Genomic DNA, 57,671 nt, shown 5'->3' on the forward strand with positions numbered 1-57,671 from the left:
AATCGAAAATCGAAAATCTAAAATCTAAAATCGATTGACCCGATCGCGCTTGAGTCCGATATAGTGATATAATCCAGACTATAATATCAACTTGATATAAATGCTTGAATTATCAGCACTTGGACTGCTACAGTTGCAACCCATGCACGGCTATCGGCTAAAGCAAAAACTGGAGCTGTTTATGAGCAGTTGCATCAGCGTCAACTATGGAGCGATTTACCCACTCCTGAAGCGCTTGGAAGAGCGAGGCCAGATTGCGACAATTGCCGAAGAAGCCGGAGATGCGGGCTGTCAGCGCAAAATCTACGGAATTACCGCCCAAGGGCGCGAACTCTGGCGGCAAAAAATGCTCGAACACCCTCAAGAAAGCTGGGTTAACAGTGGTTCCCGGTTCCAAATTAAGTTTTTCTTTTTTGGCGACTTAGAACCAGCAGAACGGCTGAAGCTATTGGAACACCGCTTGCGAGCCTGTTACACCCGTCAAGACTACATCGAAAGCCTCAAGAGCGAATATCCACTAACGGACGACTATCAATTTGCTTCTCGCGATCGCTGCGAGTCAGTGCTGGCGTCAGAGATTGAGTGGTTAACCGAGCAACTAGCCAAGGAAAAAAGTGCGATCGCCCGAGTGCGTGACTCCCCAACCTCCGCTGAATCCGCTGAATCCAAGGGAAAATCCTTCCAACTCACCCACTCAGGTGACTCGTAAGAAGGATGTGCAATCATTCCTGCCATCGTAACTTTTGAGAAATAACAAGAAGCTTTCCTAAAAATAATCACCCCTAGGCTTGGCTAACTGTGATGAGACTAAAGCCCTGCACATACCCCAACCCCATTAAAAAGAGACTTTCCCGATTCCATCCTGTTTAAAATCCCTTGTCATTATTCCCCCTTGTTGGAGGGGAACGCCGGAGAATCAAAGATTTCGCCCAAGTCTCAGTCAGAAGTTAAAAAAAATCTAAGTGGTGCTGCCCATGAGTTATTCTAAATCCCCAGAATCCGTCGTTGAAACAGAAGAGCAAAAACCTGCCACACCCGAACTGCACCCAACCGATGCAGACAGCGATCTACCAGAGGATTTTCCCGCCGTTGTCGATCGCCCGGAACCTGTTGCTAAACCACGATCGCGCTGGCCTCTAATTGCCGCGATCGCGATCGCCACAGGCGCAGCAGGTTTCGGCTGGTACTCGTGGCAATCAGGCCAGACTCGCGCACCGCAACAGGCAGCCGCCGCCCAACCCCCAGGCATACCAGTCAAGATCGCAGCCGTACAAACCAGCTCAGTCGAAGATGCTTCCGAATTTGTTAGCAGCTTAGAAGCCAAGCGTTCGGTACAAATCAAACCCGAAGCAGAAGGGCTAGTCACGGAGATTTTTGTCAAAGCCGGCGACTTCATAAATCAAGGGCAAGCCATCGCCCGCATGAAAAGCGACAGCGCCCAAGCTGACTTGAGGCAATCCCAAGCCAACCTGATCCGCGCTCAATCCCACTTAGCCGAATTGCAAGCAGGAGCCAGGCCCGAAGAAATCGCCCAAGCTCAAGCCCAAGTCGCCCAAGCCCAAGCCAACCTCGCTCAACTGCGATCGGGCTCTCGGCCAGAAGAAATTGGTCAAGCCCAAGCCCGCGTTAGCCAAGCTGAAGCCGACCTCGCCGATGCCGAAACAGGTAGCCTCTTAGAAGAAATCGCCCAAGCAAGAGCGCAAATAGAAGCAAGCACAGCCGAAGCAAAGTTAGCCAGCCAGCAACTTGCCAGATATGAGGCCTTGGCAAAAGAAGGCGCCGAATCCGCGAACACCCTTGAGCAATACACCCAAAAAGAAGGCAGCGCCAAAGCCAATCTCCGAGAAGCTCAAAGGCGGTTTGAGCAGCGACAAAAGAACAGACAAGCCGAGATCGAGCGTCGCACAGCAGCCTTGCAACAGCAGCGGCAAGCTTTGCGACAATTGCAAAACGGTTCGCGCCCAGAGGAAATAGCCAAAGCCGAAGCAGAAGTCGCACAAGCCAAGAGTAGATTAGCCCAGTTAGCCAACGGCACTCGCCAAGAACAGCTCGATCAAGCTGAAGCGCAAGTTGCCCAGGCCGCCGCTCAAGTGCGCGGCTTTGAAGTACAACTACAAGAAACTGCGGTCACCGCGCCCTTCGCAGGAGTCATCGGCGACATACCAGTGAAAGTAGGTGATTACTTGCAAAAAGGCAACGCTATCGCCACCCTGACAGAGAACCAATTGCTAGACTTGCGGTTATCAATTCCTTTGGAACGGATGCCTCAATTACGCTTAGGGTTGCCAGTACAAATGCTCGATGCTCAAGGTAAGGCGATCGCCCAAGGTCAAATCAGCTTTATCTCCCCGAACGTCAGCGCCAATTCCCAAACAATTTTAGCTAAAGCCACCTTTCCCAACCCCACCGGCGAACTGCTTAATCTCCAGTTTGTAAAAGCTAAAGTCATCTGGAAACAGAACCCCGGAATTTTAGTTCCAGTAACAGCAGTTACTCGCTTAGGTGGGGAAACTTTTGTCTTCACAGCTCAAAAGCCGGAACAGCCAAAACCTGGAATGCCACCTTTAGTAGCGCGGCAAAAGCCCGTGAAATTGGGAGCCATTCAGGGGAATAATTATCAAGTTATCGAAGGTTTGAAAGCCGGCGAAAAAATTGTTACCGCAGGCATCCTTAACTTGACAGACGGCGCTCCCATTATGGCTCAAGAGGAAGGGAAAGGAGCAGGGGAAAAATTACCATTAGCAAGCCAAAAATAAGGTATGTTGTTGCGCTTTAGCGCTCTTAATAGGTAAATTAAGAGCGCTAAAGGGCAACTACGTACCTTACGTGAAACTACTTGATTGCTCCGCTCTAAAAAAGGGGGCTATTTTAATTTTTGACGCAAGTGCAATTAGGAATTAGCAATTATCAACTAACAACTACCCATTACCCAAATAATGTTTGCAGATTTCTTTATTAAACGACCAGTCTTTGCTAGCGTCTGCGCCTTAATTATTGTTTTGGTAGGCGCAATAAGCATTCCCACATTGCCGATCGAACGCTTCCCCGACATCAGCCCCACCCAAATCAACGTCACAGCCAACTATAGCGGTGCCAATGCTGAAGTTGTCGAAAATGCGGTAACAAACATCCTAGAAAGGCAAATCAACGGCATTGAAGGACTGAAATATCTAACTTCCAGTAGCACTAACAGTGGAACTAGCACCATTACAGCCACCTTTGATACTTCCCGCGACAAAGATATCGCCGCCGTCGATGTGCAAAATCGAGTTGCAGTCGCTCAGCCACAACTCCCCGATGCCGTACAACGCACAGGAGTTACAGTTACAAAACAATCTAACAGCCTACTGCTGGCTATAGGATTATTTACCGAAAATAAAGAATACGATACCATATTTTTAAGCAACTACGCCGATCTCTATTTAGCAGACACTTTAAAGAGAGTAAAAGGCGTGGGCGACGTGCGAATTTTTGGGGAAAGACGCTATGCTATGCGCCTGTGGATCGACCCCAATAAATTAGCGGCTCGTAATCTAACAATGCAAGATGTAACAAGAGCAATTAACGAACAAAACTTGCAAGTTGGAGTAGGAAGAATTGGTCAAGAACCCGCCCCAGAAGGGCAAATGTATCAGATTGATTTGAGTGCAGAAAGTCGTCTCAAAAGCCCCACAGAATTTGAAGACATAGTTATTAAAAGCGAAGCAAATGGAACTTTAGTTAAGTTAAAAGATGTCGGTAGAGCAGAATTAGGAGCAGAAAATTATAACTCTTTCCTGCGATTCCGAGGTAATGACGCGGTGGGTTTAGGGATTTACCAATTACCCGGAAGTAATGCTCTAAATGTTGCCCAAGCCGTCAAATCAGAAATGGAGAAATTAGCGAAAAACTTCCCTCCGGGGGTGATACATAGAACCGCACTAGATACGACTCAATTTGTCCAAGAGTCAATGGCAGAAGTAGTCAAAACTCTGTTTGAAGCAGTCTTGCTAGTGGTGATAGTTATTTTTGTTTTCCTGCAAGATTGGCGCACTACGATTATTCCCACCATCACAATTCCCATTTCCTTGATTGGGACATTTGCCTTTATCAAAGCTTTCGGATTTACGATTAACAGTTTGTCTCTATTTGGTCTTACCTTAGCAACAGGTTTAGTGGTTGATGACGCTATCATCGTAGTCGAAAATATTGACCGTCTAGTCCGCCAAGGTATGAATGCCCGCCAAGCAGCTTCCGAGTCAATGCGGGAACTTTTTAGTGCTGTAATAGCCACTTCCTTAGTATTGATGGCCGTGTTCATACCAGTGGCATTTTTCCCAGGGACAACGGGAGCACTCTATAAACAATTTGCTCTGACAATTGCTTTTTCAGTGCTCATTTCTACCTTTATGGCGGTTACTCTTACTCCCTCACTTGCCGCTATATTACTGCGCCCAGGTAAGAAGTTTGGTGGCCCGTTGGGTTGGGTGTTTAACCGCATTAACATTTTTCTTGATTGGATACAAAAGAAATATAGAGAGTCCTTAATATTCTTAACACGATTTAAAACCCTTGTTACCCTGTTGTTTATTGCTTCTCTGGGATTCACCGCTTGGCTTTATTTAGCAGTACCCACCGCATTTATCCCAGAGGAAGACCAGGGCTATTTTCTGACAATTATTCAAGGGCCTCAAGGCGTTTCGCTGCAATACACTCAGAAAGTAATGGATCAAGTAGAACAAGAAATCCTCAAACTTCCTGAAGTTGTCGGGACTTTTTCAGTGGGTGGCTTTGGTTTTAGTGGTAATAGTTCCAATCAGGGGATTATATTTACTACCCTTAAACCCTGGAAAGAAAGGGAAGGTGAAGATCAAACTGTACAAGCGATTATTGGTAAATTGCAGGGTAAGTTTTTCTCGATTCCAGAAGCTAGAATTTTCCCTGTGAATCCGCCGGCTATTCAAGGTTTAGGTCAATTTGGAGGCTTCCAATTTCAATTGCAAGACCGCAAAGGTAACAGCGGTTTAGATTCTCTAGTTCAGGCGATGGGCGGGATTTTAAAGCAGGCGAATCAGACGCCCGGATTGCAGGCGGTATTTAGTACGTTTGCTGCGAATACGCCTCAGTTACTTGTGGAAGTTGACCGCAATCGAGCTAAGGCTCTAGATATTCCGATTAATGATGTTTTTAGTACGTTACAAACGGCTCTGGGTTCTCAGTATGTGAATGATTTTAATCTGCAGCAGCGCAATTATCGGGTGTATGTTCAGGCGGATAAACAGTTTCGTGATAACCCTGAAGATATTGGGAAATTGTATGTTCGCTCTGGAAAGAATGAAATGATTTCTTTGAGCAATTTGGTGAAGATAACTCCGGTGGTGGGAGCGCAAACTGTTAACCACTACAATTTATATAGGTCAATTGAAATTAGTGGCTCTCCGGCTCCGGGATCGAGTTCTGGACAGGCGATAAAATCGATGGAAAAGGTCTCGGCTGAAGTTTTGCCGTCGGGTTTTGGATATGAATGGTCGGGGAGTTCTTTAGAAGAAATTGAGTCGGGGGGTCAAGCACCAATTATTTTCGGTTTGGGGCTGATTTTTGTGTTCTTGGTTTTGGCTGCTCAGTACGAAAATTATGTCGATCCTTTCATTATTTTGCTATCGGTTCCTCTAGCAATTTTAGGTGCTCTTTTAGCTCAGTCGTTGCGGGGTTTGGCGAATGATGTTTATTGCCAGATTGGTTTGGTGATGTTGATCGGATTGGCTAGTAAAAATGCGATTTTAATTGTGGAGTTTGCGAACCAGTTACGGGAGCAGGGATATTCAATTACTAAGGCAGCAGTTGAGGCTTCTCAAGAGCGTTTACGACCGATTTTGATGACTTCTTTATCATTTATTTTGGGGATTGCTCCCCTAATTAACCCGGAAGGTGCGGGGGCGGCAAGTCGTAGATCGCTAGGGAATGCGATCGCGGGGGGGATGGTTGTTTCTACTGTCTTGAGTTTGTTTATAGTCCCGGTTCTCTATGTGGTGGTTGTCTCGGCTCGCGATCGCTTTCGGAAGCGCGATCGACTAGACAATCTGCCCGATGATGGTACAACTTTGAACGGCAAAACGAGTCCAGGCGAGGAGGTTGAACGCGATAAAGTATCGCCGCTGTAGTTGGTAATTAGTTCCTTTAACTATCCGGTTAGTGGTTCTTGCTGCAAAATATCCGACTATCTGTGCCACAGACTTTTTGATTGTTGCGACGCTGTGCGCCCACTATCGGGGAAGATTTTTTGTGCAGGTAGCGATCGCCCCCCATCGTGCAATAATGATATGACTTGCACAAAAGCTCTATTAGTAGGTAAATCTTGCCTACCTTACCGCTACATATAGCGTCTCAACTGTCAACCCGTGCAAGTTATCAATTAAACCGGCTGTTGCACTACACAAATTTTTCCTAATGGCTGAAGTCCCCCTAAATCCCGCAGAACTTGCAGAAGCCCTCAACGGCTTTACCGATATCAATTTCCAATTGCCAGACCCCGAAGACGAACAAATACCAGAGTTTGATTTTGAAAATCAGGTTGACAATGCCTGGAAAGTGTGCGATCGCTTCGACTTGCAAACCGACATTTGGCGGGGACGCATTCTCCGAACAGTTAGAGACAGAGAAAAAAAAGGTGGCGAAGGACGCGGCACAGGGTTTTTGAACTGGCTCAAAGAAAGAGAAATTGGCAAAAGTCAAGCCTATTCTTTGATAGAATTAGCTAATAGTGCCGACACTCTGATCCAGCAAGGAGATTTAGACCCAGATTCCATTAGAAACTTCAGCAAAAGAGCCTTTGTAGAAACCGCCAAAGCATCTCCCGAAGTGCAGCAAATGGTAACAGATGCCGCAGCAAATGGCGATCGCATCACCCGCCGCGAAGTCAAACAACTATCCGACGAATGGATGGCAATGAACTCAGATTTATTGCCAGAAGAAGTCAAAGAAAAAGCATCTACCGGTTCTCTACCTTCCCGCTACCTCGCTCCTTTAGTCAAAGAAATGGAGAAACTCTCTCCATCTCACCAAAGCGAAATTCAAAAAGAAGTAGCAGAAAATCCCGACGTAGATACTGTCAAACAGCTAACATCCGACGCCAAGAACTTATCAAAATATCTCGACGCCGCCGCCCAAGTGCAAGCTCTCAATCAGTCTCATTTAGACATGGAAATGGCCTTAGAAGAATCTTTGCGAGTAGGCTGTTTGGGAACCACCGCCGACGTTGTAAAACAAGCCGCACAGCTAGAACAAACAGTAGTCAAACTCTACACAATTTGGAAGCGTTTAGGCAGTTTGGCAGATAGATTGTACGTTGACACAGGAGCAAGCACACCCAATTTGCGCTTGCTTTTGGGATGCTTGGACAGTCTTTCGGGAGAAAAGATTGAAGTAGATTTCGGAGACGGAGAACGCTCTATTCGCTTGCAAATTTTCAGCGAATAGCTTTACTTTGACCGCAGATAAAAGCCAACATCCAGGCTCATTATCTGCGTCGATTCCTGTTCATCTGCGTTTAAAATTTCTGAGTTGTTTCCACAGATATCAGGGATACAAATAACGCCGATATTTGGTAAATAGTTCTTTCCCCAACAGCTATAACTACAGATCAAGTAGTTTTTTGGGTAATGTCCAGCGGCAGGAATGGCACAACAAATAAGACTGCCAACCACGGTAGAAAAGATAGGATAAATAAAAATAAACCGAGCTTTTGCATAGATTCACATAATACAGCTTTGATATCCCCTTTATCTGTTAGTCCACTTAAAGTGAACTTCGTTTGTATAGTAGCGATTTCAATCGCCTCCTTCACTACAAACTCCAATCTTGCACCAATGTCAGCAACAGGCTTTCCGGCCTGTTCCACAAATACTAAATGTTCTTGTGGAACAGGCATCTTGCCTGTTCTAGAGAATGGTTCAACAAATGACTACCAACTTAATTGCGTGGATTTTGTTTGTATAGTAGCGATTTCAATCGCCTCCTTCACTACAAACTCCAATCTTGCACCAATGTCAGCAACAGGCTTTCCGGCCTGTTCCACAAATACTAAATGTTCTTGTGGAACAGGCATCTTGCCTGTTCTGGAGAATGGTTCAACAAATGACTACAAACTTAATTGCCAAGCATCTCCACCTCAATTTTTAATCCCCGTTGCCGCAATCCCCCGAATAAACTGCCGCTGACCGGCCAAAAACAGCAACACCACCGGTACAGTTCCAATTACCACCGCCGCCATCAACAACTGCCAACTGCTAGTAAACTGTTCCTGAAACTCAGCCAAAACCAACTGCACAGTCCGCAACTGGGGCCTCGTCGTAAACACCAGCGGCTTAAACAAATCATTCCACTCCCCGATAAACGTAAACAAAAACAGCGTCACCAAAGCAGGGCGGGCCAAAGGTAACATCACCTGCCACAAAACCTGCCAGCGGTTAGCCCCATCCAGCATTGCCGCCTCCTCTAACTCCGCGGGAATTGTCATAAAATACTGGCGCAGCAGAAAAATCCCAAAACCGTTAGCCGCCGTCGGCAAAATCAGCGCCCCGTAAGTATTCAGCAGATGGCCCCACTTCAAAACCAAGAAAATCGGAATCACCAAAAGCTGAAACGGAATTACCAGCGTCGCCAAAACCCCCAACACAATCGCCTGTCGCCCGCGAAACTTCAGCCTGGCCAAGGCGTAACCGGCCAAAGCAGAAGTTACAACCTGAAAACCCGTCACTGCGATCGCCACTAGAGTAGAATTAAAGAATGCCAATAAAAAATTGCCCCGTCGCCAAGCCTCCTGATAGTTCGCAAAAGTCAGGCCTGTGGCCTTGACACCGACACCCGATGGTGATATTGAAACCAAGAATACAGCAGCCAGTGGCAGCAGCACCAGCGCAGCACCCGCCAGCAACAAAATAAAACTCAGCAGTTCCAGCGCATGAGACCTGTCAAAGGATTTACCCATAAATTTGTGAATTAACCTAAAATAATAAGCCTGTGACGTTCTCCAACCCGATCGCATCCCAGATTCCCATACAAGAACATAATAGTAGTAGAGGGAAAGAAGGAGTACCTAGGGAGGAAGTTGTGATTAGGATATAATGTTATAGATAGAGTTGGTACTGTAAAACCCTGAAAGGTGGAGACATAGACCGTATTTCTATCATCTATTTCCGGGCAAAAGATCGACTAACGACTAATTCAAGTAATTAGTAAATAGATAGCATTCTAGCGATAGTCTTTCTGGAGTGTTCGACGGCAAAAGTCCGGCAAACACGCACGCTTGACGCCAGTTTTTCCCGGAACGTCAAAGAAAAGTTCTTTGTCGAAAGCATCCTCAGCTATAATCTGTGATTTAGATGGGGTGCTTTCAAAATAGGTAAAGTGTACTGTCACTGACCCCCCATTTTAAAGGGGTTTCCCAACATCCCGCAAGCTTATATAAGGAGACTACATATCTATGCCCCAGCTTGAGGCCAGCCCAACAATTGACTTTCAAACCGAAACTTACAAAGATGCTTACAGCCGCATCAACGCCATTGTGATTGAAGGCGAACAAGAAGCTCACGATAATTACCTGACACTGGCCGAACTGTTGGCGGACAAAAAAGCAGAGTTAGTTGGCTTGTCCAAGATGGAGAACCGCCACATGAAAGGCTTCCAAGCTTGTGGCCGGAATCTTAAAGTCACGCCCGACATGGCATTTGCCAAGCAGTTCTTTTCGGAATTGCACAGAAACTTCCAAACGGCAGCGGCCGAAGGTCAGATTGTAACTTGCTTGTTGATTCAATCGCTAATTATCGAGTGTTTTGCGATCGCAGCTTACAACATCTACATCCCCGTCGCCGATGACTTTGCTCGCAAAATCACCGAAGGCGTCGTCAAAGAAGAATACAGCCACCTCAACTTTGGGGAAGTCTGGCTGCAAGCTCACTTTGAGGAATCCAAAGCCGAACTCGAAGCTGCCAACCGCCAAAACCTGCCCATCATCTGGAGACTGCTAAACTCTGTCGCAGACGATGCCCGCGTCTTGGGAATGGAAAAAGACGCTTTAATCGAAGACTTTATGATTGCCTACGGCGAAGCCCTAGGCAACATAGGCTTTAACAACCGCGATATCATGCGGATGTCAGCACAAGGCCTCGCAGCCTAGTTAACTTGGAAATAAGGAATGGGAAAAAAATTAAAAATTAAAAATTAAAAATGGGATAACTCATTTTAAAATATAAATTTTTAATCTTCCCATCTTCCATCTTCCATCTTCCATCTTCCACCTTCCATCTTCCTTCATTTGACAACTTAATGTTTGGTCTAATCGGTCACTTAACCAGCTTAGAACACGCCCAATCAGTAGCTAACGAGCTGGGCTATCCAGAATATGCCGATCAAGGTCTCGATTTTTGGTGCAGCGCACCGCCCCAAATAGTTGATCAGATCACGGTAACAAGCATCACTGGACAAAAAATAGAAGGTCGCTATGTCGAGTCCTGTTTTTTGCCAGAAATGCTAGCAACTCGCCGGATTAAAGCAGCTACTCGCAAAATCCTTAATGCGATGGCACACGCTCAAAAAAACGGGATTAACATCACTGCTTTGGGCGGCTTTTCTTCGATCATTTTTGAGACTTTCAACTTGCAGCAAATTAAGCAAATTCGCAATCTCAAGTTGGAGTTTGAACGCTTCACCACTGGTAACACTCACACAGCTTACATCCTCTGCCGCCAAGTAGAAGAAGCAGCCCCTAAATTGGGGATTGAACTTTCAAAAGCCACGGTAGCGGTTTGTGGTGCTACTGGCGATATTGGCAGTGCTGTGTGTCGCTGGCTCAATGTTAAAACAAATGTAGCAGAATTGTTGCTCATCGCCCGCGACAAAGAACGATTGCAAGATTTGCAATCAGAATTGGGTCGAGGGAAAATTATGGACTTGGAAGAAGCCCTGCCCCAAGCGGATATTGTAGTCTGGGTAGCCAGTATGCCCAAGGGAGTAGAAATTGACCCTAAGACATTGAAGCAACCATGTTTATTGATTGACGGTGGCTATCCGAAAAATTTGGCAACTCAGGTTCAGCATCCCGGAATTTACGTACTCAATGGCGGCATTGTGGAGCATTCCCTCGATATTGAGTGGAAAATCATGAAGATTGTCAATATGGATGTGCCGGGCCGACAGTTGTTTGCCTGTTTTGCTGAATCAATGCTACTGGAATTTGAAAAAATGTATACCAATTTTTCTTGGGGACGGAATCAAATTACTGTGGAAAAGATGGAGCAAATCGGTCATATTTCTGTCAAGCACGGTTTCAGACCTTTATTAATGTCAGTTTGATGTTAAAAGTCAACTGTTAAATTTGAAAATTTAATAGTTGACTTTTTCTTTGGCATCGGAATAATATTTTTCGGAGTGCAGCGCTAGCTTCCGGCTCGCGCTATATGATAATAATGATGATGTGACCAAATTTGATCTCATACAAAATTTAAAATTCAAAACTTCCAAATTTCCTCTCTTTTTCAGCATCCCCTGACAGGGTAGGATCTGGAAATAGTCGATCGACAAAACCTGACAAAACCTGACAAAACCTTATAGAAATTATCAGCGTGCCAAACCCAGACCGTAAACCCTTACTCTTAGATTTTGAAAAGCCCCTGGCCGAACTCGAAACCCGAATTCACCAGATTCGCGAACTCGCCGCCGAAAACAGCGTCGATGTCACCGACGAAATTCGCAAACTCGAAGCGCGTTCCGCCCAACTGCGACAAGAAATTTTCAGCAGCTTGTCCCCCATGCAGCGGCTGCAACTAGCCCGTCACCCGCGCCGCCCCAGCACCCTCGATTACATTCAGGCAATTAGCGACGAGTGGATCGAGCTTCACGGCGATCGGCGCGGCGGAGACGACCCGGCCCTCGTCGGCGGAATTGCCCGCATAGACGGGCGTCCCACAGTCATCATCGGCCATCAAAAAGGGCGCGACACTAAAGACAATATCGCCCGCAACTTCGGCATGGCGGCTCCCGGTGGCTATCGCAAAGCCCTGCGGTTGATGGAACACGCCGATCGCTTCGGAATGCCAATTTTCACCTTTATCGACACTCCGGGGGCTTGGGCGGGCTTAGAAGCAGAACAGCTCGGACAGGGAGAGGCGATCGCCTGTAACCTCCGCGAGATGTTTCGCCTCGACGTTCCCATTATTTGCACCGTCATCGGCGAAGGCGGTTCCGGCGGCGCATTGGGTATCGGCGTCGGCGAGCGGCTGTTAATGTTAGAACATTCCGTCTACACCGTCGCCACCCCCGAAGCTTGCGCGGCGATTCTCTGGAAAGACTCCGGTAAAGCTAACTTGGCCGCAGAAGCTCTCAAAATCACTTCCTGGGATTTGAAAAACCTCGGCATTCTCGATCAAATAGTACCAGAGCCGATCGGCGGCGCTCACTCGAATCCCCTCAAAGCTGCCTCCATACTCAAACAAGCTTTGTTAGAAAACTTAGCAGAACTAACCCAGCTTACGGGTCAGCAGCGACGCGAACTCCGGTATCAAAAATTTCGCCACATCGGTGTATTCACTGAAATTGCGGCTTGAGCTGATCGATTCAGAGTTATCAGTTATGAGTTAAAAATTCTTAACTTTAAACTCATAACTCACAGCTCATTATTCTGCGGATCTGTCAGCAGTGTTATAATTTCTCAGGTGACACGGCTTAACAGTTCTTAATGTTTATCTCATAATTAACTGTGATCACCCGCAGCAGACAGTTGTCTAATTTGCCGATGAAGGCTGCAACGCTGTAGGGAGTTGCCGAGCGAAAGTATTAGGACACTGAATGAACCATCCAACAACAAAGCAGGCTCTGATTACCGGAGCCAGCAGCGGTATTGGCAAAGCGACGGCTCTAGCGTTCGCCGCCGAAGGCATAAATCTGGCCTTAGTTAGCCGAGAGTCGGAAAACTTAGAAGCCGTTGCCGCAGCAGCCCGAGAAGTCGGAGTGAAAGCAGAAGCTTATCCCTTAGACTTGGCAAAAATTGAGCAAGTGCAAAGCAGCATCAGCGCGATCGCAGCTCAATTGGGTTCCGTAGATATCCTGGTAAACAGCGCTGGCATGGGCTACACCGGCTCCTTGACGGAAACGTCCCTAGCCGACTGGCAGAGCGTTCTAGACCTCAATCTGACTAGCGTTTGGCAGTGCATTTTAGGAGTTTTGCCCTCCATGCGCGATCGCCGATCGGGAATCATCATCAACGTTTCCTCGATCGCCGGCACCCAAGCCTTCCCCAACTGGGGAGCCTACTGCGTTAGCAAATTTGGTCTCATGGCTTTGTCTAAAACCTTAGCCGCCGAAGAACGGGCTCACGGAATTCGCGTAACAGCAATCTGTCCCGGTTCTGTCAACACTCCCCTGTGGGACACAGACACCGTGGACGCCGACTTCGATCGCAGCGCCATGTTAACCCCAGAAATCGTCGCCCAATCAATTCTGCACGCAGTTCAGTTACCAGCGAGTGCAGTAATTGAAGAAATCACGCTCATGTCCAACGCAGGAGTTTTGTGAACTTGAGATTTTAGACTGCTGGATTTTTCTCGAATTCAACAATCTTTGAATCTCTAGCTATAGCGGTTCTCAGATAAATGAGGTATACAGAAACCCTGTAATGTCAAGCTTTCCAGGTCAAAATTCGTACCTCACATTTTTGAGAAAGGCTATATATCCCCCAATCGAAAATCTAAAATCGAAAATCGAAAATCGATTCACCCTCACACCAACTTGTTATGACAATTGCATCTTCCGCCGATTCCAATGGGTCGAACTCTCTCTCGACTGACAGCATGAAACTGTTACAAACCGCAGACAACAACACCCCGCGCATCCCAACTCGACCCGATCGCAATTCCTCCCACGGTCAAGAATCCAGCGTGCCCAAACCATCAGAAGTAGGCATGGAAGAAATGATGGAGGCCGTTCGCACAATGCTGCTGGGAGTAGGAGAAGATCCTGAACGGGAAGGATTGCTCAAAACCCCAAAACGGGTAGCAGAAGCAATGCGGTTTCTCACCAGCGGTTACAGTCAATCCCTAGAAGAACTCCTCAACGGCGCTATCTTTGACGAAGGCCACAACGAAATGGTACTGGTACGAGACATCAGCGTATTCAGTATGTGCGAACACCATATGCTGCCGTTTATGGGTAGAGTTCATGTCGCTTACATTCCCAACCAAAAAGTAGTGGGATTGAGTAAATTAGCCCGAATTGCTGAAATGTACAGCCGCCGATTGCAGGTGCAAGAACGTTTGACACGCCAGATTGCTGAAGCAGTTCAGACAATATTGGAACCGCAGGGAGTAGCTGTAGTAATGGAAGCCAGCCATATGTGCATGACGATGCGGGGTGTGCAAAAACCTGGTGCTTGGACGGTTACAAGTGCCATGTTGGGCGTGTTTCAAGAGGAACAGAAAACTCGCGAAGAATTCCTGAATTTGATCCGCCACCAACCGGCATTCTTTTAGTCATTAGTTATTAGTCATTAGTCATTAGTCATTAGTCATTAGCCAATCACTTTTTTCCTGGTGGCTAGCGATCGAGCAATTTGGTCACTAGCCCCCAGATTCATCCGCAGTCGCAATTCTTCAATCTAAAATCTAAAATCTAAAATCGGATGACGATCGACTGATAAACCCATAAAATAGACGGGTGACTCATGACTTGTGACTAAATGAATCCTATCAAATTCGGTACAGATGGCTGGCGCGGCATCATTGCTGACGATTTTACATTCGATCGCGTAGCGTTAGTCGCTCCCTTAGCGGCACAAGTTCTCGCACAAACCGGCGGCAGCGATGGCAGCAGCGGTACCGTAATTGTCGGTTACGACCGCCGATTTCTGGCTGAAGAATTTGCCTTCACAGCGGCTGTTGCCGTCCAAAACGCAGGATTTGACGTGCTGCTGAGCGAATCCTACGCCCCCACTCCAGCTTTCAGTTTAGCTGCCAAACAATTAAATGCTTTGGGTGCGATCGTCCTGACAGCCAGCCACAATCCCGGTGCATATTTAGGGTTAAAAGTCAAGGGCGGATTTGGCGGTTCAGTTTCGCCCGAAGTTACTCAACAGATAGAAGCAAAACTCGAAAATCCGGCGGCAATTTCAGCAACTCCCGGCAAATTAGAGAATTTCAATCCTTGGCCGGCTTACTGCAAAACCTTGCGGGAAATGGTAGATATTGAGGCGATTAAAGAAGCGATCGCCAGCGGTAAAATTACAGTATTTGTAGATGTAATGCACGGTGCCGCCGCCGGAGGATTAGCTCAAATTTTAGAAGAAACGGTGCACGAAGTCAACAGCGATCGAGATCCGCTGTTCGGCGGCGGTGCACCCGAACCTTTGCCGCGCTACCTGTCGCAGTTATTTCGGGTGATGCGTACTCACCAGCGAAAAAGTTCTGGTTTGTCCATTGGATTTGTATTTGACGGAGATAGCGATCGAATTGCAGCCGTTGACTCTAGCGGCAACTTCCTCAGTTCACAAATCCTAGTTCCCATCTTAATCGAACATTTAGCTTCACGGCGCGGCTTGACCGGGGAAGTCATCAAAACAGTCAGCGGTTCAGACATAATTCCCAAAATTGCCAAGCTGTACGACTTGCCATTATTTGAAACGCCGATCGGTTACAAGTATATAGCCGATCGAATGTTAACCACCCAAGTCTTAGTCGGAGGCGAAGAATCAGGAGGAATTGGCTACGGTACACACATACCCGAACGAGATGCTTTGCTGTCAGCGCTGTACTTATTAGAAGCCGTGGTCAAATCCGGGGAAGACTTAAGCGAAATTTACAGCCGACTGCAACAAGAAACAAGCTTTACTTCAGCGTATGACAGAATAGACTTGCACCTAGCAAACATGGAAGAAAGGTCGCGTTTGCTGTCCCTGCTGCAAAATCAACCCTTAACAGAAATCGCCGGCAAAGCAGTTGTAGATTGCAACAAAGTGGACGGATATAAATTTCGTTTAGCAGACGGAAGTTGGCTGTTAATTCGGTTTAGCGGAACCGAACCAGTGTTGCGGCTGTATTCAGAAGCAGCGACATTGAAAGAAGTCATGCAAAACTTAAACTGGGCGAAAAATTGGGCGCATAATTAATCGGACTTTTCCACCGCAGATCAACGCAGATGAACGCAGATGACTCGATATCAAATCTCTCTTTCTCTGCGTCCTCTGCGCCCTCTGCGGTAAAAAAAATCTTACTCACCAATGAAATACTATTGCTATATAGCAATCCTAAATGATTATACTCGTTACCAGGCTCTGCCTGGTAACGCATATCCGGAGGCTCTGCCTCCATAGTCTCCGCCGAGGCAGAGCCTCTGGACATCGGTTCCCAGGCAGAGCTTGGGAACCAGTTAACCAGTTATTGAAACTGATTTAGGATTGCTATATCAGATAAATTTTAGGATAAAAGCAAATGGCTTACAGCGATTTCAGTCTGGCGAGAGTCAAAAAAGATTTTGGATTAACCTTAGATGAAACTCGCAATTTATTTGCCGACACAAAACCAGTTTCACCATCAGAAATTTTAACAACAATCCTGATTGATTATGTACCGCTAGCAACTTTTATTTCCACACAAAAAGCTCGATCGGAATTTTTGATTGCCCCGATTTTAGCCGAAGTTAGGCGATTGTTAAACAAACGAGTTTCTCTTTTTTCCGGTAAGGATTTTACTGTCGATCCAGAAAGAGGTTTGCAAGGATTTTGCGATTATATTATTAGCGGTTCTTCAGAACAATTGTTCATCAGTGCTCCGGTTATAACAATTTTTGAGGCAAAAAAGGAAGATATCATTGGGGGTTTGGGTCAATGCGTAGCGGCAATGGTAGCGGCCCAATGTTTCAATCAAAACCAAGATAGTGAGGTCGATCGCATTTACGGGGCGGTGACGACGGGAACTAACTGGAAATTCTTGATTTTGGAGGAAACTACTGTTTATATCGATCCGATTGAATACTATATTCAAGATGTTGATAAGATTTTGGGAATTTTGTTGCAACCATTTTCTCCATCTTTTGTTAATATGGAGCCATAAGTTTTAAGAGAAATAATGACCGATCGCAAATTGCTAGTTGTAGCTACGGGCAATCCAGGTAAACTCAAGGAAATGCAAGTTTATCTTCAGGATTTGGGATGGGAATTGGAACTAAAACCGGAAGAGTTGGAAATCGAGGAAACAGGCGAAACTTTTATTGCTAATGCTTGCTTGAAGGCGTCTGAAGTCGCAAAAGCAACGGGCAAATGGTCGATCGCCGATGATTCTGGTTTAATGGTAGATGCACTCAACGGCAAACCTGGGATTTACTCCGCGCGCTACGGGAAAACCGATGCTGACAGGATATCTCGACTTCTCAAAGAAATGGGAAGCGAACAAAACCGGGAAGCACAATTTGTTTGCGCGATCGCGATCGCTCGTCCCGACGGTACAATTGCCTTGCAAGTAGAAGGAATTTGTCGGGGCGAAATCCTGCACACTCCTCGCGGTACGGGAGGTTTCGGATATGACCCCATTTTCTACGTACCCACACAGCAACAGACTTTTGCCGAAATGACACCGGATATCAAGCGATCGCACTCTCACCGCGGCCGAGCCTTCCACGCTCTAATACCACAAATGGCGAACCTTGTCAACCCCTAATGAGTAAAAAAGCCAAAACAGTCGGTCACTGTGGCATTGGATATTGAGACTTAGGTATCAGAACTAAACAGGAAATAGGTTTTTCCTGGGCAAAGACCAGTTACCAAATACCAATGCCCAATGCCCAATGCCCCCAGTATCTTAGATTGCCTCCAAGTTCTTTTCCCCAGTCCGAATCCGAATAATTTGTTCTACAGGAGAGATGAAAATCTTGCCGTCGCCAATCTCGCCCGTGCGGGAAGCCGCGATAATTTTATCAACCACCATGTCAACCTGATCGTTTTCCACAACAATCTCGACCTTGAGCTTTTGCAAGAACTCAACGGTGTACTCAGAACCGCGATAGCGTTCTGTCATGCCCTTCTGACGGCCAAAACCTCTAACTTCAGAAACAGTCATCCCCACAATACCAGCATTGACGAGTGCGATTTTCACTTCGTCTAGTTTAAAGGGGCGAATAATAGCTTCAACCTTTTTCAAGTTTTTCACTCCTAACAGTTAGTACCTTCGTTATATTACTTAAATCGCGTGACATCTTTTAATATCACTGCTAGTATTAAGTATTTTGTAAAATATACTACCTTATTTTGTACTCGCGATGAGAGGCACGCCAATCTTTAACAATATTCTCCCATTGGCCCGAGGCGCGGGCTCTCCGCTCCGATAGATCGCGGTAGAGTGAAAAAGACCCAAGCCCTCCGCCACGGATCTGCTAAAACAGAAAAAGAACCCAGGAGACAGGAGTTTTCCGAGTTTCCGCTTTGCTATGTCAGATTTGCACATATTGCTGAAAACTATAATTGCCAGAGGCGGTCAGTTAAACTATTCTTATGCACCCAGCCAGCCCTCCCCCTGACCGCAGCGGGCTTGATGCCCTACTGAGAAATCGCCCCTTCCTCGCCTTGTGGACGGGCCAGTTATTGGCCCAAGTGGCGGATAAAATCTTTTACGTATTGCTGATTATTCTGCTGAAAACCGGCGACTACCGACCCTGGCCGGTTTCTTGGCAACATTCGGAAAATTCTATGCTGTCAGCGGTGATGATCGCCTACACCGTGCCAGCGATCGTCTTTGGTTCCGTAGCCGGTATCGTGGTAGACCGCTTTTCCAAAAAGCAAATGCTGGTCGCCTGCAACGTGATTCGAGCCGGGTTGATTGTAGCTTTGCCGTTTTTGCCCAAAGCTTTTGTGGTTTTGTTGACGATGACGTTTTTAATCTCTACCGTAACGCAATTTTTTGCTCCTGCAGAAGCGGCCGCCGTCCCCCTGGCCGTGGGGCGAGAGGGACTGATGTCAGCAAATGCTCTGTTCGCCTCGTCCACAATGGGCGGGATCATTATTGGGATGACGATCGGCGAACCGCTGTTTAGTTGGGTCAAACACAGCTTCGGCTCAGCTTCTCAAGAGTTTTTGCTGGGCGGGTTGTACCTGATATCAGCAGGTTTGATCTATGCCATGCAGATCAAAGAAGGTCATGTCGGCAGCAGTGGCAAAAACGTCCATCCTTGGCAAGACCTCAAGGAAGGTTTGCGGTATGTGAAACACAATCACCTTGTCAGCAACGCGATGGTGCAGTTGACCATTTTGTATTCCGTGTTTGCGGCGCTTCAGGTGCTGGCGATCGCGCTTTCAGGCAAAATAGGTCTCAAAGAAACTCAATTTGGCTTTTTGCTCGCTGCTGCGGGAATTGGAATGGTCTTCGGCGCAGCCTTTTTGGGACACTGGGGTCATCGAATGCACCACAAACCTCTGCCTTTAATCGGTTTCTTGATGATGGGTTTTGTATTAGCAATGTTTGCCTTTGCCAGACACCTTTGGGTGGGATTCGGATTGAGCGCTCTGTTCGGTTTTGGTGCTTCCTTAATTAACGGCCCGATGCAGGCTCTGATTCAAGAAAAAACTCCAGAATCTATGCGGGGTAAAGTCTTTGGATTTGAAAACAATGCGATTAATATTGCTCTGAGCCTGCCTTTAGCACTGACTGGCCCGCTAACGGATGCTGTCAGTAATGCCGTCGGCGACGATGACTTGGGCTTGCGGATCGTGTTGCTGGGTTTGGGCTTTTTGGTCTCGGTGATGGGCATGGCAGCTTGGAAACATACTCGCAAAGTCTTGCAGGATGTTCTCTGAACTTTGCCAAGAAGGAAGAAGCAAGAGGGCTTGGTTTTCGCGATCGATCCATAACATAGCAACCGCCCTGATGATTAGGACGTTCTTAATTGCTCAAACGATTAGTTTTTCTTGTCGAATGCCGAATCAAGAATGCTATACAAGCGTCATATCACGGTAAACCGGCATAGAAACCGCGATTTCCTCTGTTTCTTTTGAGCCTCTGCTGTTCCACAATTTCGCGATCGGACACCGCCCGATCGCCAAACTTTTTGTAAAATATCAGCAGTCAAATTTTCAGAGTTTGACTATTGAGATTAAAGTATAGCCTTTCGATCTCTCATATGAGGTACTCATGGGCATAGGGCATAGGGCATAGGGCATAGGGCATAGGGCATACCTCACCACGCTTGAGAACCGCTATAGTATTATAAAACATCATTAAGATTGTAAACATCAATAGACAATGGTAGTATCATATAGCCAGATGATTAATGCCGATGCTAACGGGTCTTATAATAGTATTTTGAGAAAAGCAATCCCAAATGCGTTTAGCGATGGGATAGGGAGCTGCGTAGTTCAGCCGAGGCGGGTTAATCCGCTCAAAGTAAAAGCGAAAGGGGAGGGACTTCATGCCTCCCACGTCATGTAATAGATGACTATAGTTTTACAAGCTATAAAAGCTTTCATTAAAAAACATAATTAGTTTAAGGAAGGAAATACTGTGCAACTAAAAACTAAAGTGACAATCAGGCGTGCAACTGGTGGATTTGCTCTGATTGACAGCTTGATCCGCCACGGTGTCAAGCATATTTTTGGTTATCCCGGCGGCGCAATTCTGCCGCTTTACGACGAACTCTACCGCGCTGAAGAAACTGGCGCTATCAAACATATTCTGGTGCGCCACGAACAAGGCGCTGCTCACGCGGCTGACGGATACGCCCGCGCTACGGGCAAAGTTGGGGTTTGTTTTGCTACTTCGGGCCCGGGCGCAACTAATTTAGTGACGGGGATTGCGACGGCCCACATGGATTCGATCCCCATGGTAATTATTACTGGTCAGGTGCCCCGTGCGGCGATCGGCACTGATGCGTTTCAGGAAACAGATATTTACGGGATTACCCTGCCAATTGTCAAGCATTCCTATGTAGTACGCGACCCGAGAGATATGGCGCGAATTGTGGCAGAAGCTTTCCACATCGCCAGTACAGGGCGGCCGGGGCCAGTCTTGGTTGATGTGCCCAAGGATGTGGGCTTAGAAGAATTTGACTATCTGCCCGTGGAACCCGGCTCGGTGAGAATTCCTGGCTACCGGCCCACGGTGAAGGGAAATCCTCGGCAAATTAATCAAGCAATCTATTTGCTGCAGGAAGCAAAGCGTCCTTTGCTTTATGTGGGCGGCGGGGCGATCGCAGCGGGGGCCCACGAGGAAATTAAGGAACTGGCCGAACTTTTCCAATTGCCGGTGACGACAACGCTGATGGGCAAAGGTGCCTTTGACGAACACCATCCTTTGTCGGTGAAAATGCTGGGGATGCACGGCACTGCTTACGCTAATTTTGCCGTTACCGAGTGCGATTTGCTGATTGCTGTAGGGGCTCGGTTTGACGATCGGGTGACGGGAAAACTAGACGAGTTTGCAGCGCGCGCGAAGGTGATTCACATCGATATCGACCCGGCGGAAGTAGGCAAAAATCGCGGCCCTGACGTGCCGATTGTCGGAGATGTCCGCCAAGTTTTGCTCGATTTGCTGCGTCGCTGTCGGGAAACTGGAGTTTCGGGGAAAACCGGACAGACTGGGGAATGGCTGCACAGGATCGATCAGTGGAAACAGGACTATCCGTTAGTGGTGCCTCATTACCCAGACATTTTGTCTCCGCAAGAGGTGATTTCGGAGTTGGCTACTCAAGCGCCGGATGCTTACTACACAACAGATGTCGGTCAACATCAAATGTGGTCGGCTCAATTCTTGAACAACGGGCCGCGTCGCTGGATTTCGAGCGCTGGTTTGGGCACGATGGGTTTCGGGGTGCCGGCGGCGATGGGCGCGAAAATGGCGCTACCCAATGAGCAAGTGATTTGTATTGCTGGCGATGCTAGCGTGCAAATGAATATTCAAGAATTGGGAACATTAGCACAATACGGCATTAATGTCAAGATTGTGATTGTAAATAACGGCTGGCAAGGCATGGTGCGGCAGTGGCAGCAGGCGTTCTATGGGGAGCGTTATTCGTCGTCGAATATGACTGTGGGGATGCCGGATTTTGTGATGCTGGCTGAAGCTTATGGCGTGAAGGGGATGCTGGTTTCGCAGCCGGAGGAACTCAAAGATGCGATCGGTCAAATGCTCGCTCACGAGGGCCCGGTGCTGATGAACGTCAAGGTGACGAGGGACGAAAACTGCTATCCGATGGTAGTTCCAGGTAAGAGCAACGCTCAAATGGTTGGTTTGCCCGAACGTAGCAAGTTGCAATCTGCGGAGTTGGTTTATTGTCCGAGTTGCGGCGCGAAGAATGTTTCGAGCAATAAGTTTTGTCCTGAGTGCGGGACAAAAGTTTAACGAGTTTTGAGTGGGGACTTAGGCAGTGCCTATTAGTCTCAACTTAAGGTCAAACGTAGTCATAGACTGCTGTTTATCATCGAGGCCAGATCCCCCCTAGCCCCCCTTAAGAAGGGGGGGACAAGAGTCCGATCAAAGTCAACCCCTACTCCCCTTTTTAAGGGGGATTTAGGGGGATCTGGCCTCGGATAAAAGCGAGAGATACAAAGGTTTCAGACTTAAGTTGACACGATGAAAGGCAATGCGATGTCCTTACCCGGCTCTGCTGTTTCACGTTTAATACCATATCCGCTGGCATCGCATCGAGAGCTTTAATCTCTAATCTCTAAGCATATTTTATGAGCCAGTGTCTCAACCCTGATTGCCTATTCCAAAATCCGTCTGGCTATACAAAATTCTGTCAAAAATGTGGGAATAAACTGCTATTGGGCGATCGCTACGGAGCCAAAAAAATTATTGGACAAGGGGGATTTGGGCGCACTTTTCTAGCTATTGACGAGTATAAACCATCAAAACCTCCCTGCGTTATTAAACAATTTTACCCCCAACTTCAAGGCACTTCTAGTATCCAGAAAGCTGCTGAGTTATTTGAGCTTGAAGCAGTACGCCTAGAACAGTTGGGTAAACATTCTCAAATTCCCGACTTATTAGCATATTTTAGTCAAGATGGACGGCAGTATTTAGTCCAAGAATTCATCGACGGTGAAAATTTAGCCCAAACACTAGAATCTAAGGGATATTTTAGCGAAACCCAGATTCGCGACTTGCTTAATAATTTATTGCCAGTATTCGAGTTCATTCACTCCCGCCAAGTCATTCACCGGGATATCAAGCCAGACAATATTATTCTTAGGCAAGATGGGCAACTGGTTTTAGTTGACTTTGGAGCCGCGAAATATGCGACACAAACGGCTCTAGCGGTAACGGGAACGAGGATCGGGACGGCTGGATATACGGCACCAGAACAAGCCAACGGTAAACCGATTCATGCTAGTGATATTTATAGTCTGGGTGTCACTTGTCTGTGTCTGTTAACTGAGGTTGAGCCGATTGATTTATTCGATGATAGCGAGTTTGAGTGGGTGTGGCGAGAACACTTAAAAACATCTGTCAGTTCGGAACTGGGTCAGATTTTAGATAAAATGATACAACCTGCTATTAAAAAACGTTATCAATCTGCTACTGAAGTTTTGCAGGATATTGGTACTCGATCGCCTCAATTATCAGCTCAAACACCTCCACCGCCACCAGACTCGCTTAAATCAGCGCAGGGTGTTGACTATACTCGTCTGCGGGATTTATTGGCGGCGGGGAAATGGAAAGAGGCGGATCAGGAAACAATAAAGGTAATGCTGAAAGCTGCTAGACGGGAGAAGGAAGGTTGGTTAAGTAACAACGACATTGAGAAGTTTCCTTGCGATGATTTACGCACGATTGACCAGTTGTGGGTAAAATATAGTCAGGGTCGCTTTGGCTTTAGCGTCCAGAAAGAAATTTGGCTGTCAGTTGGTGGGAAAGTGGATTGGGAGACTGAAAAGAAACTAGGCGATCGCGTAGGTTGGCGAAACAGCCGAAAAAGTTGGTTGAACTACGATGACCTAACCTTTAATTTGCAAGCACCATCAGGCCACCTCCCGTGGGTTCGTTGTTGCGTGCGGGTTGAGTTTGGTTTTGTGAGTTGGTGGGGTTGGTGGGGTTTGGTTTTTTTCTCTCGCATCGAGAACTGTAAGCTGTAATCTCTAACGATTTCAGCCCCTTGTCAAGTCTTTTTTCTCGAACCTTTTTTTACGAAGTTATCGGCTTTTTGTCATTTCAATACCTGCTACTTACGTAAATAATAAATGCCAACAAAAGTCAGGGATATCATTAAACAACTAGAGGCAGACGGTTGGTATCTCGCTAGAACACGAGGGAGTCACCGCCAGTACAAACATCCTACCAAATCCGGTTTAGTTACAGTTCCCGGTAAACTCTCTGAGGATTTGGCTCCGGGTACATTCAATAATATTCTCAAACAAGCTCTCTTGAGAGAAGTCAAAGAGCAACAAGAACCTAACGAAGTCGAAACAAATCATCAAGATGAGGATCTCAACTAATGCGTTATGCGATTGTCATTGAAAAAACACCGAATAACTATTCAGCTTACGCACCCGATTTACCCGGATGTGCAGCCACAGGCGCAACCCTTGCAGAAGTACAGCAGCAAATTAAAGAAGCGATAGAATTTCACTTAGAAGGATTGCGAGAAGAAGGTTTACCGATTCCCGAACCAACTACGCTTTGTGAATATGTCGAAGCACGATAATCTCAGAAACCCGGTTTCTTTCTATATTTCTCGTCACTCAACGCAAAACTCGTAGAAACCGGGTTTCTAGCCCCCATGCTTAAGCCATGAACTTACGCACTAATGCCAAAGAAACCGGGTTTTTTACCTAATCTGTGGGATCTGTGGGTGACAACGAAAGATTTTCGTAAAAAAACCCGGTTTCTGAGATATAGGAAAATTCGCGGGAGTAACACATGAATCTTTATTTGGGAATAGATTTCGGCACCACGGGCGCGCGATCGACTGTCATCGACTCCCAGGGTACAATCCATTGCGAGACAGAATATACTTTTGCCAACAACGGGCAACAACAGCCTGAATTGCCCTCGGTGTGGGAAAATGCACTGTGGGCTGTAATTGAGCAAATTCCCCCAACAATCCGCAATCAGGTAAGGGCGATCGCCCTTGACGGCACATCCTCCACTGTCATGCTGTGCAATACCGACGGTATACCAGTATGCGAGCCGATTTTATACAATGATGCGCGCGGTGCAGCAGTGACAGAAAGGCTGCGGGCGATCGCCCCTGCCAACCACACAGTATTGAGCGCTACATCCAGTCTGGCAAAACTCCTGTGGTGGCAGGAGGGCGGGCACGGGGGCACCGCCCCTACCGTTTTCCTGCATCAAGCTGACTGGCTGGCATTTCTGCTGCACGGAAAATTAGGAATTAGCGACTATCACAATGCTTTAAAACTCGGTTTTGATGTTGATACTTTGTGCTATCCGAATTGGCTGACACAGGGAATTGCGGGCGCTGGAACTCCTGAATTGCCGCTAGTTGTCGCACCGGGCACGCCTGTGGGGGAAGTGAGATCTCAAGTGGGCGATCGCTTCGGATTTCCCCGCGATTGTATGATTTGTGCTGGTACAACCGATAGCATTGCCGCATTTTTAGCAAGCGGTGTTAATTTACCAGGGGAAGCAGTAACTTCTCTCGGTTCTACACTAGCAGTCAAACTGTTAAGTCATACCCGCGTAGACGATTCTAGATACGGGATTTACAGTCATCGTTTCCCCCCCTTTTGTAGGGGCGGTGCCCCCGTGCCCGCCCTGGCAGGCGATTTGTGGTTAGTTGGAGGTGCTTCTAATACTGGAGGTGCAGTGCTGCGACACTTTTTTACTGATGCTGAGTTGGATAATTATAGCACACAAATTGCTCCAGAACAAGAGAGTTTGCTGGATTATTACCCATTGTTGAAAAAGGGCGATCGCTTTCCGATTAATGACCCAAATTTGCCGCCCCGACTCGAACCGCGTCCCACTGATTCAGTGGAATTTCTGCACGGTTTGCTAGAAAGCATAGCGCGGATTGAAGCGCGGGGATATCAATTATTGCAAGAATTGGGTGCAACTCCTTTAACAAAGGTTTATACTGCTGGCGGCGGGGCAAAAAATGCGGTTTGGAGTGCGATTAGAAAGCGTTATTTAAAAGTGCCTGTAGTAACGCCAATTCATACTGCGGCTGCTTATGGAAGTGCATTATTGGCGAAGCAGGGAACGCAAATTTAAAGGTGGTAAATTTGGACTGATATCGCTATCGATTAAAACTAAAATGAGAGGAAGCAAACATTCTGATATATTGTTTTAAGTTGTTATTCCTAAAAATTAAGGACAATGGCAAAGCTACCTGATGACATCCTGAACACAATTTTCACATTGCAGCGGCGGCTAGTGGAAATCCTCAACGAAACAACCGCCACAGAATATATATTCATGCAGCAGTTTGGCGAGACAGAAGCGACACTCCCCGAACTAGAATCCCTGGATAATATTAAGGAAAGGTTGAGAACCTCTTACAATCGTTTGTACAGGCTTTTGCAGCAGGTGGCAGAATCTCAACCCGCTGCGACTGCGGATACGTTAAACTTTCTGTATGGAACGATAGAAGACGGAGAGGCAATTGTCGATGCCTCAGCAGCAAGCATTCAAGAAATCAAAATGGATTGGAACTTACGATGAATCAACAACCTAGAATCCCCGACGCTGAAACCAGAAAGCGACACGTTGAAAAGATGCGTGAAGTCTGCCGACAGTTGGACGCTTTCAATTTGAAGTTAGATGAAGCGATTGCCATATTTGAAGCTGACAACCGTCGCCAACGTCGAGAACGTTTGGCGGGTAAATACAGGCGTGTGGAATCTCAGGTAGCCGAATAAGATATGAGATGTGGCATCATTGTTAATAAGTCTTTTATGAACAGGCAAGATGCCTGTTCCACAAAGAGTGAATTTTCTTGTGGAACAGGCATCTTGCGATGTTGCATTATTGTTAATAAGTCTTTTATGAACAGGCAAGATGCCTGTTCCACAAAAAGTGAATTTTCTTGTGGAACAGGCATCTTGCCTGTTCTTGAAAATGGTGCAAGATGTGAGATAAGATCGATCGAGGGGCGATTCTCTGCGGGAGAGTCTTGAATCATTTCTTTTGTGTCCCCTGAAGTTCGGACGCAAGGTTGTGTAGTAACCGTTTTAACCGCCGACTCCTATCGGGAGTTTTCAACACTTCTTTATTAAACTCGCTGCAACTTAGCTGTTCTCGGATCGATGATTTTTCGGCCCAAACCCGAAAACTTAATTGCCAGATTAGTTTTATCGCCTTCTCCCAAAACGTGGGTAATTTCTCCAACTCCAAAAGCATGATGAAAAACCCGATCGCCCGTTTTCCACTCTGCCGATTGAGAATTCCCAGAATTAGCTGCTGAATTATTAGTTTTTCCCTTGGAAACAGCCGTTTTAGCTGTCTTAGTTTTCTTCGCACTTCCAGCCAGCAAATGTGTCGGCAATTCCCCTAAGAATAGCGAAGGGGTGCAGTGTTCCCGGTAGCCTCCCCAGAGGCGGCGTTCGCGAGTGTGGGTGAGAAATAGCAATTCCTGGGCGCGAGTGATGCCCACGTAGCACAAACGGCGTTCTTCTTCGATCGCTTTCGGGTCGTCCAAACTGCGAAAATTAGGAAATAAACCTTGTTCCATTCCGACTAAAAATACTACGGGAAATTCTAACCCTTTTGCGGAGTGCAGCGTCATTAGCGATACGCGGGAATCTTCTTCCTGCAAGTCATCTAAATCGGATGCTAAAGATGCTTTTGCTAAAAATGATGTCAGCGTTGGTTCTTCGTTTTGTTCTTCAAATTGCAGGACAGCATTGTACAATTCTCTGACGTTTTCTATCCGATTTTCGGCTTCCTCGGTTCCTTGATTTTTCAAATCGTCAATGTAGCCTGAATCTTCGATAATTCCTTGGACAATTTGCGAAGCCGGCAGGGTTTCAACTTGCGATTGCCAACGACCAATCATTGCCGCAAACTTAATAATAGCTTTTGCCGATCGCCCTGCGAGAGTATTGACAGAAGATTCATCGCTGAGGATTTCCCACAACGGAATGCCCAATTGAGTTGCAGCGTCTTCGACTTTGGAAAATGTGGTATCCCCAATGCCGCGGCGGGGAGTATTGATGATGCGTTTGAGGCTGACGCTATCGTCGGGATTGGCAAGCGTCCGCAGGTATGCTAGGATATCTTTGATTTCTTTGCGATCGTAAAACTTGAGGCCACCGACAATATTGTAGGCAATGTCTAAACGCATTAACGCTTCTTCAAAGGAGCGAGATTGAGCGTTTGTGCGGTAGAGAATCGCAAAGTTACTGCCGTTTTCGTATTCAGAGTTTTGGCGCTTCAAGGAATGAATTTGACCTGCTACAAATTCCGCTTCATCTAATTCGTTGTCGGCGCGCCAGACAACAATCGGAGCTCCCGGTTCGCGAGTCGGGCGCAGAATTTTCTCGATCCGTTCGGTATTGTGTTCGATCAAGTGGTTCGCCACTTGCAGGATGTTTTCGCGCGATCGATAATTTTCCTCTAATTTTACCATTGTCCGAGTTTTTTCGTCGGACAAACCATCTCCGAAATCCTCTTGAAATTCCAGCAAGATGGTATAATCTGCCATCCGAAAGCTGTAAATTGATTGATCGACATCGCCCACGACAAAAATCGAGCGGTTTTGCCATTTCTCGAAGCTTTTCGGGTCGGCGTTATTTGTCACTAACATCCGAATCAAATCGTATTGAGTGCGGTTGGTATCTTGGTATTCATCAACTAAAATATGGCAAAACTTTTTATGCCAGTAACTTAATACTTGCTCATTTTGGCTCAAAAGTTTAACGGGAACAAGGATTAAATCGTCAAAATCTAGGGCATTGTTGGCGGCTAAAGCGTCTTGGTAGCGACTGTAAACATCCGCAATCACACGACCTCGATAATCCGGTTCTGCTGCTTGGTATTCTTGAGGCGAAAAACCTTTATTTTTAGCGTTGCTGATGATATAGCGGACTTTTCGCGGGTCAAATTTCTTGTCGTCGAGGTTCAGGATTTTGGTGACGATTTGTTTGACGAGACTTTGAGCATCTGACTCGTCAAAAATCGAAAAGTTTTTTTTCCACTGGCGACCTTTTTCGTCTTGGTATTTTTCAATATCGTAGCGGAGAATGCGGCCGCACAAAGAGTGAAAAGTTCCCATCCAAATGTGTTTGGTAATTCTTTGGTAAATTTGCGATCGCAATTTGGTTTGTACATCCGGGGCTAAGTCTACCAAAGGTTTGCCATATTCCGCTTCAGCTTGCTGAGTTGCCAGCAATTTCTCAATTCTTTCTTTCATCTCCCTGGCGGCTTTATTTGTAAATGTCACCGCCAGAATATTTTCAGGATCAACTCGATGGGTGCGAACTAAGTTAGCAACTCGGTAAGTTAGAGCTCTGGTTTTGCCGGAACCAGCGCCCGCTACTACTAACAGCGGCCCGTTATAATGGGCAACTGCTTGGCGCTGAGATGGGTTGAGGTGGCTGAGGAAATCAGTGGTTTGAGTCATAGCTAGAAAGTTAGTTTAATTTTTTAAGGGGTAAATAATACTTGGTATGCGATACCGCGAGTTTTTTTAACGTAAGGTGCGCCTAGCGCACCCTATATTATAACTAGATAGGTGATTTTTTAAACTTTAAATATTTTTTGACCATGCGAGTTGTTTAAGGTAAGGTTCTCGGCGCGCACGCTACACGATAACTAGATAGGTGATTTTTTTAAAGTTTAAATATGTGTTTAAGCCACATTGCCGTTAATATTCCCAAGCCAATCCAAATGGCAAAAATCACAACAGCGGCAGCCCGATTTATCGGTTTTCCTCGCTCTATTTCTGCGGCTGCTTTTTCCCGACACTCGGCTAAAACCTGTGGCGGAATCATCTTCAGTACCAGCCAAATTCCCAAGGGTACAATTATCAAATCGTCCAAGGAGCCAAGAACTGGTATGAAGTCAGGAATTAAGTCGATCGGGCTAAAAGCATAGGCAACCGTAAGCCCTGCTAAAGTTCTGGCGTACCAAGGTACTCTCTGGTTTGTACTGGCTAAATAAACAGCGTAAGTCTCTTTTTTTAGTCGGCGGGCAAGTTGTTTTAAGGATTGCATCTTTTAACAATTTTATCATTTTTAAATTTTATTGAAAATGAAATAGTAGTTGCGTCGGAGTGTCATAAAATGGGTGGGTTTCTATATTTATCGTTGCCAAACCTCTTATTTTACCCAGAACACCAATTTTTTAGTGGAGCGTCCTGCGGACATCATAATAACTCATAATTTCTTCAGAAGTACGGACTATTTTTTTAGTTGCTAAAAATGTAACCACCCGGATATTTAGCACTTTCAGTGGGAAGGTAAAGTATAGCATCTGTTGTATGTGAGGAGAATCAAGTTTATGAATTCAAATTTGCAACGTCGCGATCGCATTAATTTCCGTAGTCTGGTAACAGCGTTATGTTTAACCTTAACTCTCGTTAGTTTTGTGAGATTAGATCCGGCGGTGGCCCAAGAACAGCGGATCAGAACGTTGACTGTTACTGGGCGGGGTGTGGAAGCGATTCCTACCACCCAAACGCAAGTGCGGCTGGGGGTTGAGGTGCAGGGGAAAACGGCGGCCGAGGTGCAGCAGGAAGCGGCGAGACGATCGTCCGCTGTGGTAGAGTTGCTGCGATCGCGCCAAGTCGAAAAACTCGAAACTGCCGGCATCACCCTCAATCCCATTTATAACTTCGACAACAACCAACAACGCTTGACGGGCTATACGGCGACGAATACCGTCAGTTTTCGGATTAATACTGCATCTGCAGGCACTTTGCTCGACGATGCGGTGAATGCCGGAGCCACACGCATCGACGGTGTGAGTTTTGCCGCCGCCGAAAGTGCGATCGAATCTGCTCGAAAACAAGCACTCAAAAAAGCCACTCAAGATGCTCAAGCCCAAGCGGATGCTGTCTTGAGCGCCCTCAACCTGAAGCGGGGAGAGATTCTGGGCATTCAAGTCAACGGTGCGATCGCGCCGCCTCCTATGTACCGGCAATTGGCTGGTGCTCGCATGGCTGCTGCTGACGCTACAACGCCTGTGGTGGGGGGGGAACAGCAGGTAGAAGCTTCTGTGACTTTGCAATTTGGATATTAATAATATAGTTAGGGGTTGAACTGGCCACATCAGCTTGACCCTAACTATTTCTCGATTTATCAAGCAGCTTTTTCTACAAAAAACTTTAGCCGTTTTAACCACTTCTGCCAGTAGTCTAGAAACGAAATCTCTCCTTGTTCAGGGGGAGAGTTCCTCAATAAATAGACTCTCTGTTAAACCGTAGGCGATCGCATTTCTCATACACAGAAAAGAGTGGACTCTTTTCTCAGATCCACTCTCTGTTAAACTCTCTTAGCCCTAGCTTTAACAAGCTAGAGTTAAGTCCTTACTTTACCTAGTCCTTAATGATTCTCTTGTCATGAATGACCACTTTGTCCTTGAGTTCAGGATTGCCGGAGATGTGAATATCGCTATCCTTATTTCCCTCTGCGTCGGATTCGGCTAGATATTGGGCAGATGACTTAAAATCGTGCGCTGCACGTTTAGCAGATTCGGCTGCATTTTGGGCCGATGATTTTAAATCATGCGCTGCACCTTGAGGAGATGGGGTTGCATTTGGGGCAGAGGACCTAAAATCAGGCACTGGAGGTTTAGCAGATTCGGCTGCATTTTGGGCAGATGATTTAAAATCATGCCCTGCACCTTGATGAGATGGAGTTGCATTTTGGGCAGATGACTTAACATCCTGCTTAACATCCTGCGCTGCACCTTTAGCAGATTCGGCTGCATTTTGGGCAGATGACTTAACATCCTGCGCTGCACCTTTAGCGGATTCAGCGGCGCTTTGAGCAGATGATTTCATTGATTCGGCTGCACTCTTACCAGATGACTTAAGCGATTCGGCTGCGCTTTTTATAGATGGCTCAACTGCTTTCGCTGTATCTTTTACACTCGATCTCAGATCCTTAGTTGCCCCCTCAATTTCCTGAGCTACAGCTTTGGCAGAAGGCTTAATTTCATCAGCCGTACTCTTAATAGAGTCCGCTGCACTTTGTACAGAAGGCTTGACACCTTCGACTGTCTGCTTGACTGACTCTTTTACTTCTCTAATGGTAGGTTTGACTTCCTCGGATGCACTCTTGACTGCATCTACTACAGAAGGCTTGGCTTCCTTAACTGTCTCATTGACAGATTCGGCTATACCTTTAATCGAAGGCTTGGTTTCCTCAACAGTCTGCTTGACTGCTTCTGCTGTAGCTGTGATAGATGGTTTAACTTCCTCAGCAGTTTCCTTTACTACCGTCCCTAGGTCTTCTACAGTGTGTGTAATACCGTCTGCTACAGCGTGTGCTGCATCCCCTAAATTATCTACAGCACGGTTAACAGTATCAGCAGTACCTTTACCAATCATCGCGCCAGCAACTGAGCCTGCTACAGCACCAACAATGCCTCCAGAGCGAGCACCGAGTATTCCACCGACTGCTGCTCCAGCTATCCTAGCACCAATGCCTGAGCCTGATGATTGATCTTCCTTTGATTCTGCATTTTCGTTAGTCTGAGCCTGAAGCTGCGCGTTTTCGCTATTGTCAACATTCTTTTCCTGGAAGTCAGGATTGGCTTCAGGTTGGTTAAAAGGCTGCTTATTATCAGTCATAGATATCCTTGGGTATTACTGTTACATTTACTAGGCTAACTATATACTTCTCAGAAAATCTACTGCCTAAGAACTAGATTTGGACTGTTACTTAAGAAGTAGATTCTCAAAAATACTTACCGCTACCGCGCTAGGGACTCGCTGTTCATTCGACCTTGAAGAAGCTGGAGGCGCGCGATCGCACATCGGGAACAGTCTTAGCTTAGCAATCTTAAAATAACTGCTTTATCCCGACTTGTTAACCGATTAAAATTAATAAACATTCTAAACTAATGTGAATTTCCACTTTATAATTTAACGCTTAAAAGCGATATTGTATAGAGTTGTAAAACCTAATAAACTATTAAATTATTGAATTAAGTAATTTGTTTTGTGGACGTTGCTGATTTACGCTAGGAAAGGTTAAATATGCAAGTCAGAGAAACCAGTATCCACAAAGATTCGGGATTTTCAACTGATTTTTTTCATGCCCTGATTAAGCAAGGCCAGATTTTGGAGTGATCTAACTCACGAGGAGAGCTCTTTGAACAGCAACTTGCCCGCTTTAGCCACCAGAGGCGATCGCACTTACGTGTAATTGGGCTAAGCTCGATCGCCCCCAACAAACTCAGCACAATCCAATTACTACCGGATCAGCGCTCAAAGTACCCGATATCGACTACAGTAAACACAAAATATTATTGGCGGTGATTTGAGTGATTGAGACTTTAGCAACAGGAATCGCAGCAGCCGGTTCGCTGCTAGCATTGGGCGGATTGGGCCTAGAGTTGAACTATCGCCGGACTGGAAGTGCAAATAAATTAGAACTAACAGCCGGAGAATGGCACTTAGCCATCTCGGAACCCAACCGCTATCTTTTAGTCGGGGAAATGGAGTTCCGCAACCTGACACAGCGGTTTGAGATTATGTTGCCGGAAGTGCGGGCACAAGTGAAACTGCTGTCAGACGGAAGTTTGGATGGCGTTACCTCCGAGACAAAGGTGATTCCTTGCCACAAAGACGCAGCAGCCAGAGCAGACGATTACTGGTTCGGCTATATTGTTAAAGCCCAAAAAAACACGAAAATTAAAGTTTCTGTAGACATTCAAGGGCAAGATTTAACCAAATTGCAGTCGGCTTGGGTGCAAGTACATTTCGTCACCTACGGCCCGGGCGGCCGCATCCCCAAAGTCCGTAACGTAGTAGTTCCCCTGCAATTTCCCAACTCGGAGACAGTACCTAATGCCCGAAATGTCGGAGTTGCCGAAGTTTTGCCGATTCGCACCCACATCCTGACGGAATTGGACAATCCCGTCGAAATTGTCAAGCGGTACGTGCTGCCGCGCGCCCAGAAAGGCGATATTGTCGCCCTCGCAGAGACTCCCTTGGCTTTGATGCAGGGACGCTATCGCCATCCCAGCGAAGTCAAACCAGGATGGGCGGCAAAGCGAGTGTGCTTGTTTTTCTTGCCGATGTCGAGTTTGGCCACGGCTTGCGGGATGCAGACGTTGGTTGATGTAGTCGGCCCTTGGCGCGTAGTCGCAGCATTTGCGATCGGCGCTGTGGCTAAAATATTCGGTAAACCGGGAGTCTTTTACCAACTTGCAGGGGAACAAGCCAGACTGATTGACGACGTTACCGGGACTTTGCCTCCCTTCGACCAATTTATTGTCCTAGGCCCGGACAATCCCCAGCAAGTTGTAGAAGAAATTCAACGAGAAACCGGACTTGCGGCGGCGATCGTAGACGCTAATGACTTGAAAGCAGTTAAGATATTAGCAGCGACCTCCGATTTATCGGTAACATTCTTAGAGCAAGCCTTGCGAAGCAACCCCGCCGGGAATGCTGATGAGCGAACACCGGTCGTTGTAATTCGACCTCTGCCACAAAAATCTTGAGTTGAAAACAGAAAATTAAAAATTCAAAAAGATGATTTGCAATTTTTAATTTTCGATCGCGCAAGAAAGGGAGAAGAATAAAAAGTTATAAGTTTTGAACTCAAAATTTACCCATTCAGAACTCAAAACTTCTCTAACTCTTCCCCTTTCTGAATTTTTATTTTTAAATTTCCATTATCCACTTTTATGCTATGACTTCATTTCCCTCCCAAAACCAAAACCAGGTTGTGATTCGCCCGTTTCAGTATCGCGACATCGAGGTGATGGAACAACTGTGCGCGGAAACAGCCGAAGAGCCAGAAAACAGCAAGGGCGGAAGCTGCGACGTGGTACTAGGTAGAAAGTTGCAGCAGATTCGCCGCTGGTACGGACTACTAAAGATTGTTAGCTTGTTTCCCAACCCCTGTCAGTCCCTGTTCCGGGCCCACGTTGCCGAAGAAGAGGGGAAAGTTAAGGGCATAATTCAGATTTCTCCTTTCAACCGCACCCGCAGCACTTGGCGGATCGATCGCATAGGAGTAGACCCGGAAGCCCGCAGCAAAGGAATTGGTTCCATGCTGCTGCGGTACTGCTTTGAGGCAGTCTGGGAGGCGCGGACATGGCTGTTGGAAGTGAATGTCGGCGACAAAACTTCCTTGGCTTTGTATCGGCAAAACGGGTTTCAGCCTTTGGCCCAGATGACATACTGGACGATCGCCCCAGAACGCCTGCAAGAAATGGCTTCCTCGACGCCAGATTTGCCCAACCTGCTGCCGGTGAGCAACGCAGACGCTCAGTTGCTATACCAACTGGATACCGCGTCTATGCCGCCACTGGTGCGCCAAGTATTCGATCGCCACATTCAAGATTTCAAAACCAGTTTTTTCGGCGCTTTAGTCGAAGGTGTCAGACAGTGGCTGGCCAAAACAGAGGTAGTCAGCGGTTACGTGTTTGAACCGCAGCGCAAAGCCGCGATCGGCTATTTTCAGGTGCAGCTATCCCGCAATGGGCACCAACCGCACGTCGCCCAGTTGACTGTACACCCGGCCTACACTTGGCTTTACCCGGAACTGCTGTCCCAGATGGCGCGCCTTGTTCAAGATTTCCCGATTCAAAGCCTGCAACTGGCTTCCGCTGACTATCAGCCGGAACGGGAAGCTTATTTAGAGCAATTTGGAGCAGTGCGCTTGGAACACAGTTTGCTGATGTCTCGATCGGTGTGGCACAAATTGCGCGAGTCCAAGTTGGTCTCTCTCGAAGGACTCCAGCTATCAGAAATGCTGCAAAGCTTCCAGCCAACTCGCAAACCCGTACCGGGCCGGATGTCCTGGCTCGGCCCGATGGCTGGGGAAGCCACAGCAGGGCCCGCATCCTCCGAGATAAAACCCCTGTTGGCTGACTCAGGAAACAGCCAAACGAATCAAGTTAACCCCTTGAACTTCCAGAATTCCGAATCATCGGCAACAGATAGCAGCAGCATTTTGCCTCTAAAATTGCCCGAATTGCCTCTAGACGAAGGCTCCCAAGAGAAAAGTTAATACTTAATAGTTAAAAGCAGAAGGTAAAAGGTAGAAGGCCGAAAAAAATAGAATTAATCATCCAAAAAATTTCTTTTTTCTGCCCTAATCCCAAAATATTCCTTCTGCTTTTGATTGATATCAACTTAAGATTACCTATTTTCTTCTAACTTTCTTCTCTTATTCCTTCGCGTCCTTCGCGTCTTCGCGGTTCGTTAAATAAGATTATTTCCGCAAAAAAATAGTAAATCTAAAATCTAAAATCTAAAATCTAAAATTGAATGTCCAACGATAAATTATGGATTTCAGCACTGGGATTAGATATCGGCCTTAAACGAGTCGGCATCGCCGGGTGTGACGGCACGGGTTTAATAGCTACGGGCATTACAACACTGGTACGATCGTCCTTCGATCGAGACGTAGCTTATCTCCGAGAACTCGTGCGAGAGCGGAGAGTGCAAATTTTGGTTGCAGGCTTGCCCTACTCCCTGAGCGGAGAATTGGGCGCTCAAGCCCGACAGGTGCAGAAATATGCCAATCGCATCGCCTCCGCCTTAGAGCTCCCCCTAGAGTACGTGGACGAGCGCCTGACTTCGGTTGAGGCAGAGGAATTGATGAAAACACAAGGGATTTCGGTGTCGCAAAATAAGGGTGCGATCGATCGCAAAGCCGCAGCCCTGATTTTGCAGCAGTGGCTAGACGAGCGGAGGCAAAATATCTGTGCCCTTCCCAATCCTTGATAGCTTGTAACAGAGGCGTGATATCCTGGTTGTGCAAGTTTGCTACGCACACCTGTAACCCTTGACAAACTGGAGAAAATTCTGCTGTACCCTCGGTACTGAAGAAGCACAAAATCGTGATTTGTCCTCAGTGTCGGTTGCTGACTCGACTGAGATTTAAACGCTGCACTCCTCGCCTGTGGAAAAGGCCGCGAGTCTCGCGGTTTAAGCTGGTGGACTGGCGATCGCCCATTTAGCCAGAATATCGCCACGAAAATTCCCAATTGTCAAGCCAACGTTACTGAATTATTGACGGAAAACTAAGATACACGCGATGTCCTCATCCCCATACCGCAAAAAAGAGAATGGCAATTCCAACGAAGAGTCCGTCACCTTGACGGATGAAGTTGGGCGATCGCTGACTTGCAACATAGAATATTCTATGAATCTCGAAGGTCAAGAATACGCTTTGCTGCTTCCGATTGACTCACCCGTAGAAATTTTTACTTGGCAGGGAGACGAGACGGACGAAGCAGCAATTCCTGTAGAAGACGAGACCGAAATTGACAAAATTTTTGAGACTGCTAAAGTTGTCCTGCAAGAGCAGAACTTGACGCTCCGACGCACAGCGGTGACGCTGACTGTGGTTGGCGAATTGCCGGAATTTCCCGAAGAGGATATGGCATCCGATGTCGATCCCGATGAGGAGTCGGATTTCGAGGAGCTGATGTGGCTGACCAGTTTCTACCACGAAGAACAGGAATATGCGATTTATACGCCTCTAGACCCGTTCTTTATCTTGGCTAGAATGGATGATGACGGCAAGCCAGAATTGCTCTCGGAAGAGGAGTTCCAAAGGCTGGAACCGATGTTACCTATGCTGGAAGACCAGTTTTTTGACGAGCTTGATTAGATATTAATTGCAGGCAAAAAACCTGATGGCAAAAAGCAGAATTTTTTACTATTTTATAAAACAGTAAACTGCTAGCCCGATCGAACTTTCTCGAGGTAGCCGCTTCTGCCTTCGCGATCGGGCTTTTGAATTGGGCCGCGTGGATTGGGTCTTTTAAAGGGCTTGTATTCGTAACTTTTCGGTCATCAATCGCAGGTCATCAGTCATTAGTCGCTAGTTACCCGCCGCTTATCCAGGACAACGGACTATGAATAAAGAACAAATGACAAAAGGCAGCGCGCGCGAGAGCCGAAAAGGAACTCCGCAAGTCTCTAAATGGTTGTTTTATCTGGCTTTGCTGCCGGTAATCTGGGGAGTTTGCGCTTGGCAAGGCTGGGCTTGGTGGAGCTGGGCTTCGGCGCCTCCTAAAATAGCTGAAACGTCAACTTCCACGCCAGAGGAGGATGCTGTTTCTATCCAAATCCCGGAGGGTACTCCTAGTCAAAAAATTGGCCGGGATTTAGAGGCCGCGGGGTTGATTCGATCGAGCTCGGCATGGAATATGTGGGCCCGCTGGATGACTCTGCAAAACCGCGAGGGAGGTTTTCAAGCAGGAACTTACCAACTGTCGCCGACTCAGCCTCTGAGTGCAGTTGCTGACAAAATTTGGAAGGGCGAAGTCGCACAGCAGAGTTTCACGATTCCCGAAGGGTGGTCGCTGCAACAAATGAGCACTTATTTTGAAGCGCAAGGCTTTTTTCCGGCTAAGGAGTTTATGGCGGTCGCGAGTCAAATTCCTTACGCTCAATACCCTTGGCTGCCGAGCGGATTGCCTCATTTGGAAGGTTTTTTGTACCCGGATACTTATCAGCTAGACGGCGATAGAATTACTCCTCAAGCTGCGATCGCACAAATGCTCACCCGTTTCGAGCAGACAGCTTTGCCGGTATATCAAAAAAATCAGAATAATACAACGCTATCTCTCAAAGAATGGGTGACTTTGGCCAGTATTGTAGAAAAAGAAGCTGTGGTTGCTTCCGAGCGGAACCGCATTTCTGGAGTGTTCAACAACCGTCTGAAAAAGGGTATGGCGTTGGGATCTGACCCGACAGTTGAATACGCTCTCGGTATCAGGCAAACTAAGGAAAAGCCTCTGACTTTTAAGCAAGTAGAAACGCCTTCTCCTTACAATACTTATATAAATCCAGGACTACCCCCAACTCCGATCGCATCTCCGGGAATAGCAAGTTTGGAGGCGACTCTGACTCCAGAAAATACAGAATACCTGTATTTTATGGCGCGGTACGACGGCACTCACATTTTCAGTCGCACTCTGGCCGAACACAATGCTGCTGTGGCTCAAGTTGACCAAAAAGTGCGATCGGGTCAATAGATGGGCAATGACTAATAAAAAAGTAAAAAGTCAAAAGTAACCCAGGAAAAGCAATAATTATTCACTTTTGATTTTTTACTTTTTCAATCTTTAACTCCCAATTTCTTATTTCTCAATCTAAAATCTAAAATCTAAAATCTAAAATCATTATGACTTGGGGTAAATTACTACAGCCTGACTTAGTTCTAGGCGATTCAGTCATGAAGTTAACGGCTGATATTCTGCAGAAATATCAGATAAAAGGATTAGTATTGGATGTGGACGAAACTCTGGTTCCCATTACGGCAATGAATGCTTCTCCTGAACTCAGCTTGTGGGTACAAGAAATTAAACCGGTGGTATCCCTATGGTTGGCGAGCAATAATTTAAGTCAAAATCGGATCGGTAGAATTGCTGATTCTTTGAATCTACCTTACATCACGGGTGCGGCTAAACCGTCCCGCCGCAAGTTGCGAACAGCAGTGACGGCGATGAATTTGCCGGTGGAACAGGTGGCGATGGTGGGCGATCGACTTTTTACGGATGTTTTAGCAGGCAATCGTTTGGGTATGTTCACTATTTTAGTGGAACCAATGGTTGATGCTGGGTATGCGCTTCGCAAGTATCCGGTGCGCTCTTTTGAAGTTTGGGTTTCTCAAGCTTTGGGGGCATCTCTGAAAATTAAAGATTAGTCATTAGTCATTAATGCGGAGGGCGGGTTTATAAATATCCAGGACGTGAATCATAGAAGTTGGTGAACCCGCCCCTACAGTATTTGTTATAATCAACTAGACATTTCCCGAAAAGCCAGCTTTGAACAGGCAGGATGCCTGTTCAACAATAATAATTATTGGAGATGTCTACTGGAAATGATATTATCACTAATAACTAATAACTACTGACTGCTGACTACTGACTATTGACTACTGACTAATGACTAAAACTATTGTTGTTAAAATTGGAACTTCGACTCTGACTCGATCGACTACCGGAAATTTAGCTCTTTCAACTATTGCTGCATTGGTCGAAATTTTAGCTGATTTGCGGCAGCAAGGCCATCGAGTAGTTTTGGTTTCTTCTGGTGCGGTTGGGGTGGGCTGCGCGCGCTTGGGTTTGACGGAACGCCCGCGAAATATTGCTATGAAACAGGCTGTGGCGGCTGTGGGCCAAGGGCGGCTGATGCGTGTGTACGATGACTTGTTTACTACTCTACAACAGCCGATCGCTCAAGTATTGCTCACCAGGGGTGATTTAGTGCAGCGTAATGGTTATGTTAACGCTTGCAATACTTTTCAACAACTGCTCAGATTGGGCGTGATTCCGATCGTCAATGAAAATGATACTGTGGCGGTAGACGAGCTCAAATTTGGCGATAACGACACGCTTTCGGCGCTAGTAGCGAGTTTGGTAGAAGCAGATTGGTTGTTTGTGCTCACAGATGTCGATCGGCTGTATTCGGCAGATCCGCGCAGCAATCCCGACGCGCAGCCGATCGCCCTAGTCCAAAGTATGGCACAGCTCACAGAATTTCAGGTGCAAACAGGAGATTCCCGCAGCGGCTGGGGAACCGGCGGAATGGTGACAAAAATTGAAGCAGCGAGAATAGCAACTGCATCGGGAGTGCGGACTGTCATCACTGACGGCTGCTTTCCTGGTAATATCGAGAAAATACTCAACGGAGAGTCGATCGGTACTCAATTCGAGCCTCAACCGCGCCCTGTAAACGCTCGCAAACACTGGATAGCTAACGTGCTAATTCCAGCAGGAAAACTATATTTAGATGCGGGTGCTGTCAAGGCAATTTCCCACGGTGGAAAATCGCTTTTAGCTGCGGGTATTGCTCAAGTAGAAGGAGAATTTCAAGCTGATGATTCCGTGCAGTTGTGCGATGCAGCCGGCAAGCAAATTGCTAGAGGACTTGTGAATTATAGCAGTTTAGAACTGAGACAAATCCAGGGCTGCAAGTCAGAGAAAATTGCTGAGATTTTAGGCTATGCAGGCGTAGAAACGGCGGTACATCGAGATAATTTAGTGATTGTTTAAACTAACAAATATCGAGACAGTCGATCGGGCAATGAGCGAAGGCAGAAATTGAGGATATTTGCAGCACAGTCTTGCAAGAATTTGTTTGGCTGTGTTGGAACAGCTCGTTCATCGCTTCTGTAAACAGTTCAAATAAGTTTTGTGCTAATTCTAAAGCTGCTTGGTATTCCGCATCTGTAAGTTTGATATCTGCTAAAATTTGCAACATCTCTGGCGTGTTTAAAAGGTGATAATTTTCTAAACCCCCATAAGAACCTCCAAAATCAACAGATTCTTTTTGGTTAATTTGCTGTAATTCCATTACCACTGCTAGCGCCGCCTCAAAAAAAACTTGGGCAGTTCCTTCGAGGACTTCCACTAACACCAGTTTCTGAATGGGAGAGGCTTTCCAAGCGTAGCGTTCCAGCACTGAACAAAGCGATCGAGTTTTTTTAGTTTCTTCACCCCAAAGCAGTCTGAAATCGCCGTAACTCATTAATTGGTTTAAGCCAAGTTCCTCTAGGTATTCTAGATAGTCATGCCAGTAATAGTTTTTTTTATAAGTATATTTATTAATTAGTTCCTGAACTTTGCTATTACTAGAAGAGTCTCGCAATACATATTTATTTAAGTCGCTCAATCCCACAGCCAAAGGAGCGAGTACAGGTGCAAAAATTAGTCGTTGATTCGCGTGAATGTGTTTATTGGCTAGAAAGTCAAACAAGGGCAATTTGGCAAACTCTTGCTTTTTGGGTTCAATGAATGCTACAATGGCTTTCATACTTTTTTCGCCTAAATGGTTGCTGTCAAGATAATCTTCATACCTCCGTTAATTATCTATATTGTCGAGCATAAATAATTGTGTTTATTATCATACATATTTGTATTTTAGATCATAGGTAAGAGTGTTGGCAGTCACAGGAAATTGTGACTTGTATCATATTGTGCCCGAAGTTCGAGCATCGGGTTCGCTAGAGATAAAATGTTCTACATTTAGATTGCATATTTCAGGCTTTGCTCAAAGCGACCCCACAAAAGTTGGATTATTTTTTTACAGGCAATTTAAAAGCTGATTAGCTTACAGCAATCCTTGCAGGAGTCGTAAATTTTTGACTCCACCCCAACCCTCCCCTTATCAAGGGGAGGGAGTAAGAAATTCACAAATGATGCGAGGATGGCTATATATAGGCAAGTGAGCATTCTGCTCGAACTGCTAAAAAATGGTGTTTACAAAATCGGGATGCTGCCTGCAAATCAGTCCTAGACGCATAGGATTCTCGAAACCAGGTTTGTTTGCAAATTCATCGCTGCTCAACAAAGATTTTTCTAAGAAACCCCGTTTCTTTAACCCTTGCTTTTATTGCTTCTTCCCTCTTTTCTCTTCCCTCTTCTTATTCCTTATTCCTTCTTCCGGCGGCCATAAGTCTCCAAATGACCATTTCCAATTCTCAGAATTGCCTTTAGGTGCGTTGTGAGTTACTCTATCTTTTGGATCAGTTAACACAATTATAGGAGTTAATCTTGGAACGGACTTTTTTAGCGATTAAGCCCGACGGCGTACAGCGCGGACTCGTCGGCGAAATTATCGGTCGTTTTGAAGCCAAGGGCTTTAAGCTAGTTGGTATGAAGCTAATGACGGCGAGTCGCGAACTAGCGGAACAACATTATGATGTTCACAAAGAAAAAGCCTTCTTTGCTGGATTGGTAAACTTTATCACTTCAGGCCCTGTAGTGGCTATGGTGTGGGAAGGCGACGGCGTTGTGGCATCGGCGAGAAAAATCATTGGCGCCACAAATCCTCTGAATGCAGAACCTGCGACAATTCGGGGAGATTTTGCCGTCAATGTCGGCCGTAATCTCATTCACGGTTCTGATGCTGTCGAGACGGCCCGTGCGGAAATTAGCCTTTGGTTCAAGGAAGAAGAATTGAGTGCTTGGACACCTTGTTTAACTCCTTGGATTGTGGAATAGTTTTGATATTCTCCCGATGGTTAATCGGGAGATATAGCCTTTCTCCGATAGATGATATCGATTCCGGTTGCAGCGTCCGTAATTGTTGACTGTTGACTCGATGTTAAAAAAATGAAAATTGCGCGAATTATTTATTGGCAGCTTGATTAGACTTTACGCCCGACGATGAAGCGCGGATTTGATATCATTCCGAGGTAGCCGGAATAGATATGAAATATCATGTCGCGGACTCACTCATAACTGTAAAATATAGAATAGTTTGAGATTTTTTCTCGTTACCAGGATCTTCCTCGTAACGAGAAGAAAAAACGTTAATCGGAACTTAAAAAGTCCAAATAATTATTAGTCAATTCTTTGACTGCTAATTCGTAAAACTGCTGACCTTGTTCGGGGGTTGCCAATGCCGGATTTGAACCCATTCTCCCGTCGGGAAATCGGCGGCGGAAGTCTGCTGCACCGTAAATTTTGTGCCCGGAACCGACTTCTTCCGAAAGCGGAGCTTGCTTGATTGCTTCTGGATAAAGGTACTGGGTTAAGGCAATTTCGCTGGGGGTGGCGTGGGAACCTTCTTGGTTTCCGTATAATTCTTTTGCTAGTTTGTACACTGAACCGCACATGAACCAGTTGCCGATTTGACACTGGATTTTATCGGCATTTGGTAAATGCAAGTCAGACAAATGGGCGTATGTCTCGGAAAATGCTGCTTTCATGGTCGCAATGTTGCCGCCGTGACCGTTGATGAAGAAATATTTCTCAAATCCCGCTTTTGCCAAAGATGTGATGTAATCCCTGATTACCAGTATCAGCGTCTGCGGTCGGAGGCTGATTGTGCCGGGAAAGCTGGTGTGGTGCAAGGCCATCCCGACATTAATTGTCGGGCCGATTAAGGCATTGGCAGCTTCGCCGACACCGTGGGCGATCGCCTTGGCAGCAATGGCGTCAGTGCCGATCAAGCCGGTGGGCCCGTGCTGTTCGGTGGAGCCGATCGGGATAATTATGCCTCGCGAGCTTTCGAGATAAGCTTCTACTTCGGGCCAGGTACTCAAATGCAGCAACATGATAGGCAGTCTACAGAATTTTTACTTGCTATCGTCGATCGTAGCCGGCACGGGAAGAATAAGGAATTTGGAGCAACTTATTATTGTATTCTTAAAAAAAGCTCTTAAAGTGCGATCGCTACTTTACTGTTATATTACTTAACGTTAATAATTTAACCAATTGATTACCAAAATTTTACCTTTTAATAACCTTTTAACAGTAGTATAACAAGCATATCCCTCTAGATTGGGTGTTACGTGGTCAATTAACAGCGGGCAATGTTTTATGAAATTAACACCGACCCCGAAAAATGACCAGACTTCTGTGGCCTGGACGCAGGCAGACAGCGCGGTTCCGGCAACTGCTCTACGGCTGTATTCCTTACACGAGCAAGTAGCAAAGGTCGAGCGCGTGTCTGTGGGGTGGACTGGCGAAGGATTCTAAGCGATCGAACAAATGGCGATCGTACAAGCGATCGCAGCGCGAGAGTGCCTCAGCTACTGAAGAAGGTACCTCGCGCTAGCCACATACAAACATCACTCCCACTGATATTTATGTCTTCTGCTGAATTAAGCGAAAGTCCTTCAAGGTTGGCTGTTGGACAAGCCGGCCGTATCTTGTTATTGGAAGGTGAAGACCTGTTGCGGGAAATGCTAGCTTTAGCCCTTAAAGAACAGGGCTATGAGGTGGTGGTTACTAGCGACGGGCGCAACGCCCTGCCTTCTGTACAGGCTTCTTCGTCATACCACGGTGAGGTTGCCTTCAACCTGTTAATCATGGATTCTATTAACGGTTTGGATCTGTGTCGAATGTTACGGCATCAAGGAAATCCCGTCCCTATTTTGATTATCGGTGCTAGAGGAAGTGCCAACAATTGCGCTTTTTACCTAGAAGCCGGATCGGATGATTATCTGACTAAGCCTTTTGGAATGCGGGAGTTTATCGCTCGCTGTCGGGCGCTGATGCGACGCCAGCGCCTCGGTCAGTTGCGACAACCGATGATGCTGCAATATAAGAGCATAACTCTGTATCCTGAAGAGTGCCGCGTGTTGGTTCGTGGTCTGGAAGTGAAATTTTCTCCTAAACAGTTTCGCTTACTAGAACTATTTATGAGTAATCCCCGGCGAGTTTGGTCTCGCGATCAGTTGCTGGAAAAAATTTGGGGTCAAGATTTTATCGGAGACAGCAAAACAGTTGATGTTCACATCCGCTGGCTGCGCGAAAAGTTGGAAATAGATCCGGGTCAACCAGAATATATCATTACGGTACGCGGGTTTGGCTATCGATTTGGTTAAATTATTAAATCAGTTGTAGGGTGGTAAATTGCAGTCGAATAGACAAATAAGGACACAACATTTTTGTGTCCTTATTTGTCTATGGAGGGTGGGCTATACAATAGCTTGGAGGTGCAAGCAGTAGAGCTATTCCAGCGACTGTTGCTGTTCTCTTTTACTCGCTCGCGATCGGTATAAACTCACATATTGCACCATTTTCAAGAACAGGCAAGATGCCTGTTCCACAAAGAGTGAATTTTCTTTCTTGTGGAACAGGCATCTTGCCTGTTGCTGATGCAAGATGCCTGTTCCACAAAGAGTGAATTTTCTTTCTTGTGGAACAGGCATCTTGCCTGTTCATAAAAAGCTTATTGAGAATGCTGCAACATCTCAGCATAAATCAAAACTCCCTTGTCCACTGCCAACAATCAAGTTTCGAGCAATCTCCTGCAACCGCAACAGCCGCCACCATATCTGAACTGGGAATTAATTCAATTAAAGACCATCTCGATGCTTCTTCGGGGTTGTCTTCAACATTTAACAGCGCTGCAGGTTCTCCTGGTGCGAGGCTGACATCAAACTGATTCAGGGGAATAGAAAGTCCTTTACCAACTGCTTTGATATAGGCTTCTTTGCGAGTCCAGCAGGTGAAAAAAGCTCTGGGTTGGAGATGTTCTGGGAGCGAAAGCAACACAGAATATTCTAAGGGTGAAAAAAACTTTTCAGCAATCTCCTGACAAGGAAAGTTGGGATTTATGCTTTCAATATCGACACCAATATCTCGATTTTTGGTAATCGCAATTAGAGCCATGTTTCCTGAGTGAGACAAATTGAAACGCAGGGTGTTTCCACCTTGGGCGACGATGAGAGAAGGCTTGCCGTAGGGATTGTACTCAAAGCGTAAAATGTGAGAACTTATGTTAAGATAGCGACTCAGAATTGCTCTGAGTGCGCCACGACTCACAATAAATTGCGATCGACCTTTGGGAAAGTGAAAACCCTCGGCTTTTTTCCGCTCATCGGTAGAGAGAGTCTGTTGTAAACTCTCCAAGCAAGATTCTGTTTGAACAAGAGACACGCGCCAAACGTGAATTTCGCCCAGATCCAATGTCAAGTCTAGCGGGGGGGAATTCCACGAATCAAAAGCAGCAATCATGTATTTATCTTCTTTTCTTAGTCACCTCATCCAGCATTCCCAGAAACAGGCATCTTGTCTGTTCTACTTTTAGAAACAGGCAAGATGCCTGTTCTACAACAGATGAATTTCAATCGCAAGAATTAATAAATCCAGCTTTGTACAACTTTTCCCGTTAATTGCTGTCCCAACCAAGGCGTATTTGCCGATCGCGACTTCAGACTTGACCCGTCAACAGTCCAACTCATTGCCGGGTCGAACAAAATCAGCTCAGCAGAGACTCCCGGCGCAACCGTGAGAGGCATTTGTCCGAGACAAACGGCAGGCCCTGCGCTCAACACTCGCCACAGTTCCAAAGCCGAAAAATCGCCAGTTTCTACGAGTCCGTGCCACAGTAAAGGCAAAGCTAATTCCAAGCCGATCGCCCCGGGCGGACTATCAGCAAAAGCCACAGTTTTCTCCTCATAAGTATGCGGATTGTGGTCGATCGCGATCGCATCAATTACGCCATCTTTCACAGCTTGAATCAGCGCTAATTGGTCGCTGAGATTCCCTAACGGCGGTTCTATGCGTAAATTCGGATCATAGGGCAACGAAGCAGTCAGAGCATTTTTCCCGCCGGAATCTTTAGAGTTTCCTGAAACTGCCCCGACATTCAACAGCAAGTGCATCCAAGTCACACTCGCAGTCACCGGCAAACCCCGCGCCTTCGCATCTCGAATCAATTCCACGCTGCGGGCTGTAGAAACGCGCATAATGTGCACCGGAGTGTCCGCAGATGCCACCAACTCCAGAATTACCGCCAAAGCCGAAGTTTCCGCACTCGCCGGAATTCCTGGTAAACCCAAGCGTACCGACAGCGCACCCTCTCTCACCGCGCCATTTCCTGCCAAAGTTCGATCGCACGGCCACAAAGCCACAGACTTGCCCAAAGGCTTGATATACTCCAGCAAACGCCTCACCAGAGCCGGATTAGACAGCGGCAAACCGTCCGCAAAACCCACCACCGCAGAGGAGCCCAGCTCGCCCAACTCGGCCATCTGCTGCCCTTTAACGCCCGCTGTCAGCGCGCCCCAAAAATACAAGCGGGGCAGCCCCGGCCGCAAATTGCGGATATGTTGCTGCAACAAAGCTAAACCGGCCAAATTGTCAACAGGCGGCGAAGTATCCGGCAAAATCGCCAATCGCGTAAAACCGCCAGCCGCCGCAGCCTGCATCAAGGATTCCAGGGTTTCTCGATCCTCAAAACCCGGTTCTCCGCTGTGGCTGTAGATATCTGTTAATCCCGGCCCCAAAATCAGTCCCTGGCAATCCCGCACTTCTGTGTCAGCGGGAAACTCAGCAATTTTTTCTTCGACTGTTTTGATATTACCTTCAGCAATCAGAATATCAGCGATGCGATCGCTCCCTGAAATTGGATCTAGCACTCGTACATTTTGTAGCAGTTCGCGGCTCATAACTTACAATTTATAATCAAATCCGCTCTTCATCGGAATTATTGATCTCTCTTGTCTCCCTCTGTGTTCTCTGCGTTCTCTGCGGTTAAATCATTCCGATCCAACCGGAAACGATATCAAACATAAAAATTCAAACATTTCAAAACTTATATCATGTCGGGTAAAATAACGCTTATCAGGTTTGTACTGAGGACTGAAGTCCTCAGTACAAACCTATTACAGTGCTCCGGCTGCTGTTTTGTCAAAAACGCCGCCGCTCAAATGAGTTGTGACATTCATCGCTTGTAATACCGGCAAACCATCGGGGCCGTGAGGATAATCAATCACGCTAACGGCTCCGTTTCCTTGTTTGAATTTCCAGAAATGTTCCGGTCCCAAACCGAATAGGTGGCAGAGAATTGCTTTGTTAATGGCGTCGTGAGCAACAACAATCCCAGTACCAGAAACAGATTGTACAATTTCTTGCCAAGCTGCGATCGCCCGATCCCAAACTTGCTGCAAATTCTCTCCTTCGGGCATTTGGACTGTTTCAGGAGATGTTTTCCATTCCTGTAGCAAACCCGGATAGGATTGTTCTATTTCTGATTCAAACTTTCCTTCCCAAAGTCCGTGGCTAATTTCTCTCAAGTCGTCGCGGAGTTCTAGTTGCAAACCGCCGTGATGTTGGAGAATAATTTCCGCAGTTTCTTTCGGGCGCAGCATCGAACTGCTAATCGCAAAATCTAATTTTACATTCTTGAGAAATTCTGCTGCCCGCCGGGATTGTTCGCGGCCGTTATCGTTGAGAGGTACGTCTATTTGCCCCTGAAATTTACCTGCTTTATTCCAGTCGGTTTCGCCGTGACGCACCAGCAACAATCGCGGGCCTTGGTGTCCGTCCCTCGGTTTGGGAAAAATTTCCCCGGTATGGGAAGTTAAATTCACTGACTCTAATTGAACTGCAACTTTCTTTTTTTGCTCTTCAATTGCGTCGTTGGTAACAGGGGAAGTTCCAAAATTAATTACGCTAATTCCGCAATTTGACTGTTGAATTGATTGATAGTAATCCGGGGTAATTTCCGAAGCGGTGGCGATGAGAGCGCGGTTGATTCCGTTGTGACCTACTACTAGAATTGTGCCGTCTTGGTGACGCGATAAAAGTTCTTGCCAAAAATGACGGGCGTTAGCAAAAATTGCCAATACGGGAAAGTGTTCGATGTCTCCGTCAGCAGATGGCAGTTTCATGGAAAATTTGTCGGGCTGTTTTTGCCACTGCTGATATGCTGCGGGGAATTTGTCGATCGCATCTTGGCGGAGCATTCCTTCCCACAGAGGCAAATCGATTTCCATCAAATTATCAGTTGGCTGGAGTTGTGGCGGATTTGTCAAGCGCGACAGGATGATATCGGCTGTTTCTTTGGCTCGTTTCAGGGGACTGGTATAGGCGGCATCAAAGGCGATACTGCTGAGTGTGTCGCCTACTTGCAGGGCGGCGCTGCGGCCTGCTTCTGTCAAAATTGATTTATCGAGGCGGCCTTGGATGCGGCGTTCTTGATTGTAGGTGCTTTTGCCGTGACGGACTAAGATAATGCGAGTCATTCGATTTTAGATTTTAGATTTTAGATTTTAGATTTAGCCTGCTACCCCCCTGCGGGTGCGCTGTGCAGATATTACCTCATACATCGCGGGTGCTGATGCCGCACTACTCCTGTAGCGTGCGCCATCAGCACCGTTGGGCTAAGGTGTGAACCTTACGCATACATGGCGGGCCAAGGATTTGTGGCGTGAGTCTTGTTGAGGCGAGTCAAAAAGATGAGCCAGTGAAATTTTACCAGTTGTCGGGATACTCTAGTCTGCAACAACCTATGATTAAAGACGGAAAAGATTTAGCCACGGATTCGCGCGGGACGGAAAAGCAGGAATGACACTGAAGCGGGTTATTTTAGGTATTTTAACGGCGATCGCGATCGCCCTGGTCGGTTTATCTTTACTTGCTAGTTGGAATCAGCCGCAAATTCAAAGCCGGCTGGAACTCTACCAGACAAATTTGCTGCTGCACGCCTCGGAGTGGCAAGGAGAAAATAATCAGAGTGCTAATTTAAGTTCGGCGCGCAACAATATTGTCGGTGCAGATCCTTTAAATACGGCTTTGACGCAATATCAAGAAGCGCGAGACTCGAATCAGAAAACTCTCGAAACATCTCAAGCACAAGTTAAAGAAATTCAGTCTGCCATTGCCTCTAAGTCTGAGGATAATACTCTGGATTTGGCTCAAAATAAGGCGGCGTCCGAGTCGATAAAGCAACAGTCAGTGCTGCTAAACGAACTTGACTTGCGATTGGGAATTTTGCAGGCAAGCAGTGGCAAAACTGAGGCGGCTATCCAAACTTGGAAAAATTTAGTTGAGCGCTACAAAACTCCAATAGATGACGATGCTTCGGTGGTAACTGCTCAAGTTTTAACTGGAATTTGGAGCAATCCGGCTCAACTTCTGCCGGATGCCGAGCAGAACATTCAAAAGTCTTTGGATGGCTGGTTTCGCTATCGCGCTCTAGCTCAACTTTACAAGCTGCAAGAACGTTCTAAAGAGCTGGCGGCGCTGCAAGCAGCAGAGCAAGTAACGGCCCAGCAAGCTGTAGAAAAGTTGGCAATTATAGTGGGCGTTCCGGCTATTTCGCTTTGTCTTGGCACGGTTTTGCTGGTTGGTTTGAGCCTGCAGTGGCTGTTGCAGCGAAAGCAGTTAGATACAGCAGGTTCCGGCCCGGTGTTGGCGCGAAATGCGAGCTTGGCTTGGGATGTGCCTTGGGACGGTGAGATTGTTTGGCAGGTGCTTGTGGTCGGCTTTTTCTTTGTCGGGCAAATCTTGATTCCCTATTTGTTGCTGCCGGTTTCTCTGGCTGTTTTAAAACTCAACCCAGCTACTTTTGACCCGCGCGAGAAGGCTTTTTATATCTTTGCTACTTATTTGTTGCTGTCGGCTGGGGGGCTTTCGGTACTGTATTTTTCGGTCAAGTCTTTTTTGCCTTTGCCTGAAGGTTGGTTTCGGATTAATTGGCGGGGAAGTTGGTTTTTGTGGGGTTTTGGCGGCTATTTTGTTGCTTTGCCTTTGGTAGTTTTGGTGTCGCTGATCAATCAGCAATTGTGGCAGGGACAAGGTGGCAGTAATCCGATTTTGCCGATCGTTCTCGAAGGTAGAGACAGCGTGGCTGTGGCGGTGTTTTTCGGCACTGCTGCGATCGCCGCTCCGGTTTTTGAGGAAATCGTGTTTCGGGGCTTTCTGCTGCCTTCTCTGACTCGCTATTTGCCTGTTTGGGGGGCGATCGCAGCTTCTGCTTTATTGTTTGCTGTGGCTCACTTGAGTGTCTCTGAGATTCTGCCTTTGGCGACTTTGGGTGCGGTTTTGGGGTTTGTGTACACGCGATCGCGGAATCTACTTGCTCCTATGCTTCTGCACAGTCTCTGGAACAGCGGTACTCTTTTGAGTCTGTTTCTTTTGGGCGGGGGCGCGAGTTAATTGGGGCGGTTGTTAATTATTGTGAATTAACCGAGTTTTTGGCAAGAGCGATCGTCAGGGCGATCGACTCTTGCCAAAAACAGCAGTAGGGTGTTCGGTGCGCCCCTCCTATCTAGTTCGGTAAAATAATCCGAATTCCTATAGGGGCTGGTTCACCCTCATCTTTAATATCAGCAACAGATCCAGATCGACGGGCCCCGGTTCCTTACTTTAGCGGAAAAACTTGGTTTAACATGGAAGTAATATCTTGTCGGCTGATGATTGAGAGACTGGCGCGGGCGATCGTACCCAGCGGAAGTTGACAATCCGGCTAATTTATAGCTAAATTTTAATTTAGGATGAGGCTTAAACCCATGAGCAATTTGAACAGTCGCAACTTAGAGGGAACGCCGAGTTGGATGCGTTTCGCACCCTACGCAGCCTTGGGTCTGTTAATATTTTCTTTCAATTCAGGCAGCGAACTCAATTATTTCTTGAGAGGCTACTTGGTCATTCTACAAGCTCAAGCCGGTATAGTTCTGCTGTATTTTGCGATGTCTAAGTTTCGCAAAAACCCAAATAAATGAGTAAAAATTAGTACCATTACTTAGCTCGATCGTTCAAGGTCGTGCATTCAAAGTCGATGGCGGAAGTTAAAATAAAAAACTGGGGAAAGTAAAAATGGTAAAAGATAAAACCGTAGCAGTTCTGTTAGCTTTCTTTGTAGGAGGTTTCGGAATTCACAAATTTTATTTGGGCAATAACTTAGCAGGGGTATTATACTTGCTATTTTCTGGGACATTAATTCCGTTCGTGATCGCATTTTTCGATTTTCTTGGACTGCTGCTGATGTCGGAACAAGCTTTTCAGGTTCAGTACAATGGCGGCACGTTGCCGTCTGGGTATGTCCTCAGAGCGGCAAAAGATGTAACCGGGGCGATCGGCGAATTGAAAAAACTTTACGATATGGGCGCAATTACCGCCGAAGAATATGAAGAAAAACGCCAAAAACTGTTGCGAGAATTGTAATTTGCGAAGGAAGTTCGGCAACGGATTATGTAACGAATGTAACGGATGGAAGGAAGAAGGAAGAAGGAAGTTCGGCAACGGATTTTGTAACGGATGTAACGGATGTAAAGGATAGAAGGAAGAAGGAAGAAGGTAGAAGGTAGAAGAAAGCCCACTATTAAAAAAGTGGGAGTGAAATAAGTAAGTGTGAGATCACAACTATTATTTAAGGATAAAATTAAAGTGTCTCAAGATTTATACTGGCTGCGTCAAACTCCCAACTGGGTGTGGTATGCTTTTATTCCCTACTTCGGCGGATTGGCGATCGCCTATGCCGGCCAAAAATCAAATATTCGTAGTTGGATGGGATGGGGTGTTGGCATTACTTTAGCAGCACTCGCGGTATCTTCTTCAACTAATTTGGGTACGATCGTGTGGATTGCTCAAATTGTTACTGCTTTTAGTTTGAAAAAGCGCTATCTCATCAAAACCGCACCCAGAGGTTTACTGGTTCCGGCGAGTGCGACGAATGCCGAAGAATTGGCCAACGTGCGCGGCAAAATAGATATTAATGAGTGTACCAAAGACGATATGGTCAGAATCTTGGGTTTGCCGATCGTCTACGCCAACGATATTGAATCTCTGCAAAACGAAGGCTACATTTTTACCTACGCCGAAGAGTTATCAGAAATAGCAGGAGTTCCCGAAAGTCACGTCAGACGCATCGCCCCGATGATTTGCTTCAGCTACAATTATCAAAAAGAATCGCAGTTTACTTGGAAACGGTTAAATATTCTTTCGCCGGAAGAGTTAATCGCCAGCGGTTTAGATCGATATGTTGCGGAAAAAATAGTTAGAGAAAGGCAGAGAAAAGGCGCTTACAAATCAGTTGTCGAAGTCAAGCGGCGGACGGGACTGCCTTTTGATTCATACCGCCATATTTGTTAATTTACAGTTGTTAAGTAAGTCCAAAGCCAAAAAAACAATAATATGCGATCGAACCTTGTAGGGCCGGGTTTGACCAACAATAATTGCCTAAAACCAATCATCTCGTAAACCCGCCCCCGCCCAACTAAAAAGTATTATGACGACAAAATTAGAAGTAGAACGACAAAAATTGTATGATACAGATTACCTGAGATGGATTGAAACTACTGTGGAAAAGTTGCGGGATCGCGACTATTCAAACATCGACTGGGAAAATCTGATTGCAGAAATAGAAGACATGGGGCGAAGTGAACGCCGGAGTTTAGAGAGTAATCTGGTGGTAATTCTCCTGCACTTGCTTAAGTGGCAATTTCAACCGGATCAAAGAAGCGGTAGTTGGAAAGGCAGCATTGCCGAACATCGCAGACGCATTCGCAAAGCTATCAAAGATTCCCCCAGTCTCAAACCATATCTTGAAGAGGTATTGACTGAATGCTATGCGGATGCAGCAGAACAAGCAATTGCTGAAACTGGATTGCCTGTAGAAACGTTTCCGCAATTATGTATCTACACTTGGGTCGAGGTTCTAGATTCTGAATTTTTGCCAGATTTTCTGGCAGATGAGATGATTCAAGGGTAGTATGGCAAAAAACTCGATCGCCTCCTGGTAATTGACATTCAATGCACCGGCTGGCAAAAATCTCCCCAAGCAGGCGGGCCCAGCAAAATTATTAAAAAAAGTATTTATCCTCTTGACATTTACACAGAATAATGATATTAAAATAAGTTGATGAAACCCGTACTTTTCCCTAGCATTAACTCCAAGACGGGGTAAGTTTTCAAGACGATGCCTTAAATATCAGTGGTATCCTATCAGAATTATTATTGAAACGCAGAACGACACAATAGTAGCAGTACCGCTAACATCACACTTATGTCTGACTCTCCTCCCTCCCCAATCTCCCCAGAATCTGCACCGGAAAGTGCTGCTACCGAAAACCGCAGTTCCAAAACTCGGCAACTGTTGGGCATGAAAGGGGCCGCTAGCGGGGAAACTTCCATCTGGAAGATTCGCTTGCAATTGATGAAACCGATTACCTGGATTCCCCTGATTTGGGGCGTGGTGTGCGGGGCGGCCTCTTCTGGAAACTATGTTTGGAACCTAGAGAATTTCTCGATCGCAGCAGCTTGTATGTTGATGTCAGGGCCGTTGCTGACCGGGTACACTCAAACTTTGAACGATTTTTACGATCGCGACATCGACGCCATTAACGAGCCCTACCGTCCAATTCCCTCCGGGATTATCTCGATTCCCCAAGTAGTAACGCAAATTTTGGTATTATTAGCCGCTGGTATTGGGGTGGCTTATGCTCTAGACTTGTGGGCGGGTCATGAATTCCCGATAATGACTGTTTTGACTCTCGGCGGCGCGTTTCTAGCTTATATCTACTCTGCGCCCCCGCTGAAACTCAAGCAGAATGGCTGGTTGGGAAATTATGCCCTGGGTGCTAGCTACATTGCCCTGCCTTGGTGGGCGGGTCAAGCTTTGTTTGGTACACTAGATCCCACGATTATGATTTTGACCCTGTTTTACAGTTTGGCTGGGCTGGGAATTGCGATCGTTAATGATTTCAAAAGTGTTGAGGGCGATCGGCAATTAGGGTTAAAATCTTTACCAGTGATGTTTGGCATCAGCACCGCAGCTTGGATTTGCGTTTTGATGATCGACATCTTTCAAGCTGGGATTGCAGGCTATCTGATCAGCATCCACCAAAACCTTTACGCTGTCATTCTGCTGCTGCTGATAATTCCCCAAATTACTTTTCAGGATATGTACTTTTTGCGTAATCCCCTGGAAAATGATGTTAAATATCAGGCAAGTGCTCAGCCTTTCCTGGTTTTGGGTATGCTGGTAGCAGCCTTGGCACTAGGTCATGCGAATTAAGCAGAGTTTTGAGTTTTGAGTTAAAAAATTTTGAATTAAAAAAATCTAATTCACTTCTCAAAAAAATACCAAGTTCTGCAGCGTTAAGAAAAGTTTTGAATTTTGAGTTTTGAATTAAAAAGTTTTTAATTCAAAAAAACTAATTCAAGGCAGCGTGTTATTCAAGAAAAAATGTCGAATTAAAAATTAAGAATTGAAGAAGGCTAGCTTTTTTAATTTTTAATTTTTAATCGGACTTGATGAGGTTTGAAGGTCTGATCGTGGCAGAATTTTTCTCAAATATCAAAGATACATTGAGCAAAGTCACTAACGCAATAAGCGGTAATTCCGATCGAGAACCGCCGAAGGCAGCGAAGGGCAATAAGCTCAACTCGCCGGAATCCGAGGCGGAATTTTCTACACGGACAAGGGATGAGCGCTCCGAGTATGTGGTATCAGAAGATGCTGCATCTCTAGAAGAGTCAGAATATTTAGACTCAGAATATTTAGACTCAGAATATTTAGAGTCAGAATATTTAGAGCCAGAATACGCTCGATATCCAATAGTCAAACGCAATTGGCAAGGGTTGAAGCGCTTAATTGCTTGGTTGGAAATTGAACCTCAAGTTACCAGCTTGCAAACCAAGGGAAAAGAATTGTTGGGGCCGGGATTAAGTTTGCTGGGAACTAAATCACCCCAAAAATCGGATAGTAGCGAATTGCCGGAAAATAGCGAATCGCAGAACACCCAACTGCAGAGACATACGGAACTACAGGAAATTAGCACACCGCAGGAAAATAGCGCACCGCAGGAAAAAACTAAAAAACGGATCTCCCGCCGCCCTAGATTTTGGATAAGTTTAGGTGTGGTAAGTATAGGCGGGGGCGCTTTAATCTACGGTTTATGGATTTTGTACACCTTAGACAAAGGTTTGCCAGATGTTAACGATTTGTCAGCGTTTAACCGCGACGGAACGCTGACAATTAAGGCAGCAGATAATACGATTTTGTTGCAGTCGGGGCCTGCAACTAGAGATAAACTGAAACTTAAAGAAATTCCCGAACTCTTGGTTCAAGCTTTTATTGCCATAGAAGACCGCCGTTTTTATCAACATCGCGGGGTGGATTATCAAGGTATTGTGCGATCGATTGTTTCTAATTTGATCGCGCGAGATTTAGTGCAGGGCGGCAGTACAATTACGCAACAATTGGCTCGCGTTGTTTTTCTCAATCAGGAAAGAAGTATTAGGCGGAAAGTTCGAGAAGCTCTTTTAGCTCAAAAAATTGAGCGGGAGTTGAGTAAAGAGCAAGTTTTAGAAAGATATTTAAATCTGGTTTATTTGGGTTCAGATGCCTACGGAGTGGCAGATGCAGCGTTGGTTTTCTTTAGCAAAACAGTCGATAAATTAACTTTGGCAGAGATGGCAACTTTAGCGGGTTTGCCCCCGGCACCGAGCGAATATTCGCCTTTGGTTAATCCCGATATTGCTAAGCAACGCCGCAATCTTGTGCTGCAACAAATGCAGGAAGCGAAGGTAATTACAGAGGCTGAGGCGAAGGAGGCGATGGCGGAACCAATCGCCGTTAAACCAAGTCCGCCGAAGCGATTTAAAGTGGTCGCGCCTTATTTTGCTAGTTACATTCGGAAGGAATTGCCGCGCTATGTTTCTCAGGATGCTTTGGAAGCTGGCGGTTTGACTGTCGAGACGACGGTGGATTTGAAGTGGCAGAAAATAGCGGAAGAGGTTGTTAAAAATGCGATCGAAGTTGATGGCCGCCGTCAGGGTTTTGAACAGGCCGCTTTAGTTTCACTGGACACTAAGACTGGTGAAGTTAAGGCCCTGGTAGGAGGTGGAAATTTTAAGGAAAGTGAATTTAATCGCGCTACGCAGGCTTTGCGGCAGCCCGGATCGACGTTTAAAGGGTTGGTTTATGCCGCGGCGATGGCGGCTGGTTTTTCTCCCTATGACGGTTACGAAGACGAACCAATTATTATCGACGGCTATCAACCGAATAATTATGGCAAAAAATTTAGCGGTTGGCGATCGATCTCTGATGCTTTGACGCGTTCGGTGAATGTCGTAGCTGTGAAGGTGTTGATGGATGTGGGGTTTGAACCGGCGATCAAAGTAGCCAACGATATGGGAATTAAGTCGAAATTGAGTCCGATTTATTCCCTGGCTTTGGGTTCTTCGGAGGTGAACTTGCTGGAGTTAACCAATGCTTACGGTACTTTAGCAGCGCAAGGGAATTTTATTGAAGCCCACGGAATTAAGCGGGTGATTAATCAGCGGGGAGATGTAATTTATCAGGCTAATTTTAAACCGAAGCGGGTTTTGGATAAGGATAGTGCTGCGATTACTACTTGGATGTTGGAGGGTGTT

At 46.4% G+C, this 57,671-nt stretch carries 51 protein-coding genes and 1 pseudogene (1 of these 52 running past the window's edge); 38 read left to right on the forward strand and 14 right to left on the reverse strand.

Annotated elements, in window-relative coordinates; translation table 11 throughout:
• Window positions 1–100: 100 nt before the first annotated feature.
• The 4 genes from QUB26_RS06615 (at window position 101) to QUB26_RS06630 (ending at window position 7,455) form a co-directional block, all read left to right on the forward strand.
• Window positions 101–709: a PadR family transcriptional regulator gene (locus tag QUB26_RS06615; protein ID WP_333238362.1), complete on the forward strand. Its 609-nt coding sequence runs from the start codon at window positions 101–103 to the stop codon at window positions 707–709.
• A 265-nt stretch (window positions 710–974) separates the two neighbouring features.
• The gene (locus QUB26_RS06620) at window positions 975–2,756 is read left to right on the forward strand and encodes an efflux RND transporter periplasmic adaptor subunit (protein ID WP_333238364.1); all 1,782 of its coding nucleotides are present in this window, start codon (window positions 975–977) and stop codon (window positions 2,754–2,756) included.
• A gap of 180 nt (window positions 2,757–2,936) precedes the next feature.
• Window positions 2,937–6,140: an efflux RND transporter permease subunit gene (locus QUB26_RS06625; RefSeq protein ID WP_333317207.1), complete on the forward strand. Its 3,204-nt coding sequence runs from the start codon at window positions 2,937–2,939 to the stop codon at window positions 6,138–6,140.
• Between the two features lie 286 nt (window positions 6,141–6,426).
• A complete protein-coding gene (locus QUB26_RS06630) occupies window positions 6,427–7,455 on the forward strand; it encodes a hypothetical protein (RefSeq protein ID WP_333138731.1) in 1,029 nt (342 codons plus the stop codon).
• 163 nt (window positions 7,456–7,618) lie between these two features.
• Here the strand turns inward: QUB26_RS06630 and QUB26_RS06635 are convergent, their stop codons facing one another.
• From QUB26_RS06635 to QUB26_RS06645, 3 genes are all read right to left on the reverse strand, one after another.
• Window positions 7,619–7,906: a hypothetical protein gene (locus tag QUB26_RS06635; protein WP_333317209.1), complete on the reverse strand. Its 288-nt coding sequence runs from the start codon at window positions 7,904–7,906 to the stop codon at window positions 7,619–7,621.
• Window positions 7,907–7,939: 33 nt separating this feature from the next.
• Window positions 7,940–8,083, reverse strand: a complete 144-nt coding sequence (locus QUB26_RS06640; RefSeq protein WP_333317211.1) for a hypothetical protein — start codon at window positions 8,081–8,083, stop codon at window positions 7,940–7,942.
• 63 nt (window positions 8,084–8,146) lie between these two features.
• Window positions 8,147–8,965, reverse strand: coding sequence for a carbohydrate ABC transporter permease (locus tag QUB26_RS06645; protein WP_333238370.1), 819 nt, complete (start codon window positions 8,963–8,965; stop codon window positions 8,147–8,149).
• Between the two features lie 495 nt (window positions 8,966–9,460).
• Between QUB26_RS06645 and QUB26_RS06650 the strand changes: the two genes are divergently transcribed.
• From QUB26_RS06650 to rdgB, 8 genes are all read left to right on the forward strand, one after another.
• Window positions 9,461–10,153: an aldehyde oxygenase (deformylating) gene (locus QUB26_RS06650; protein WP_333051511.1), complete on the forward strand. Its 693-nt coding sequence runs from the start codon at window positions 9,461–9,463 to the stop codon at window positions 10,151–10,153.
• Window positions 10,154–10,302: 149 nt separating this feature from the next.
• Window positions 10,303–11,328, forward strand: a complete 1,026-nt coding sequence (locus QUB26_RS06655) for a long-chain acyl-[acyl-carrier-protein] reductase (RefSeq protein ID WP_333051513.1) — start codon at window positions 10,303–10,305, stop codon at window positions 11,326–11,328.
• Between the two features lie 269 nt (window positions 11,329–11,597).
• On the forward strand, window positions 11,598–12,578 hold the full coding sequence (gene accA, locus QUB26_RS06660; protein WP_333238375.1) for an acetyl-CoA carboxylase carboxyl transferase subunit alpha: 981 nt from the start codon (window positions 11,598–11,600) through the stop codon (window positions 12,576–12,578).
• 241 nt (window positions 12,579–12,819) lie between these two features.
• Window positions 12,820–13,545, forward strand: a complete 726-nt coding sequence (locus tag QUB26_RS06665) for an SDR family oxidoreductase (RefSeq protein ID WP_333238377.1) — start codon at window positions 12,820–12,822, stop codon at window positions 13,543–13,545.
• Between the two features lie 218 nt (window positions 13,546–13,763).
• Complete coding sequence (gene folE, locus QUB26_RS06670; protein ID WP_333051519.1) at window positions 13,764–14,498, forward strand: GTP cyclohydrolase I FolE; 735 nt, start codon at window positions 13,764–13,766, stop codon at window positions 14,496–14,498.
• A gap of 206 nt (window positions 14,499–14,704) precedes the next feature.
• Window positions 14,705–16,129 carry a phosphoglucomutase/phosphomannomutase family protein gene (locus QUB26_RS06675; protein WP_333317213.1) on the forward strand — a complete coding sequence of 475 codons (1,425 nt, stop codon included), beginning with the start codon at window positions 14,705–14,707 and terminating at the stop codon, window positions 16,127–16,129.
• A 322-nt stretch (window positions 16,130–16,451) separates the two neighbouring features.
• The gene (locus QUB26_RS06680; protein WP_333317215.1) at window positions 16,452–17,072 is read left to right on the forward strand and encodes a hypothetical protein; all 621 of its coding nucleotides are present in this window, start codon (window positions 16,452–16,454) and stop codon (window positions 17,070–17,072) included.
• Window positions 17,073–17,087: 15 nt separating this feature from the next.
• On the forward strand, window positions 17,088–17,675 hold the full coding sequence (rdgB, locus tag QUB26_RS06685; protein ID WP_333317217.1) for an RdgB/HAM1 family non-canonical purine NTP pyrophosphatase: 588 nt from the start codon (window positions 17,088–17,090) through the stop codon (window positions 17,673–17,675).
• Between the two features lie 141 nt (window positions 17,676–17,816).
• Here the strand turns inward: rdgB and QUB26_RS06690 are convergent, their stop codons facing one another.
• Entirely contained in the window at window positions 17,817–18,155 is a 339-nt protein-coding gene (locus tag QUB26_RS06690) for a P-II family nitrogen regulator (protein WP_006633346.1), read from the reverse strand.
• Between the two features lie 350 nt (window positions 18,156–18,505).
• On the opposite strand from QUB26_RS06690, the gene QUB26_RS06695 reads away from it, so the two are divergent.
• From QUB26_RS06695 to QUB26_RS06735, 9 genes and pseudogenes are all read left to right on the forward strand, one after another.
• Window positions 18,506–19,804: an MFS transporter gene (locus tag QUB26_RS06695; RefSeq protein WP_333051525.1), complete on the forward strand. Its 1,299-nt coding sequence runs from the start codon at window positions 18,506–18,508 to the stop codon at window positions 19,802–19,804.
• A 454-nt stretch (window positions 19,805–20,258) separates the two neighbouring features.
• Window positions 20,259–20,435: pseudogene (locus QUB26_RS06700) on the forward strand (RNA-guided endonuclease TnpB family protein); the annotation flags it as partial.
• Between the two features lie 72 nt (window positions 20,436–20,507).
• Complete coding sequence (gene ilvB, locus QUB26_RS06705; RefSeq protein ID WP_333238385.1) at window positions 20,508–22,343, forward strand: biosynthetic-type acetolactate synthase large subunit; 1,836 nt, start codon at window positions 20,508–20,510, stop codon at window positions 22,341–22,343.
• A gap of 338 nt (window positions 22,344–22,681) precedes the next feature.
• On the forward strand, window positions 22,682–24,079 hold the full coding sequence (locus QUB26_RS06710) for a serine/threonine-protein kinase (protein WP_333238388.1): 1,398 nt from the start codon (window positions 22,682–22,684) through the stop codon (window positions 24,077–24,079).
• Window positions 24,080–24,184: 105 nt separating this feature from the next.
• On the forward strand, window positions 24,185–24,439 hold the full coding sequence (locus tag QUB26_RS06715) for a type II toxin-antitoxin system HicA family toxin (RefSeq protein ID WP_333238390.1): 255 nt from the start codon (window positions 24,185–24,187) through the stop codon (window positions 24,437–24,439).
• The gene (locus QUB26_RS06720) at window positions 24,439–24,648 is read left to right on the forward strand and encodes a type II toxin-antitoxin system HicB family antitoxin (protein ID WP_333238392.1); all 210 of its coding nucleotides are present in this window, start codon (window positions 24,439–24,441) and stop codon (window positions 24,646–24,648) included. The genes QUB26_RS06715 and QUB26_RS06720 overlap by 1 nt, the downstream gene beginning before the upstream one ends.
• 215 nt (window positions 24,649–24,863) lie before the next feature.
• Window positions 24,864–26,180, forward strand: a complete 1,317-nt coding sequence (locus tag QUB26_RS06725; protein ID WP_333238394.1) for an FGGY-family carbohydrate kinase — start codon at window positions 24,864–24,866, stop codon at window positions 26,178–26,180.
• Between the two features lie 105 nt (window positions 26,181–26,285).
• The gene (locus tag QUB26_RS06730; protein ID WP_106146328.1) at window positions 26,286–26,630 is read left to right on the forward strand and encodes a hypothetical protein; all 345 of its coding nucleotides are present in this window, start codon (window positions 26,286–26,288) and stop codon (window positions 26,628–26,630) included.
• Window positions 26,627–26,827, forward strand: a complete 201-nt coding sequence (locus QUB26_RS06735) for a hypothetical protein (protein WP_333238396.1) — start codon at window positions 26,627–26,629, stop codon at window positions 26,825–26,827. Before QUB26_RS06730 ends, QUB26_RS06735 begins: the two co-directional genes overlap by 4 nt.
• Here QUB26_RS06735 and QUB26_RS06740 read toward each other — a convergent pair.
• The 3 genes from QUB26_RS06740 to QUB26_RS06750 all read right to left on the reverse strand — a co-directional run bounded on the left by QUB26_RS06740 (window position 26,812) and on the right by QUB26_RS06750 (window position 30,121).
• Window positions 26,812–27,009, reverse strand: coding sequence for a hypothetical protein (locus QUB26_RS06740; protein WP_333291209.1), 198 nt, complete (start codon window positions 27,007–27,009; stop codon window positions 26,812–26,814). The genes QUB26_RS06735 and QUB26_RS06740 overlap by 16 nt on opposite strands.
• A gap of 171 nt (window positions 27,010–27,180) precedes the next feature.
• A complete protein-coding gene (gene pcrA / locus QUB26_RS06745) occupies window positions 27,181–29,529 on the reverse strand; it encodes a DNA helicase PcrA (RefSeq protein ID WP_333317219.1) in 2,349 nt (782 codons plus the stop codon).
• A gap of 208 nt (window positions 29,530–29,737) precedes the next feature.
• Window positions 29,738–30,121 carry a YkvA family protein gene (locus QUB26_RS06750; protein ID WP_333317221.1) on the reverse strand — a complete coding sequence of 128 codons (384 nt, stop codon included), beginning with the start codon at window positions 30,119–30,121 and terminating at the stop codon, window positions 29,738–29,740.
• A 286-nt stretch (window positions 30,122–30,407) separates the two neighbouring features.
• Here QUB26_RS06750 and QUB26_RS06755 point away from each other — a divergent pair, with 286 nt between their 5' ends.
• Window positions 30,408–31,148 (forward strand): SIMPL domain-containing protein, encoded by a 741-nt coding sequence (locus QUB26_RS06755; protein ID WP_333238402.1) that lies wholly within the window; start codon window positions 30,408–30,410, stop codon window positions 31,146–31,148.
• 295 nt (window positions 31,149–31,443) lie between these two features.
• Here QUB26_RS06755 and QUB26_RS06760 read toward each other — a convergent pair whose 3' ends face one another.
• Window positions 31,444–32,703, reverse strand: coding sequence for a hypothetical protein (locus QUB26_RS06760; protein ID WP_333238404.1), 1,260 nt, complete (start codon window positions 32,701–32,703; stop codon window positions 31,444–31,446).
• 695 nt (window positions 32,704–33,398) lie between these two features.
• Here QUB26_RS06760 and QUB26_RS06765 point away from each other — a divergent pair.
• From QUB26_RS06765 to proB, 7 genes are all read left to right on the forward strand, one after another.
• Window positions 33,399–34,580 carry a F420-0:Gamma-glutamyl ligase gene (locus QUB26_RS06765; RefSeq protein ID WP_333238406.1) on the forward strand — a complete coding sequence of 394 codons (1,182 nt, stop codon included), beginning with the start codon at window positions 33,399–33,401 and terminating at the stop codon, window positions 34,578–34,580.
• 191 nt (window positions 34,581–34,771) lie between these two features.
• Window positions 34,772–36,097, forward strand: coding sequence for a GNAT family N-acetyltransferase (locus tag QUB26_RS06770; RefSeq protein WP_333317223.1), 1,326 nt, complete (start codon window positions 34,772–34,774; stop codon window positions 36,095–36,097).
• A 260-nt stretch (window positions 36,098–36,357) separates the two neighbouring features.
• Window positions 36,358–36,816: a Holliday junction resolvase RuvX gene (gene ruvX, locus QUB26_RS06775; protein ID WP_333238409.1), complete on the forward strand. Its 459-nt coding sequence runs from the start codon at window positions 36,358–36,360 to the stop codon at window positions 36,814–36,816.
• 313 nt (window positions 36,817–37,129) lie between these two features.
• Window positions 37,130–37,708, forward strand: coding sequence for a DUF3727 domain-containing protein (locus QUB26_RS06780; RefSeq protein ID WP_333238411.1), 579 nt, complete (start codon window positions 37,130–37,132; stop codon window positions 37,706–37,708).
• A 247-nt stretch (window positions 37,709–37,955) separates the two neighbouring features.
• Entirely contained in the window at window positions 37,956–39,080 is a 1,125-nt protein-coding gene (gene mltG / locus QUB26_RS06785; protein WP_333238413.1) for an endolytic transglycosylase MltG, read from the forward strand.
• 149 nt (window positions 39,081–39,229) lie between these two features.
• Window positions 39,230–39,751, forward strand: a complete 522-nt coding sequence (locus QUB26_RS06790; RefSeq protein WP_333035333.1) for a YqeG family HAD IIIA-type phosphatase — start codon at window positions 39,230–39,232, stop codon at window positions 39,749–39,751.
• A 241-nt stretch (window positions 39,752–39,992) separates the two neighbouring features.
• Window positions 39,993–41,102 (forward strand): glutamate 5-kinase, encoded by a 1,110-nt coding sequence (gene proB / locus QUB26_RS06795; RefSeq protein WP_333051567.1) that lies wholly within the window; start codon window positions 39,993–39,995, stop codon window positions 41,100–41,102.
• A 1-nt stretch (window position 41,103) separates the two neighbouring features.
• Here the strand turns inward: proB and QUB26_RS06800 are convergent, their stop codons facing one another.
• Window positions 41,104–41,862, reverse strand: a complete 759-nt coding sequence (locus QUB26_RS06800; RefSeq protein WP_333317225.1) for a hypothetical protein — start codon at window positions 41,860–41,862, stop codon at window positions 41,104–41,106.
• Between the two features lie 740 nt (window positions 41,863–42,602).
• On the opposite strand from QUB26_RS06800, the gene ndk reads away from it, so the two are divergent.
• On the forward strand, window positions 42,603–43,052 hold the full coding sequence (gene ndk, locus QUB26_RS06805; RefSeq protein ID WP_333238417.1) for a nucleoside-diphosphate kinase: 450 nt from the start codon (window positions 42,603–42,605) through the stop codon (window positions 43,050–43,052).
• Window positions 43,053–43,363: 311 nt separating this feature from the next.
• Here ndk and QUB26_RS06810 read toward each other — a convergent pair whose 3' ends face one another.
• Complete coding sequence (locus tag QUB26_RS06810; protein WP_333317226.1) at window positions 43,364–44,110, reverse strand: creatininase family protein; 747 nt, start codon at window positions 44,108–44,110, stop codon at window positions 43,364–43,366.
• 534 nt (window positions 44,111–44,644) lie between these two features.
• Here QUB26_RS06810 and QUB26_RS06815 point away from each other — a divergent pair.
• The gene (locus QUB26_RS06815; RefSeq protein ID WP_333238421.1) at window positions 44,645–45,385 is read left to right on the forward strand and encodes a response regulator transcription factor; all 741 of its coding nucleotides are present in this window, start codon (window positions 44,645–44,647) and stop codon (window positions 45,383–45,385) included.
• Between the two features lie 126 nt (window positions 45,386–45,511).
• Here QUB26_RS06815 and QUB26_RS06820 read toward each other — a convergent pair whose 3' ends face one another.
• From QUB26_RS06820 to QUB26_RS06835, 4 genes are all read right to left on the reverse strand, one after another.
• Window positions 45,512–45,712: a hypothetical protein gene (locus tag QUB26_RS06820; protein WP_333238423.1), complete on the reverse strand. Its 201-nt coding sequence runs from the start codon at window positions 45,710–45,712 to the stop codon at window positions 45,512–45,514.
• Window positions 45,713–45,764: 52 nt separating this feature from the next.
• Window positions 45,765–46,520 carry a 4'-phosphopantetheinyl transferase superfamily protein gene (locus QUB26_RS06825; protein ID WP_333238425.1) on the reverse strand — a complete coding sequence of 252 codons (756 nt, stop codon included), beginning with the start codon at window positions 46,518–46,520 and terminating at the stop codon, window positions 45,765–45,767.
• 122 nt (window positions 46,521–46,642) lie between these two features.
• On the reverse strand, window positions 46,643–47,956 hold the full coding sequence (locus QUB26_RS06830; protein WP_333317229.1) for a dihydroorotase: 1,314 nt from the start codon (window positions 47,954–47,956) through the stop codon (window positions 46,643–46,645).
• 216 nt (window positions 47,957–48,172) lie between these two features.
• Complete coding sequence (locus QUB26_RS06835; RefSeq protein WP_333317231.1) at window positions 48,173–49,534, reverse strand: histidine phosphatase family protein; 1,362 nt, start codon at window positions 49,532–49,534, stop codon at window positions 48,173–48,175.
• A 322-nt stretch (window positions 49,535–49,856) separates the two neighbouring features.
• On the opposite strand from QUB26_RS06835, the gene QUB26_RS06840 reads away from it, so the two are divergent.
• The 7 genes from QUB26_RS06840 to QUB26_RS06870 form a co-directional block, all read left to right on the forward strand.
• Entirely contained in the window at window positions 49,857–51,449 is a 1,593-nt protein-coding gene (locus QUB26_RS06840) for a CPBP family glutamic-type intramembrane protease (RefSeq protein WP_333317233.1), read from the forward strand.
• 353 nt (window positions 51,450–51,802) lie between these two features.
• Window positions 51,803–52,015 carry a hypothetical protein gene (locus QUB26_RS06845; RefSeq protein WP_333238433.1) on the forward strand — a complete coding sequence of 71 codons (213 nt, stop codon included), beginning with the start codon at window positions 51,803–51,805 and terminating at the stop codon, window positions 52,013–52,015.
• Between the two features lie 94 nt (window positions 52,016–52,109).
• Window positions 52,110–52,457: an NINE protein gene (locus QUB26_RS06850; protein ID WP_333035309.1), complete on the forward strand. Its 348-nt coding sequence runs from the start codon at window positions 52,110–52,112 to the stop codon at window positions 52,455–52,457.
• A 222-nt stretch (window positions 52,458–52,679) separates the two neighbouring features.
• A complete protein-coding gene (locus QUB26_RS06855; RefSeq protein WP_333302492.1) occupies window positions 52,680–53,384 on the forward strand; it encodes a helix-hairpin-helix domain-containing protein in 705 nt (234 codons plus the stop codon).
• 136 nt (window positions 53,385–53,520) lie between these two features.
• On the forward strand, window positions 53,521–54,003 hold the full coding sequence (locus tag QUB26_RS06860) for a DUF29 domain-containing protein (protein ID WP_333051598.1): 483 nt from the start codon (window positions 53,521–53,523) through the stop codon (window positions 54,001–54,003).
• Window positions 54,004–54,297: 294 nt separating this feature from the next.
• Window positions 54,298–55,308 (forward strand): chlorophyll synthase ChlG, encoded by a 1,011-nt coding sequence (chlG, locus tag QUB26_RS06865; RefSeq protein ID WP_333238438.1) that lies wholly within the window; start codon window positions 54,298–54,300, stop codon window positions 55,306–55,308.
• A gap of 239 nt (window positions 55,309–55,547) precedes the next feature.
• Window positions 55,548–57,671: the 5' portion of a penicillin-binding protein 1A gene (locus tag QUB26_RS06870; protein WP_333238439.1), read on the forward strand. 432 nt of this gene lie beyond the right edge of the window; only the first 2,124 of its 2,556 coding nucleotides appear in the window; its start codon is at window positions 55,548–55,550; its stop codon lies beyond the right edge, outside the window.

The organism is Microcoleus sp. B4-C1, from assembly GCF_036705285.1.
Classification (GTDB): Bacteria; Cyanobacteriota; Cyanobacteriia; order Cyanobacteriales; family Microcoleaceae; genus Microcoleus.

Coding starts and splice junctions, on each gene's coding strand:
- QUB26_RS06615 (WP_333238362.1), top strand. CDS start 101: ATGCTTGAATTATCAGCACTTGGACTGCTACAGTTGCAACCCATGCAC.
- QUB26_RS06620 (WP_333238364.1), top strand. CDS start 975: ATGAGTTATTCTAAATCCCCAGAATCCGTCGTTGAAACAGAAGAGCAA.
- QUB26_RS06625 (WP_333317207.1), top strand. CDS start 2,937: ATGTTTGCAGATTTCTTTATTAAACGACCAGTCTTTGCTAGCGTCTGC.
- QUB26_RS06630 (WP_333138731.1), top strand. CDS start 6,427: ATGGCTGAAGTCCCCCTAAATCCCGCAGAACTTGCAGAAGCCCTCAAC.
- QUB26_RS06635 (WP_333317209.1), bottom strand. CDS start 7,906: ATGCCTGTTCCACAAGAACATTTAGTATTTGTGGAACAGGCCGGAAAG.
- QUB26_RS06640 (WP_333317211.1), bottom strand. CDS start 8,083: ATGCCTGTTCCACAAGAACATTTAGTATTTGTGGAACAGGCCGGAAAG.
- QUB26_RS06645 (WP_333238370.1), bottom strand. CDS start 8,965: ATGGGTAAATCCTTTGACAGGTCTCATGCGCTGGAACTGCTGAGTTTT.
- QUB26_RS06650 (WP_333051511.1), top strand. CDS start 9,461: ATGCCCCAGCTTGAGGCCAGCCCAACAATTGACTTTCAAACCGAAACT.
- QUB26_RS06655 (WP_333051513.1), top strand. CDS start 10,303: ATGTTTGGTCTAATCGGTCACTTAACCAGCTTAGAACACGCCCAATCA.
- QUB26_RS06665 (WP_333238377.1), top strand. CDS start 12,820: ATGAACCATCCAACAACAAAGCAGGCTCTGATTACCGGAGCCAGCAGC.
- folE (WP_333051519.1), top strand. CDS start 13,764: ATGACAATTGCATCTTCCGCCGATTCCAATGGGTCGAACTCTCTCTCG.
- QUB26_RS06675 (WP_333317213.1), top strand. CDS start 14,705: ATGAATCCTATCAAATTCGGTACAGATGGCTGGCGCGGCATCATTGCT.
- QUB26_RS06680 (WP_333317215.1), top strand. CDS start 16,452: ATGGCTTACAGCGATTTCAGTCTGGCGAGAGTCAAAAAAGATTTTGGA.
- rdgB (WP_333317217.1), top strand. CDS start 17,088: ATGACCGATCGCAAATTGCTAGTTGTAGCTACGGGCAATCCAGGTAAA.
- QUB26_RS06695 (WP_333051525.1), top strand. CDS start 18,506: ATGCACCCAGCCAGCCCTCCCCCTGACCGCAGCGGGCTTGATGCCCTA.
- QUB26_RS06710 (WP_333238388.1), top strand. CDS start 22,682: ATGAGCCAGTGTCTCAACCCTGATTGCCTATTCCAAAATCCGTCTGGC.
- QUB26_RS06715 (WP_333238390.1), top strand. CDS start 24,185: ATGCCAACAAAAGTCAGGGATATCATTAAACAACTAGAGGCAGACGGT.
- QUB26_RS06720 (WP_333238392.1), top strand. CDS start 24,439: ATGCGTTATGCGATTGTCATTGAAAAAACACCGAATAACTATTCAGCT.
- QUB26_RS06725 (WP_333238394.1), top strand. CDS start 24,864: ATGAATCTTTATTTGGGAATAGATTTCGGCACCACGGGCGCGCGATCG.
- QUB26_RS06730 (WP_106146328.1), top strand. CDS start 26,286: ATGGCAAAGCTACCTGATGACATCCTGAACACAATTTTCACATTGCAG.
- QUB26_RS06735 (WP_333238396.1), top strand. CDS start 26,627: ATGAATCAACAACCTAGAATCCCCGACGCTGAAACCAGAAAGCGACAC.
- QUB26_RS06740 (WP_333291209.1), bottom strand. CDS start 27,009: ATGCCTGTTCCACAAGAAAATTCACTTTTTGTGGAACAGGCATCTTGC.
- pcrA (WP_333317219.1), bottom strand. CDS start 29,529: ATGACTCAAACCACTGATTTCCTCAGCCACCTCAACCCATCTCAGCGC.
- QUB26_RS06750 (WP_333317221.1), bottom strand. CDS start 30,121: ATGCAATCCTTAAAACAACTTGCCCGCCGACTAAAAAAAGAGACTTAC.
- QUB26_RS06755 (WP_333238402.1), top strand. CDS start 30,408: ATGAATTCAAATTTGCAACGTCGCGATCGCATTAATTTCCGTAGTCTG.
- QUB26_RS06760 (WP_333238404.1), bottom strand. CDS start 32,703: ATGACTGATAATAAGCAGCCTTTTAACCAACCTGAAGCCAATCCTGAC.
- QUB26_RS06770 (WP_333317223.1), top strand. CDS start 34,772: ATGACTTCATTTCCCTCCCAAAACCAAAACCAGGTTGTGATTCGCCCG.
- ruvX (WP_333238409.1), top strand. CDS start 36,358: ATGTCCAACGATAAATTATGGATTTCAGCACTGGGATTAGATATCGGC.
- QUB26_RS06780 (WP_333238411.1), top strand. CDS start 37,130: ATGTCCTCATCCCCATACCGCAAAAAAGAGAATGGCAATTCCAACGAA.
- mltG (WP_333238413.1), top strand. CDS start 37,956: ATGAATAAAGAACAAATGACAAAAGGCAGCGCGCGCGAGAGCCGAAAA.
- QUB26_RS06790 (WP_333035333.1), top strand. CDS start 39,230: ATGACTTGGGGTAAATTACTACAGCCTGACTTAGTTCTAGGCGATTCA.
- proB (WP_333051567.1), top strand. CDS start 39,993: ATGACTAAAACTATTGTTGTTAAAATTGGAACTTCGACTCTGACTCGA.
- QUB26_RS06800 (WP_333317225.1), bottom strand. CDS start 41,862: ATGAAAGCCATTGTAGCATTCATTGAACCCAAAAAGCAAGAGTTTGCC.
- QUB26_RS06810 (WP_333317226.1), bottom strand. CDS start 44,110: ATGTTGCTGCATTTGAGTACCTGGCCCGAAGTAGAAGCTTATCTCGAA.
- QUB26_RS06815 (WP_333238421.1), top strand. CDS start 44,645: ATGTCTTCTGCTGAATTAAGCGAAAGTCCTTCAAGGTTGGCTGTTGGA.
- QUB26_RS06820 (WP_333238423.1), bottom strand. CDS start 45,712: ATGCCTGTTCCACAAGAAAGAAAATTCACTCTTTGTGGAACAGGCATC.
- QUB26_RS06825 (WP_333238425.1), bottom strand. CDS start 46,520: ATGATTGCTGCTTTTGATTCGTGGAATTCCCCCCCGCTAGACTTGACA.
- QUB26_RS06830 (WP_333317229.1), bottom strand. CDS start 47,956: ATGAGCCGCGAACTGCTACAAAATGTACGAGTGCTAGATCCAATTTCA.
- QUB26_RS06835 (WP_333317231.1), bottom strand. CDS start 49,534: ATGACTCGCATTATCTTAGTCCGTCACGGCAAAAGCACCTACAATCAA.
- QUB26_RS06840 (WP_333317233.1), top strand. CDS start 49,857: ATGACACTGAAGCGGGTTATTTTAGGTATTTTAACGGCGATCGCGATC.
- QUB26_RS06845 (WP_333238433.1), top strand. CDS start 51,803: ATGAGCAATTTGAACAGTCGCAACTTAGAGGGAACGCCGAGTTGGATG.
- QUB26_RS06850 (WP_333035309.1), top strand. CDS start 52,110: ATGGTAAAAGATAAAACCGTAGCAGTTCTGTTAGCTTTCTTTGTAGGA.
- QUB26_RS06860 (WP_333051598.1), top strand. CDS start 53,521: ATGACGACAAAATTAGAAGTAGAACGACAAAAATTGTATGATACAGAT.
- chlG (WP_333238438.1), top strand. CDS start 54,298: ATGTCTGACTCTCCTCCCTCCCCAATCTCCCCAGAATCTGCACCGGAA.